We start from the raw sequence: 56792 nt of genomic DNA on the forward strand, positions 1-56792 counted from the left end.
CAGGCGTCGACACTGCCGTGCTCGAACGCCGCGCGGGCATCCGCCGGTGTCAGGTACACCGGCTGGATATCCTTGAAGCTCAAACCGGCCTTGTTCAGCGCCCGCAGCACCAGGTTGTGCGAGCTCGAGCCCTTCTGCAGCGCCACTTTGCGGCCTTTGAGGTCGGTCACTTGCTGCAGCGCGCTGTCGCTGCGCACCAGGATCACTTCCGCCGACGGCTTGGCCGGCTCGGCGCCGATGTACACCAGATCGGCGCCCGCCGCCTGGGCGAACAGCGGCGGAATATCACCGGTCGAACCCACGTCCAGGCTGCCGATGTTCAGTGCTTCAAGCATCTGCGGCCCGGCCGGGAATTCGATCCATTGCACCTTGGTTCCGGCGAAGCGTTTCTCCAGCAGGCCATGTTCCTTGGCCAGCACCAACGCGATGGAGCCCTTCTGGTAGCCGATGCGCAGTTCCTGCGGATCGGCGACCGCTGCCGTCGCCAGGCCCAACAGGGCCAGGCCGGCGCTCAGCATTGCAATCGCCTTCATTCGTCACTCCGCCAGCGAGGGTTTTTCCCAGAGGTTGATGCCACCTTCGACGGCATGACGGTCGATCAGCGCCAGCTCTTCGGCACTGAACGTCAGGTTGTTCAGCGCACCGACGTTCTCGATGATCTGCTCAGGCCGGCTGGCACCGATCAACGCCGAGGTCACCCGCGGGTCGCGCAGGGTCCAGGCCAGCGCCAGTTGCGCAAGGCTCTGGCCACGGGCGATAGCGATTTCGTTGAGGGCGCGGACATGGGCCAGGTTGGCCTCGGACAGGTGCGACGGCAGCAGCGAACCACCGCCCTGCTTGTTGACCCGCGCGTCCTGCGGCACACCGTTGAGGTACTTGCCGGTGAGCAGGCCCTGGGCCAGCGGGGTGAAGGCGATCACGCCGGCGCCCAGCTCTTCGGTGACGTCCAGCAGGTCCTTTTCCACCCAGCGGTTGAGCAGGTTGTAGGCCGGCTGGTGGATCAGCAGGGGGACTTTCCACTCTTGCAACAGGCGAGCGATTTCGCGGGTCTTGGCCCCGGAGTAAGACGAGATGCCGACGTACAGCGCCTTGCCCTGCTGCACTGCGGTGGCGAGGGCGCTGGCGGTTTCTTCCAGCGGGGTGTCCGGGTCAAAGCGGTGCGAATAGAAGATATCCACATAGTCCACGCCCAAACGCGACAGGCTCTGGTCGAGGCTGGCGAGGATGTGTTTGCGCGAGCCGCCGCCCTGGCCATACGGGCCGGGCCACATGTCCCAACCGGCCTTGCTGGAGATGATCAGCTCATCGCGGTAGCCCTTGAAGTCTTCACGCAACAGCCGACCGAAATTGATCTCGGCGCTGCCGTAGGGCGGGCCGTAGTTGTTGGCCAGGTCGAAATGGTTGATGCCCAGATCGAAGGCCGTGCGCAACAGCGCGCGCTGATCGCTCAGCGGCGTGCTGTCACCAAAGTTGTGCCACAGGCCCAGCGACAGCGCCGGCAGCACCAGGCCGCTGCGGCCCACGCGACGGTAAGGAATGGAGGTGTTGCGGTTTTCCGCAGCGACGTAGGTCATCGGTGTCTTCCTCAGGAGAAATAGGGGTTGTTCGGCCGGCTCAGGCCGAGGTGCTCGCGCAAGGTGCGCCCTTCGTAATGGGTGCGGAACAGGCCGCGCCGCTGCAGTTCGGGAACCAGGTGCTGGGCGACGTCTTCAAGGCCACCCGGCAGGTGCGGCACCAGCACGTTGAAGCCATCGGCGGCTTCGTTTTCGAACCATTCCTGCAATTGATCGGCGATCTGCGTCGGGGTGCCAATCAGGCTGTGGTGCCCGCGACCGCCGGCAATGCGCCGTCCCAGTTGGGCGAGGTTGAGGTTTTCCCGCACGGCCAGCTCGCTCAGCAGTTGCTGGCGGCTGCGCTGACCGCTGTCGGTGAGCGGCAGCTCGGGCAGCGGGCCGTCCTGTGGATAACCGGACAGGTCGAAGTTGCCGAGCATGCGCCCGAGCAACGCGATGCCGACCTGCGGCTCAACCAATTCCTGAAACGCGGCGAACTTATCCTCGGCTTCAGCCTGGGTCTCGCCGACCACGATAAACGCGCCCGGCATGATCTTCAGCGAATCGCGGCTGCGCCCGTAGGCGACCAGACGACCCTTGAGGTCGGCATAGAACGCCTGCGCTGCGGCCAGCGACGTCTGCGCGGTGAACACCACGTCGGCAGTGCGCGCGGCCAGGTCGAGACCGGCCGGCGACGAACCGGCCTGGACCACCACCGGGCGGCCTTGCGGAGTGCGAGCTACATTCAAAGGGCCCCTGACTTTGAAGTGTTCGCCCTGGTGATTAAGCAATCGTACTGAATCAGGCTTGTAGTACGTACCGGATTTCTTGTCGCGAACGAAGGCATCGTCGGCCCAACTGTCCCACAGCCCGACAACCACTTCATGGAACTCTTTGGCGCGAACGTACCGATCTGCGTGGCCAACGTGCTCGTCACGGCCAAAATTCAGCGCTTCGGCAGCTGCGTCGGATGTCACCAGATTCCAGCCTGCGCGCCCTCCAGACAGATGATCCAGCGAAGCAAATTTCCGTGCCACATGGTATGGCTCGTTGTACGTTGTAGTCGCTGTGGCCACCAATCCGATGCGTTCCGTGACCCCGCTCAAAGCGGATAGCAATGTCAAGGGTTCGAAGTGGTCGGAGCGTGCCATTCGGCTAGCAATTTCACCTTCGGCGGCGGCAACGCTGTCAGCGACGAAAATCGCATCGAAGCAGGCGCCTTCCGCAACCTTGGCCAGGTGCCGGTAGTGCTGGATATCCAGTCCGGCATCTGCCGGAACATCGGGGTGACGCCAGGCAGCTACGTGATGCCCTGTTGCCATCAAAAAGGCGCCCAGACTCATTTGCCGTGGGGTTGTGCTCATGTCAGAAGTCCTTGCGAAGCTGGATGCCGAAGTAACGTTCGTCATCGCGCGGGACTGCGCGGTAGACGTAGTTGCCCCCGGTGGCCAGGAGAGGTGAGTAGGATTTGTCCGCAAGGTTTTTGGCCAGCAGCGCCACACGCCAGCCTTCGTTGTAATCGGCCAGGGCGACGCTGGCATTCCAGATGCCGTAAGCGCCCTGAACCGTGTCGGCGTTTTGGGAAATGTCGTACTGCACTTTGCTCTGCCAACTGAAGTCGGTGCCCAGTTCGATATCCAGGCCGTTGTCCAGCGGGATGCTGTAGTCGGCGCGCACGTAGCTCTTCCAGTCCGGGCTGTAAGGCAGTGGCTTGCCGTTGACGTTGCACGACGCGGCGGCGCCCGCCGGGCAGGCGAATTCGTCGATCCGCGCCTTGGTGTAGGCCACGGCACCGGAGAATTTCAGTTGCGAGGTGGCCTGCAGGGCGAAGTCCAGTTCCACGCCTTCGCTGGTGACGCTGCCGGCGTTGATCAGGCGGGTCACCACTTGCCCGGCGACGCTGTCGAAGAAGTTCGCCTGGTAGTTTTCGTACTCGGTATGGAACACCGCGAGGTTGGTGGTCAGGCGGCTGTTCCACAAGCTGGCCTTGAGGCCGGCTTCCCAACTGTTGGAGGTCTCCGGCTTGAGCGCGTCGGTGTCACGCGGCTGCATGTTGAAGAACACGTTGTAGGCCGGGCCCTTGTAGCCGCGGGAGTAGGTCAGGTAGCTGGTGATGTCGTCGGTCAGGTCGTATTGCAGACCCAGGCGGCCGGACCAGCCGTCCTCGTCCACCGAACCGGAACTGCGGGTGCCGGGCTGGATGCCGTTGACCGCCACGGTCGAGGTGGAAACGCGGCGGTGGTCGTATTCGAGGTCGTCGTGGGTCCAGCGCAGGCCGGCAATACCGCGCAGTTTCGAGGTGAAGTTGAGGGTGCTTTCGCCAAACACCGCGTAGCTGTCGTTGGTGGTGCTGTAGTCGGCGATGCCCTGCTGGGTGACGGTGGTGGTCTTCAGGGTGCGGCGGTAGGTCTCTTCGTCCTTGCCGTGCATGTAGAACAGGCCGCCGACGTATTCGAGGAACTCACCTTTCGGCGAGGCCAGGCGCAGCTCCTGGGAGTATTGGTCGTAGGCCAGTTCGCCCTTGTCTTCGATACCGGGGAAGGCCGCGCTGATGGTCGAAAGGCGGTCGCCGTCCTGCCACTGGGTGTTGTCCCAGCCGCGCCAGGCGGTGATCGATGTCAGGGTGTAATCGCCGAGGTTCCAGTCGAGCTGGGCGGACAGGCCCTTGTTGATGTCTTCGACGTGGCTGCGGTAGTCGCTGACGATATCGCGGTTGTCGCTGTCGGCGCGCACCGGCGCCAGGGCATTGGAGAACGCCGGCAGCAGCGACTTGCTGACTACGCCGTTGGGCGCATCGTCATGGGATTGCAGGTAGTCGGCGGCGAGGGTCAGGCTGAGGTCGTCGCTGGGGGTGAACACCAGCTTGCCGCGCACGCCCTTGCGGTTGTAGCCGTTGACTTCCTGGCCGTTGGCCTTGTTGTCGACGTTGCCGTCGTAACTGCCGAACAGCGTGGTGATCGAGCCCTTGAGGGTGTCCGGGATCAGCGCGCCGCCGATGCCGAAACGAGTGCGGCTTTCGTTGCCGCTGAAGTACGACTGCTCGACGAAGCCATGGGTTTCTTCGGTCGGTGTGCGGGTGGTGATGTTCAGCACGCCGGCCGAGGCGTTCTTGCCGAACAGCGTGCCCTGCGGACCGCGCAGCACTTCCAGGCGCTCGATATCCAGCAGGTCGAGGGTGGACTGGCCGGGACGGCCGAAGACCACGCCGTCGATCACCGTCGCCACCGTCGGCTCGACGCCCGGCGAGGTGGAAATGGTGCCCACGCCGCGAATGAACAGCGAGGTGTCCTTGTTCGACGCGCCGGTGCGGAAATTCAGGCTCGGCACCTGCTGCACGATGCTCGCCACGCTGTTGCGGTTTTCCCGCTCCAGTTGCTCGCCATCCACCACCGAAACCGCCACCGGCACCTTCTGCAGCGAGGCTTCGCGGCGAGTAGCGGTGACCGTCACGGCCTTGAGGGTCGGACTGTCGTTCTGCACGGCAGGCGCCGTATCGGCGGCCATGGCAGGCGCGAACGGCAAGGCGCTCAGCGCGACCAGCCCGAGGCTCAGGCGTTGACGACGGATGGCCTGGGCCAACGGGGAAGTTGCGGGTACGAATGCGGCGAGGCTTTGCATGATTTGCTACTCGAAGAATGCCCTGTCCACCGCGATTACTGACCGCGGCGCCCTGATGAAACGTCAGCGCGGGGTCCTTGGGCATTCGCTCGTGCGAGTAGCAGACAAACCACTTTGTTAGCGCTAACATCGCCAGTATCATCGGGCGTCGAATAGATCGTCCAATAATGAAAAATTACTTTTATATGCCTTCTGGTTTTTAAGGACTGACGCAGTGAGTGATGAAAAAGCCCCCGTCCGCAAACGTCGCGGCGCCGGCCGCGTGACCCTGCAGGCGGTGGCCCGGGCCGCTGGCGTCTCGGCGATCACCGTGTCGCGCTACTTCAACCAGCCGGAATCGGTTTCCCCGGAACGCCGCGAGCGCATCGCCGAAGTGGTCGCGGAACTGGGTTACGTGCCCAACCTCGTGGCCGGCGGATTGGCCTCGGCGCGGGGTCGCATCGTCGGCATGGTCATCCCCAACATCTCCGGGCCGATCTTCGCCGACACCATCCAGGGCTTCAGCGACACCCTCAGCCGCCACGGCTACCAACTGCTGCTGGCCTCCAGCTACTTCTCCACCGAACAGGAAGAAAACGCCGTGCGCGCGTTCCTCGGCTGGTCGCCGGCGGCACTGGTGCTGACCAGCCACTTCCACAGCCCGGCCACGGAAAAGATGCTCGCCGAGGCCGATATCCCGCTGGTGGAAACCTGGGACTACCGCCCGGAGCGAACGCCGATCCAGATCGGTTTTTCCCACCATGAAGTCGGCGTCGTCGCCACCCGCTACCTGCACGACAAGGGCTACCGGCGCATCGCCTTTGTGCAGAACAGCGCGGCCGGCGACTTCAGCGCGCTGGAACGGCGTGACGGCTATATCGAAACGTTTAAAAGCCTGGGTGGCGAGCCACGAGTATTCGCACCGGACACGGGCCTGGCGCCGTTCGAGGCGGGCAAACAGGCGATGCTGTCACTGATGGACGCCGAGCAACGCCCCGACGCGATCATCTTTGCCAACGACAACCTCGCTGCCGGCGCGTTACTGGCGGGGCAGCGCGCGGGGCTGAAGATCCCGCAAGACTGCGCAGTGATGGGGTTTGGTGATTACCCGTTCGCCGCCATGCTGATGCCGGGGCTGACCACGGTGAAGCCGCCGGCGTTGCAGATGGGGGTGTTGGCGGCGGAGCGGGTGTTGCAGCAGTTGGGGGTGATCGAGGGGGAGGCGGAGCAGTTGAACTTGTTGGAGTGTTTGGTGATTGGGCGGGAGAGTGCTTGAGGGAGTGCCATTAGTCCCTGTTGTGTTTGGATAAGGTCGCATACCCCATTGCAATCGCATGAACACCTGAAGCGACAATGGCAGACCACTCTACAAACTTATATCCGTCGAGCCATCTGTCCATACACCCCCAAAACAACAAGCACCCGGACTCAGCAACTCTTGTATAGATACAAAAAAATACGATATTCACAAAAATAGCAATAACGTATTTTCACACGGCATAGCCAAAGCTCTCGCAATATCGTTTAAGCCAATGAGCCAGTGCCAGGCTGCTGAGAACAAGTAGCAAAAAGGGAATATAGATCATCGTCTAGAGTCCAGTGCGCCGATAGCAGCGCTGATATGAGTCATTGTCAGAAAAAAAGCAATCCACGTCTTCCCACCACTGACGTCACCTGGACAACGATCAATTTTCATGCAAGCCAATTCATAAACATCCATATAGTAATACCCAGCCGCCAGATTCATAACAGCAAAAAACACATATCTTCCATTGCTTTTCCAGGCACTGAAATAATAGTCCCTGAGAATTCTGACACTGACCAGACCCAAGAAGGCAAAGGTCACCATAGAAAAATAACTCAAATCTTTATTCCTGATTCGATGCAAGACAAATTACTTTGACTTTCCGAAACCTCACCGAGGTCTAAATTTAGGAATCCTTTGAATAGGATGAGCAAAGTCATGTAATCGGAAACAGGCAAAAGACCCCCATGCTATAACTGGATATTCACTTTCAAGATTCGCCGCTCCCAAAGTCAGAATTTCGGCCTTTTCCGAACAACCCACCTTGGCTCACGCTCCACCGGAAAAGCGAAGCAATGAAGAAAAACGCAGGCAAACGCAAACCAGCTTAGAACTGGATAATCAAAATGCAGATTTGGGAAACACCCGAGAAACCTAATGCATCTACTCGCTATTATTTCCAGGTGAAAAACCCCAAAAGGAAAATTGCAGACCACACAGAGTAAAAAATACCTCCCCGTAAAATTTTTTCCAGAAAACCTTCGCCGAAACCAGTAAGACACAAAGAGGACCAGAGACGAGGAAAAAATAAATGCCACCGTAATCACTTCTCAACCGCCTCCATAATCTGAATAGAGGTGAGCCAGGCTATATAAGCTTCAAATATAAGCGCCCCACTGCCCATCAATTTGTAGGCCGGAACATGGTCAGCTTTCATTCTGTAAAAAAGCGTCCACGAGCCTGGCTTAAGAACAGGACGTACAAGCCCATAACCAGCTAACCCCATATCTGCCAGCCAATAGGCAACGCTACCTTGGCTCTTAGTGCCTCCGACAGCGACTGCAGCGTTCTGATACATACCTCTAACAGGCCCGACCACATCAGACCTGCCGGTCCAGAGATTGGCACCGTTTTCGTACATGTTATTACTGCCATGAGCAATCATTGGCAAGCCGGCAACCCCACATGCAACCCCGACTGATGCGTAACAAATCCCTACACCGGTCGCAACTACAACGCCGCCAGAAATTAAACCGGCTACTTGCTTACCAATCTCCTGCGCGCTCTTCTGGATATGTTTATGTTCAGCCTGAATTCTGAGCAAGCCTTCATCTGCTATTAACCTCCCATTCCTCACATCCACCAAAATCTGCCGCACGTAATACGCCATCGTCCGATTGAACCGCCCCCGCAACACCCCATCCTTGATATGCCGGGAGCTGACAATGCAGGCGTACCGCGTCAGGTTCGCCGCACTTTGATGAAGCTCCGAGAGCTGGTTATCCAGCCGATAGGGCGAGGGGCGGGTACTCATTCGTTCATGCCCCAGTAGGCGTCACCACGGGTGCTGGCGGCGTGGTTAATCCAGGTGATGCTGTTGTAGCGCAGCACCACCTGCTCGGTGGGCTCGGCATCGTTGAACATGAGCACGTCAGGAATATCGAGGGTGAGGCCGACGATCCGCGCGCCTCTGAGTTCAATGGTGAAGTACTTTTGCTGGGTCGCGTCGGCGGTGCGATAGATATCGATCTCGCAGGACACTTCTTCCCGATCAGCCAATGCCTGCGCCAGCAGCGGGCTGGATTTGTCGAGGAGCTTGTGGAGGACGAGGGGATTGTGAACAGCGTCGGAGAGGTTGCTGACACTGGTCATCGCGTGATTCAGCGCCAGTATGAGGATCTGGTCGGTGTGCCCGGTCTGGCACTTGTTGCCGATGGAGGCCTGGGTGGAACACCCGGCAGAAATCAGCCCCATCTTCTTGCCGGTGATACGCAAGTAGCTGTGATTGGCCATGCTCGAACTCCTTGTAGGTTGGAGTTCGCAGCCTAGAGAGGTGACGCGGCAGCGTCTGTGAGACGTTTCTGAAAGATCTAGGGGAAATTAAGCAAGTTCGCGGAAGGGCCGAGCGGCCATCCCGCGAACTCGTGTCTTCAACGCACCAGATGCAAGTACTGCAAATGCCGTTCGTACTGGTCGAGGATGTCGTTGATGATCTGCTCCTTGCTGTAGCCCATCAGGTCGTAGTCCTGACTGCCTTCGCTCAGGTGCACTTCGGCGCGGTAGTAGCGGCGGTTCTTCTGCTCCTGGGTGCCCAGCCCGGCGAGGGCGAAGGACGGAGTGAAGTAGCCGCGCATCTGCACCTGGTAGATAAACGGCTGTTCTTCGCCGTGACCGATCTTCAGGCTGACGTTGTCATGGCTCGGGTCTTCCTGGGTGATGACGTTCAGGCCCTTCTCGGCATACACCTCGGTCACTTCGGCAATCGCCGGACGCACTACGTCGTCCATGAAGCGGTACACCTCATCGCGTGATGGGAAGTGCACGGCCTGGCTCAGGCGCTTGCGCCAGCCGCCGCGACCGCGCCGCGACTCGGCGAACGGTGCCAGCGAGTGCATCTGCGCGATCTGTCGCTGCGATTCCAGGTAGAACGCCTTGTGCAGCCCCCACATCATCGCCAGCAGGATCAGCGAGAACGGCAGCGAGGTCAGCACCACCGCGGACTTCAGCGAGTCGATGCTGCCGGCGAACAACAAGCCGCTGGTGACCAGCGCAGTCATCACGCCCCAGAACACCCGCAGCCAGTTCGGCCCGTCCTCGTCGGTGCTGCCGCCCTTGGCCGAGAGCGTCGAGAGCACCACGGTGCCGGAGTCGGCCGAGGTGACGAAGAAGACGAAGCTGATGAACACCGTGACGGCGATCACCACCTTGCTCCACGGGTAGGTTTCCAGCAGCAGGTAGAGGGTCATCGACGGGTTCTCGATGGCCGAGTCGGCCAGCGCGGTCATGCCGTGGTCGAGGACCTGACTCAGAGCGCTGTTGCCGAAGATCGACATCCACGCCAGGGTGAAACCCAGCGGGATCAGCAACACGCCGAAGACGAATTCGCGGATGGTGCGGCCGCGGGAAATCCGCGCGATAAACAGCCCCACGAACGGCGCCCAGGCGATCCACCAGGCCCAGTAGAACACCGTCCAGTTGCCCAGCCAGTCGTTGGCCTGGGTGTAGGCGTAGACGTCGAAACTCTTGCGCGGCAGCACGGCGAGGTAGTCGCCGAGGTTCTGGATCAGGGTGTTGAACAGGTGCTGGGTCGGCCCGGCGAACAGCACGAACAGCAGCAGCGCGCAGGCCAGGAACAGGTTGATATCGGACATGACCCGCACGCCCTTCTCCACCCCGGCCACCGCCACCATCACCGCCGCGCCCATCATCAGCGCGATCAGCGCCACCTGTACCCACTGGCTATGGGGGACGCCGAACAGGTAGTCGAGGCCGGAATTCAGGTGCAGCACGCCGAAGCCCATGTCGGCGCCAAGACCGAACACCGTGGCAATGATGCCGAAGCCGTCCACGGCGTAGCCGATGGGCCCGTTGATGCGCTTGCCGATCAGCGGGTATAACGCCGAACGCAGCGCCAGCGGCAGGTTGTGGCGGTAGGCAAAATACGCCAGGGCCATGCCGACGAAGGCGAACACGCCCCAGCCATGCAGGCCCCAGTGCAGGAACAGCAACTGCATCGCCTGGCGCCCCGCCTCCACCGTGCCGGCCTCGCCCTGGGGCGGTTGCATCAAGTGGGTGAGCGGTTCGGAAACGCAGAAGAAGAACAGCGTAATGCTGATGCCGGCGGCGAACAGCATGCCGGCCCAGGACAGGTAGCTGAACTCGGGCTGGTCGTGGTCGGCGCCGAGTTTGATCTTGCCGTAGCCGGACAGCGCGGTGACCACCACGAACACCAGGTACAGGGTCATCGCCAGCATGTAGTACCAGCCGACGGTGTGCGCCGCCCAGTTCTGCGCGGCCAGCAGCCACTCGCCCGCGGCTTGCGGGTTGGCGATCACGATCAGGGCGAAGAGCAGGATGAAACCGGCGGCGAAGTAGAACACCGGTGGGTTCATGCGGATTTTGTCGCGGGAATTGTTTGACGGCGCACTCATGGGCGGTGCACCTCGCAAGGCGGGAAAGTGGTCGGATTGAACGGGTTCAGCAAAGGCTAATCCTCCTGATGAACACCGGCAGTTCACCAGCGTTTAATTTGAACAAGCGTTCAAGTTAAACATGGATACGAATTTGAAGCGACCGATAGCCGACCGTTAACGTTGGTTTTTTGGGGCCTGATCGCGAGCAAGCTCGCTCCTACAGACGTTGTGGTAAACGCCCGATTTGTAGGAGCGAGCTTGCTCGCGATCAGGCCTCCAAGCGCCCTCTTACTTCTGCGCCCCATCCGCATGCTGCAGCAGATTCGCCTGGGTCAGGTTGCTCTCCGCCGGCACGCTGCGGGTCAGCCAGACGTTACCGCCGATGGTCGAGCCCTTGCCGATGGTGATCCGCCCGAGGATGGTCGCGCCGGCATAAATCACCACATCGTCCTCGACGATCGGGTGACGCGGGTGGCCCTTCTGCAGCTTGCCGCACTCGTCCTCGGGGAAGCGCTTGGCGCCGAGGGTCACGGCCTGGTAGATGCGTACTCGCTCGCCAATGATCGCGGTCTCGCCGATCACCACACCCGTGCCATGGTCGATGAAGAAACTCGGGCCGATCTGCGCGCCAGGGTGAATATCGATACCGGTCGCCGAATGCGCCAGCTCCGAGCTGATCCGCGCCAGCAACGGCAGGCCGGCGCGGTACAGGTGGTGGGCAAGGCGATGGTGGATGATCGCCAGCACGCCCGGGTAGCACAGCAGCACTTCATCGACGCTGCGCGCTGCCGGGTCACCGTGGAAAGCGGCCAGAACGTCGGTGTCGAGCAGGACGCGCATGGCCGGCAAGGCGGCGGCGAATTCCTGGATCAGGCGCAGCGCGGTGGCGTCGACATTGGCGTCCTCGGCCTGGCCGTGCCGCGCCGCGTAGCGCAGTTCCAGGCGGGCCTGGGCCAGCAGTGAGGTCAATGCCGCGTCGAGGGTGTGGCCGACGTAGAAGTCTTCGCTCTCTTCGCGAAGGTCCACCGGCCCCAGGCGCATCGGGAACAAGGCGCCACACAACTGTTCGAGGATCTGTCGTACGGCCTCACGCGACGGCAATTCGCGACCGCCCTGCTCGCCGCTGCTGCGGCCATTGCGGGTGCGCCACTGATCGCGGGCCGAACGAAGCTGGCCGACGATGGACTGAAGTTGCCAATACCCGGATTGCGCGTTGTCGCTCACGGTTGTTTCTCCTGCTTGGCGGCGTGGGACTGGAAGGGGAAGGCCGCTCTCTTGAACCGCACTCTACGACATGAAACGGGGGCGGAAAAAATAATGGTTTATGCCGGTTGGCTATATAGATGGCATAAGCCGATTGGGCCTGCCTCAGGCGGCCATCGCGAGCAAGCTTGCGCCTGCAGAATTCATTCGGTACTGCTGCCAGGCACGGTTGCCCATGCCCGAATGCCTGCCTATGCTCGAATTTTCCTACAACCGACTTCCGCCATGATCGAACGACAACTCGCCCGCTTCAATCGCCTGGAACTGCTCGCCACGCCCACCCCGCTGGAAAAACTCCAGCGGCTTTCCGACTGGGCCGGGCGCGAGATCTGGATCAAGCGCGATGACCTTACCCCGCTGGCTCTCGGCGGCAACAAACTGCGCAAGCTCGAGTACCTCGCCGTCGACGCCCTGGCCAAGGGCGCCGACACCCTGATCACCGCCGGCGCGATCCAGTCCAATCACGTGCGCCAGACCGCCGCCCTCGCCGCCCGCCTCGGCCTTGGCTGCGTGGCGCTGCTGGAAAACCCGATCGGCACCGACTCGGCCAGTTACCTGGAAAACGGCAACCGCCTGCTGCTGGACCTGTTCGACGCCAAGGTCGAACTGGTGGACAACCTCGACAACGCCGACGACCTGCTGCAAGCCCTCGCCGTGCGCCTGCACGCCAGCGGGCGCAAGCCGTATCTGGTGCCCATCGGCGGCTCCAACGCGCTCGGCGCGCTGGGTTATGTGCGCGCCGGCCTGGAGTTGGCCGAGCAGATCGAACAGAGCGGCCAGACGTTCGCCGGCGTGGTGCTCGCCTCGGGCAGCGCCGGCACCCACAGCGGCCTGGCCCTGGCGCTGGCCGAGCGCTTGCCGGATCTGCCGGTGATCGGCATCACCGTGTCGCGCAGCGAAGAGGCGCAACTGCCCAAGGTCCAGGGCCTCGCCGAGCGCACCGCCGAGTTGCTGGGCGTCCGTCTGCCTGACGCGTTCAAGGTACGTTTGTGGGACGAGTACTACGCTCCACGCTATGGCGAAGCCAACGCCGGCGGCCTCGCGGCCATCCGTTTGCTCGCCAGCCACGAAGGGTTGCTGCTTGACCCGGTCTACACCGGCAAGGCCATGGCCGGTCTGCTGGACGGCATCGCCCGGCAGCGATTCGATGACGGTCCGCTGATTTTTCTGCACACCGGCGGAGCCCCGGCATTATTCGCCTACCCTGATGTCTGTAAACGCTGAAACAGGCGTCGGTTTATAGGTCAAACCGCTATAGGAAGATGCTTTTTTATTATTTTTTGACTCTATGAATCGCGCCCTATAGTCACCACCACTTTCACAACAAGACTGGGGACAGGGCATGACGATTTCCGTTTTCACCAAACGCATTCTGGGTATCGGCGCCGGCATCGTTCTGGGCGCCAGCGTGCTCAGCCAGGCCATCGCCGGCGAGCAATTGCAGACCATCAAGGACAAGGGCGTCATCAACATCGGCCTGGAAGGCACCTACCCGCCGTTCAGCTTCGTCGATGCCGACGGCAAGCTCACCGGCTTCGAGGTGGAACTGTCCGAGGCCCTGGCCAAGCAACTGGGGGTCAAGGCCAAGGTGCAGCCGACCAAATGGGACGGCATTCTCGCCGCCCTGGAATCCAAGCGCCTGGATGTGGTGGTCAACCAGGTGACGATCTCCGAAGAGCGCAAGAAAAAATACGACTTCTCCAAGCCCTACACCGTGTCCGGCATCCAGGCGCTGATCCTGAAGAAAAAGGCCGCAGAGCTGAACATCAATGCCGCCGCCGACCTGGCCGGCAAGAAAGTCGGCGTCGGCCTGGGCACCAACTACGAACAGTGGGTCAAGCAGGACGTGCCGAAGGCCGACGTGCGCACCTACGAGGATGACCCGAGCAAGTTCGCCGACCTGCGCAACGGCCGCATCGACGCCATCCTGATCGACCGCCTCGCCGCCCTCGAATACGCCCAGAAAGCCAAGGACACCGAACTCGCCGGCGCCGCCTTCTCGCGCCTGGAATCGGGCGTCGCGTTGCGCAAGGGCGAGCCGGAACTGCTCGACGCCATCAACAAAGCGCTGGATACGCTGCGGGCTGACGGCACGCTGACCAAGCTGTCGGAGAAATACTTCGGTGCCGATGTCACCCAATGATCGCTGAAAGCCTGCAACTCGTTGCCGACTCCACGCCCTTCCTGCTGAAGGGCGCTGGCTACACGGTGCTACTCAGTGTCGGCGGCATGTTCTTCGGCCTGGTGCTCGGCTTTGCCCTGGCACTGATGCGCCTGTCGAAGACACCGCTGCTGGACTGGCCGGCGCGGATCTACGTGTCGTTCTTTCGCGGCACGCCGCTGCTGGTGCAGTTGTTCGTGATCTATTTCGGCATGCCGCAGATCGGTATCGAACTTGATCCGATCCCGGCGTCGCTGATCGGCCTGTCGCTGAACATGGCCGCGTACATCTGCGAAATTCTCCGCGCGGCAATCTCGTCGATCGACCGTGGCCAGTGGGAAGCGGCGGCCAGCATCGGCATGACCCGCACCCAGGCGATGCGCCGGGCGATCCTGCCGCAAGCCCTGCGCACGGCATTGCCGCCGCTGGGCAACAGCTTCATTTCACTGGTCAAGGACACCGCCCTGGCGGCCACCATCCAGGTGCCCGAACTGTTCCGCCAGGCGCAACTGATCACCGCGCGAACCTTCGAAGTCTTCACCATGTACCTCGCGGTGGCAGTCATCTACTGGATTCTCTGCAGCGTCCTCGCGCACGTTCAGCACCGCATGGAAACCCGGGTCAACCGGCATGACGAGGAGCCGCGACGATGATCCAGGTACAACGGCTGAACAAACAGTTCAACGGCCAGACCGTGCTCAAGGACATTGACCTGACCGTCGAGCCCGGCGAGGTCATCGCCATCATCGGCCCCAGCGGCTCGGGCAAGACCACCTTCCTGCGCTGCCTGAACCTGCTGGAAACCCCCGACAGCGGCGTGATCCGCGTCGGCGATATCGAGATCGATGGCGGGCGTCCGCTCAGCCAGCAGACCGGGCTGATCCGACGGTTGCGTCAACAGGTCGGTTTCGTGTTCCAGAACTTCAATCTGTTCCCCCATCGCACCGCTCTGGAAAATGTTATCGAAGGCCCGGTGGTGGTGAAGAAGACCCCGCGTGACAAGGCCGAAGCCCTGGGCCGCGCCTTGCTGGCCAAGGTCGGTCTGGCGGGCAAGGAAGATGCCTATCCGCGCCGGCTCTCCGGCGGCCAGCAGCAACGGGTCGCCATTGCTCGCGCCCTGGCGATGGAGCCGCAAGTGATCCTCTTCGACGAACCCACCTCGGCGCTCGACCCGGAACTGGTGGGCGAAGTGTTGGCGACCATCCGCGGCCTGGCCGAGGAAAAGCGCACCATGATCATCGTCACCCACGAAATGAACTTCGCCCGCGATGTCGCCAATCGGGTGATCTTTTTCGATAAGGGTGTGATCGTCGAGCAAGGCGAGGCGAAGGCGCTGTTTGCCAATCCGCAGCATGAGCGGACACGGCAGTTTCTCGGCAAGATTCTCGGGTCGGCCTGAGCATTCTCGGGACTCATCGCCTATGCAGCGATGAGCCCCGCAGCCCCGTCAGATGTTCTCGACTTTCTGCCAGACCTTCGGCTTGAAGAACAACGTCTCGCCCCGCGCCAGACCGGTCAGGCTGTCGTGGTCCTTGACCACTTCGGCTTCGATCAGCTCGCTCTGCCCTTCCACTTTCAGCGTCACCCGGGTGGTGGCGCCCAGTGGGCGGATGTCGCGGACTTCGGCGACGTGGTGGCCTTCCACTTCATGCCGCGACAGCGACACTTCATGCGGACGGAACAGGACGTGGTGGTTCTCGCTCAGGTGCAGACGGTTCGAATCACCCAGGAAGTGGTAGACGAAATCGCTGGCCGGATTCTCGTAAACCTCGCCCGGCGAGCCGATCTGTTCGATCACGCCCTTGTTCATCACCACGATGCGGTCCGCCACTTCCATGGCTTCTTCCTGGTCGTGGGTCACGAACACGGAGGTCAGGTTGATGTCTTCGTGCAGCCGCGCCAGCCAGCGGCGCAGTTCTTTACGGACCTTGGCGTCAAGCGCGCCGAACGGCTCGTCCAGCAGCAGCACCTTGGGCTCGACCGCGAGGGCACGGGCCAGGGCGATACGCTGGCGCTGGCCACCGGAAAGCTGCTCCGGGTAACGATCAGCCAGCCAGTCGAGCTGGACCATGTTCAGCAGTTCATGAACCTTCTCGGCGATGCGGCTTTCGTTCGGGCGCTCGCCCTTGGGCTTCATGCGCAGGCCGAAGGCGACGTTGTCGAACACGCTCATGTGGCGGAACAGGGCGTAGTGCTGGAACACGAAGCCGACGTTGCGATCACGCACGTCGTGGCCGGAAACGTCCTCGCCGTGGAACACGATATTGCCGTCGTCCGGGGTTTCCAGGCCGGCGATGATGCGCAGCAGGGTGGTCTTGCCGCAGCCGGACGGGCCGAGCAGGGCCACCAGCTCGCCGCTGTGGATATCCAGGTTGATGTTGTTCAGGGCCTGGAAGGCATTGAAGCGCTTGCTGACATTACGAACTTCGATCGACATGAATTATTCCTCCGCTGCGCTTTGGCGCAGACGGTTAATGCGGTTCTCGCTCCACTGCTTGAGCAGCAGGATGAAGAGCGCCAGGATCAGCAACAGGCTGGCCACGCTGAAGGCCGCGACATGGTTGTATTCGTTGTAGAGGATCTCGACGTGCAGCGGCAAGGTGTTGGTCACGCCGCGGATGTGGCCGGACACCACCGACACCGCGCCGAACTCACCCATCGCCCGCGCGGTACACAGCACCACGCCGTAGATCAGGCCCCATTTGATGTTCGGCACGGTCACGTGCCAGAACATCTGCCAGCCGTTGGCGCCCAGCAGGCGCGCGGCCTCTTCTTCCTGGGTGCCCTGCTCCTGCATCAGCGGGATCAGTTCACGGGCAACGAAGGGCACGGTGACGAAGATGGTCGCCAGGACAATGCCCGGCAGGGCGAAGACGATCTGGATGTCGTGGTCCTGCAGCCATGGGCCCAGGAAGCCCTGGGCGCCGAACATCAGCACGTAGACCAGACCGGCGATCACCGGCGAGACCGAGAACGGCAGGTCGATCAGGGTGACCAGCACGCTCTTGCCGCGGAAGTTGTACTTGCTCACACACCAGGCCGCGCTGACGCCGAACACCAGGTTCAGCGGCACCGAGATGGCCACGGCGATAAGGGTCAGTTTCAGTGCAGACAGGGCGTCGGCTTCGAAGATCGCCTCGAAGAACGTGCCCAGGCCCATTTTCAGGCCCTGGGACACCACGATGACCAGCGGCAACAGCAGGAACAGGGCGAAGACCAGCCAACCCAGGCCGATCAGGATACGCCGCGCCGTCTCGCTGCCACGGCGGGCGGCATTGGCCGAAGCGGCTACGCCAACAGAAGATGCAGACATGCTCAGGCCTCCTTCAAGGGGTTTCGATACGCCGCTGCAGCAAGTTGATCAGCAGCAGCAGGATGAAGGAAACCACCAGCATCAGCACGCCGATGGCAGTGGCGCCGGTGTAGTCGTACTGGTCGAGCTTGACCATGATCAGCAGCGGCAGGATCTCGGTCTTCATCGGCATGTTGCCGGCAATGAAGATCACCGAACCGTACTCGCCGACGCCACGGGCAAAGGCCAGGGCGAACCCGGTCAGCCACGCCGGCAGCAAGGCCGGCGCCAGTACATAGCGGAACACTTGCAGCGGCTTGGCGCCGAGGCAGGCGGCGGCTTCTTCGACTTCACGCGGGATGTCGGCCAGCACCGGCTGCACCGTGCGCACCACGAATGGCAGGGTGACGAAGGTCAGTGCCAGGGTGATGCCGAGCGGGGTGTAGGCGATCTTGAAACCGAGGTCGGTGGCGAACTGGCCAACCCAGCCGGACGGCGCGTACAGCGCGGTGAGGGCGATACCGGCCACGGCGGTGGGCAGAGCGAACGGCAAATCGATCATCGCGTCGATGATCTTGCGGCCGGGGAAGGTGTAGCGCACCAGCACCCAGGCCAGCAACGTACCGATCAGGCCGTTGATGATGGCGGCGAAGAGGGCGGTGCCGAAGCTCAGCTTCAGTGCCGCGAGCACCCGCGGTGCACTGACGATGGCCCAGAACTGCTCCCAGGTGAGCTGGGAGGCATGCACGAACATGGCCCCCAGCGGTATGAGCACAATCAAGCTGAGGTACACCAAGGTGTAACCCAGCGTCAGCCCGAAGCCGGGTATGACGGGGGATATACGACGAGACATAAAGGTCCTTGGTTGAACGCATTGAGCCCGGGACTATGCCCGGGCCCATGCTGGCTACGAAACGGCTCCTGCTCTATCGGGCAACAATCACTGCGCCGTGTAGATCTGGTCGAAAACGCCACCGTCATTGAAGAACTTGGGTTGGGCAGTTTTCCAGCCGCCGAAGTCTTTGTCGATAGTCACCAGGTCCAGTTTCGGGAACTGCTTGGCGTATTCAGCGGCCACCTTGGCGTCACGCGGACGGTAGAAGTTGTCGGCGGCGATCTTCTGGCCAGCCGGGCTGTACAGGTGCTTGAGGTATTCCTCGGCGATCTGCTCGTTGCCTTTCTTCTCGGCGTTCTTGTCGACCACGGCCACTGGCGGCTCGGCGAGGATCGACAGGGACGGTACGACGATTTCGAACTTGTCGGCACCGCCGTCTTCTTTCAGCGCCAGGAACGCTTCGTTTTCCCAGGCCAGCAGCACGTCACCCTGACCGTTGTTGACGAAGGTGATGGTCGAGCCACGGGCGCCGGTATCCAGCACCGGTACGTGCTTGAACAGCTCTTTCACGTATTCCTGCGCCTTGGCTTCGCTGCCGCCGGCTTTCACGCCGTAGGCCCAGGCGGCGAGGAAGTTCCAGCGGGCGCCGCCGGAGGTTTTCGGGTTCGGGGTGATGACGGAAACGTCTTTCTTGATCAGATCGCCCCAGTCCTTGATGCCTTTAGGGTTGCCCTTGCGCACCAGGAACACGATGGTCGAGGTGTACGGGGTGCTGGCGTCCGGCAGGCGGGTCTGCCAGTTCTCCGGCAGGGTCTTGCCGAGCTTGGCGACTTCGTCGATGTCGCCGGCCAGGGCCAGGGTCACCACGTCGGCGCGCAGGCCGTCGATCACGGCACGGGCCTGTTTGCCCGAACCACCGTGGGACTGCTGGATCTTCACTTTGTCGTCCGGGTGAGCCTGCTGCCAGTGCTTGATGAACTCGGCGTTGTACTGCTGATACAGCTCGCGGGTCGGGTCATAGGACACGTTCAACAGCTCGTAGTCCTTGGCGATGGCGGAACCGGCAAAAACGGCGCTGGCGAGTGCAGCCAGGGCATAACGGCGGATAGACATGGTGAAGCTCCCGATTGGCATTTTTTTCTAATGTGTTGGTGCGGCTGGCAGCGCTTCAGCTTGGTTTGTTGCTGGAGTTCTGCAGGCGGAATTTTTCCTTGCGTTCGATCTGTACAACTTGGGCGTTGTGCACAGTGATTTCCACCGCGCCGAATCGCAGGTCACGCAATGCGCTCTGGATTTCACGCAGGATGGTGGCTTCGTCCTGACCGTCAACGCTACGCAGAGATGCGCTCATGCTCGTGCTCCTGTGAATAAGGGGGCCCGGGAGCAGCGTTTAGGAAGGTGACTGCGCCTGGTGTAGGAGCAATCTTAGAGAGGGCTGAATATTCTTAAAAATACTATTTAAGAATGTTTATATAACTGAAAAATCAACTGCAAGCTTGAAGCGGCAAGCTGCAAGAAAAAGCGGTAGCAACGGCGCGGATCTGCTGTGACTTGCAGCTTGTAACTTGCCGCTTGCGGCTTAGAAGCGCAGGTCTTGTGGCGGCACCGGCCGCCCGTACCAGTAGCCCTGGCCCATGTCGCACTGGTGCTCCAGCAGGAAGCGCGCCTGCTCGGACTGCTCGATGCCCTCGGCATGGATCTGCATCCCCATGCTGCGCGCCAGGGCGATGATGACCCGGACAATCGCCACGTCATCGTCATCATTGGGCAACCCGGCGACGAAGCCCTGGTCGATCTTCAGTTTCTGCACCGGCAAGCGCTTGAGCCGCAGCAGCGACGAGTAGCCGGTGCCGAAGTCGTCGATGGCCAGGCGCAAGCCCAGTTCACGCAGGCGATGCAGTTGTTCGAGGGCGACTTCCGGGTCTTCCATCACCGCACTTTCGGTCACTTCGACCTCCAGCCGCGATGGCTCCAGCCCGGTTTCATCCAGCACCCGGGCGACCTGCTGGTACATGTCGCGGTTGGCGAACAACCGGCTGGAAACGTTCACCGCAACGAACTCCAGCGCCCGCCCCTGCGCCAGCCACTCGACCATCTGCGAACAGGCCTGGCGCATGACCCAGGTGTCGATATCGGCGATCAGCCCGGTGCGCTCGGCAATCGGGATGAACTCCCCCGGCGGCACCAGCCCGCGTTCGGGATGCTGCCAGCGCACCAGCGATTCCAGGCCGATCATCCGACCGCTGAACAGGTCATGCACCGGCTGGTAGTAGACCCTTAGTTCGCCCTGCTCCAGCGCGCGACGCAGTTCGATGGCGGTTTCGACCCGCTGCTGGGCGTGGGCGGTGAGTTCTTCGGTGTACAGGGCATAGCCGGAACGGCCGTTGCTCTTGGCCTTGAACAACGCGGCATCGGCGTTGCGCAGCAATTGCTCGGCGCTTTGCGCATCGCTGGGGAACAGGCTGATGCCAATGCTCGCGCTGCTGAACAGGCGGTGATTTTCCAGTTCGTAGGGTTCTTTGAGCACGTCGACGATCAGTTGCGCGAGGTCCGCAGCCTGCCCGACCTGAGAGCAGTTTTCGCTGAGGATGGCGAATTCATCACCGCCCAGGCGCGCCAAGGTGACGCCGGGATCGATCACCAGTTTGAGACGGTCGGCCACGGCCTTGAGCAACTGGTCGCCGATGTTGTGGCCAAGGCTGTCGTTGATGCTCTGGAAGTGGTCCAGGTCGAGCAGCAGCAAGGCGCAGCCGCGCTTGTTGGCCTGCGCCGTAGCCAGCGCCTGCTGAGCGCGGTCGTTGAACAGCAAACGGTTGGGCAGGTCGGTCAGGGGGTCGTGGTGGACCAGATAGGCCAGCTCGCGTTCGGTGTGCTTGATCACGCTGATGTCACTGAACACCGCAACATAGTGGGTCAACATCCCACCATCGTCGCGAATCGCGCAAATGGTCTGCCACTGCGGGTACACCTCGCCGCTTTTGCGCCGGTTCCAGACTTCACCGCTCCACTCGCCCTTGTCGTGCAGGGTCTGGTACATCTGCTGGTAGAACTTCTGGTCGTGGCGGCCGGACTTGAACTTGTTCGGTCGCTGACCGATGACTTCGTCCTTCTGGTAGCCGGTGATACGCATGAAGGCGCGGTTCACATGGACGATGATGCCGTCGGCGTTACTGACCAGCACGCCTTCGAGGGTGCTGTCGAACACCGCGGCGGCCATGCGCAGGCGTTCGCGGTCTTCGCGGCGCAAGCGCGCACCAAGGCCGATGAAATTGAGCAAACGCACGCGGGAAACGAAGATCAGCAAGGCGCTGCAGGCGGCCCATGTGTAGGCATTGATAAGCTGCCAGCGCGCCATCTGGGCCGGATCATCGAAAACACTGCTTAATATTTGATCAGAAACCACCAGCCAGAGAATTGACAGCACCAGGTAAAACGCGGCCATTCTCAGGGCGTCTCGTGCAGAAACAGACATAGGGTCACAGATGCCCACATCAAAAGATGGGGCATTATAGGGCAGAATTCCTCGTTGACCTCCTATCAAAAAGGCCGACTGGTTTTATTTAACATGCCAGTGATAATACTCATCGCTGTTTTTCCGCTCTAAGAGGGCATATCCACCTATGTGGTACTACGGTTTACTCGACCTGTCGGCCTGGCAATTGCTGGCGGTCACCCTGCTGATGACCCACGTGACCATCGTTGCGGTCACGGTCTACCTGCACCGCTATTCGGCGCACCGTTCCCTGGAACTGAACGCCGGCCTCAAGCATTTCTTCCGTTTCTGGCTGTGGCTGACCACGGCGCAGAACACCCGTGAGTGGACCGCCATCCACCGCAAGCACCACGCCAAATGCGAAACCGTGGACGATCCTCACAGCCCGGTGATCAAGGGCCTTTCCACGGTGCTGCGCAAGGGCGCCGAGCTGTACCGCGCCGAAGCACAGAACCCGGAAACCCTGCGCATCTACGGCAAGAACTGCCCCGAAGACTGGATCGAGCGCAACCTCTACTCGCGCTACAAGCTCGTCGGCATCGCGCTGATGGCGGTGATCGACCTGCTGCTGTTCGGCACCATCGGCATCACCATCTGGGCGATCCAGATGATGTGGATTCCGTTCTGGGCCGCCGGCGTGGTCAACGGCCTTGGGCACGCGGTGGGCTACCGCAACTTCGAATGCCGCGACGCCGCGACCAACCTGGTGCCGTGGGGCATCGTGATTGGCGGCGAAGAGCTGCACAACAACCATCACACCTACCCCAACTCGGCCAAGCTGTCGGTCAAGCGCTGGGAGTTCGACATGGGCTGGGCCTGGATCAAGCTGTTCACCTGGCTGCGCCTGGCCAAGGTGCAACGCGTCGCGCCGATCGCCCACCGGGTCGAAGGCAAGGGCCAGTTGGACATGGACACCGCCATGGCGATCCTCAACAACCGCTTCCAGATCATGGCCCAGTATCGCAAGTTGGTGATCGGTCCGCTGGTCAAGCAGGAACTGGCCCGGGTCGATGACTCGGTGCGCCATCAGTTCCGCCGCGCCAAGCGCCTGCTGTCGCGCGAGACCAGCCTGCTGGAAGATCGTCATCACCAGCGCATCCAGACCATGCTGGAGCACAGCCAGGCGCTCAAGACCATCTACGAGAAGCGCCTGGCGCTGCAGCAGATCTGGGCCCGCACCAGCGCCAACGGCCACGACATGCTCGCCGCGATCAAGGACTGGGTCCACGAGGCCGAGGCCAGCGGTATCCACTCGCTGCGCGAGTTCGCCGCGCAGTTGAAAACCTACTCGCTGCGCCCTGCCCTGGCCTGATGGCCACTGATCGGAGCGCCCCGCCAGCGGGCGCTCCGCCTGGAACTTCCCCCCTTCATTTCGCTCTTAACAACATGTCGCCCGCCAGCCTGGCGGGTCGGGTCGTGGCCGCACGTCCCCGCCTTACAAGAAGTACTGCGAACATGGTCAATAGCACCCCACCGTTCAATCCGCCTCCCGAGGCGGCTCAGGTTTTGCTGGCACTCATGCATGCTCAGGGCGAAGTCGCCCGCCTGAGCGAGCGCGAACAACTGATCAGCTCCCTGCTCGATAGCGTCAACGCTGTGCTCTGGGCTTTCGATTGGGAGTCGCGGCAGATGCTTTACGTCAGCCCGGCTTACGAGCGCATTTTTGGCCGTCCGGCGAACCTGCTGCTGGCCGACTACAACCAGTGGCGCGACAGCATCTACCCCGACGACCTGGACTACGCCGAGCGCAGCCTTGCCGAAGTGCTGGTCAAGGGTGCGGTGGAAGATCGCGAGTACCGCATCATCGCCGCCGACGGCCAGGTGCGCTGGCTCAGCGACAAATGCTTCATCAACCAGCAGGCCGACGGCCAGCGGCTGATCGTGGTGGGCATGGCCGAGGACATCACGGAAAAGAAACTGCTCGAAGGCGAGCTGCAACGCCTGGCCACCACCGATGTGCTGACCCAGAGCAGCAACCGCCGGCACTTCTTCGACTGCGCCGGCCAGGCCTTCGACAAGGCCCGCCAGGACGGCGCGCCGCTGTCGTTCCTGCTGCTGGACATCGATGACTTCAAGCAGGTCAACGACACCTATGGCCATCCCGAAGGCGATCAGGTTTTGCAGCGCATCGCCGACAGCGGCAAGGCGGCGCTACGCCGGGGCGACCTGTTCGGGCGGATTGGTGGCGAGGAGTTCGCGGCGGTGTTCCCGGGTTGCTCGCCAGAGCTGGCGATGCAGGTGGCGCAGCGGCTGCAGCGGGAGATTCAGCGGCTGAGTTTCAGCCATGAAGGGCACACGTACGGCGTGACGGTCAGTCAGGGACTGACTGGCATGATCGAGGATGATGAAGTGCTCGATAACCTGTTCGCCCGGGCGGATGCGGCGATGTATGAGGCCAAGCGCAAGGGCAAGAATCAGATTGTTTTGGGGTGATTTCAATGGCCTCATCGCTGCATCGCTATCTACACATCTCGCAGGCAATCGCAAACCGTCTGCCCCTTGCGATCCTGTGGGAGCGGATTCATCCGCGAAGGGCCGCAGAGCGGCCCTAAATCCATCCAGCACACTGTTTCTGCCTGGACTGGATCTGACATTCAGGCATCCTGAAGGTCGACAGATATTCCGGATATAGACAGCCACCTCGTGCTGGATGGATTTGGGGCCGCTCTGCGGCCCTTCGCGGATGAATCCGCTCCCACAGTTTGCGATGGCCTGGCGCTCTGGGAGCTGGGAGCTGGCTTGTCGGGGCGCCGAACCCCAGCTATGAGGCCCTAAAAACCTCAAACCTTCCGCAACCGCTCCAACTCCGCCCGCCCCACTTTCAGCAACCGCGCCGTCTTCCCCGCCGCCAGCTCGTCCAGCCCCTCTTCCGGCGCCAACCGCGCCAGCTGCCCGGCGAGGTTCATCACCAGGTCTTCGCGGGAATACACCCCGCCGCCCAACTGGTACACCGCTGCGATCAACTCACGCAGTTCCAGCGGCAAGCGCCAGCGCGTGCGCAGCGCCGAGCCGTAGCCCGCACCGGATTGGCTCAGCGACAGTTCGATTTCGTTTTCGTCCAGCTCGCCACCCGCCAGGCTCCACTCCTGCAAGCAACGCAGCAGCGCCAGGTCGCCCAGGCAATGCAGCAACCCGGCGCAATAGCAGCGCTCCAGGTCGAGTTCGAGCATTTGTGCCAGGGTCCGGCCGTACTCCGCCGTGCGCAGCGACAGGTTCCAGTACTGCTCGGCATAACGCGCCAGCACCGGGTCGCTGAGACGGGCGCTGCGCTTGAGCGCGAGGCCGAGGATGAGGTTCATGCTCTGGGTGGTGCCCAGCTTGTTCAGCGCCTGCAGCAAGGTCTGCACGGCGCCCTCGCGGTGCAGCGCGGCGCTGTTGGCGGCGGCGATCAGCACGGCGGTGATTTGCGGATCGGAACGCACTTCTTCTTCCAGCACCCGCAGGTCCAGCCCCTGCGGGTTCAGCGCGCGCTTGATTGCCTGCTGCACATCAGCGAACAACGGGCCGCCATCGGCGGTAGCGCGGTGTTCTTCGATAAAGCGCGCCAGCGTCAGCCCCGCGCGCAGCGGCGGCACTTCGCAGGAGACCGCCTCGCCGAGCTTGAGCAATTGCTCTTCAAGGCGCTGGCGCAGCGAGTCGAGGTTCAGTGGTTTGCTCAGGTAGGCCGTGGGTGCCAGTGGCAAGGCTTCGCGCACGCTGGCCACGTCGGCACGGCTACTGATGAGGATGAACGGCAGCAGCGGCGTCCGCGGTCGCGATCGGACCTTGCGCAGCAGGTCGAGGCCATCGAGGCCCGGCAGTTCACGCGCGGCGATGATCAGGTCCGGTTGCCCAGTCAGTCCTTCCAGCGCTTCGTTGCCATTGGCGCAGACCTTCACCTTGGCGTCACAGCGCACGCTCAGCAGCATTTGCGTGAGCATGTCGCGCACCCACGGATCACCTTCGGCAATCAATACCTTGGGTGCAGCAGCGGGTGGATCTACAGCAGTCATCAGGTTCTCCTTACAGCCATCACACGCAGTCCGGTGCACCTTCCAAGGTGTCTCCTATGGAAACCTTAGCGCTCAACCTGTTCCCAGGGACGAAAAAAAACCCGCCGAAGCGGGTTTTTTCTAGCGGATCACAGTTTACGCGAGTTCAGCGAAGCACTCTTCGATGATCGCCAGACCTTTGTCCAGCAGCGCGTCTTCAGCGGTCAGCGGAACCAGGATACGCAGGACGTTACCGTAGGTGCCGCAGGACAGCAGGATCAGACCCTTGTCACGCGCCTTGGCCACAACCTGGGAAACGGCAGCGGCGTTCGGGGTGTGGGTGCCTTTCTCGAAGACTTCAACAGCGATCATCGAGCCCAGGGCACGGACGTCACCGATGATCGGCTGCTTGGCCTGGATCTGCTTCAGACCGGCAACCAGACGCTCGCCAACAGCCTGGCTGCGCTCCAGCAGTTTCTCTTCTTCGAACACTTCCAGAACGGCCAGGGCCGCGGCGCACGCAACCGGCGAACCGGCGTAGGTGCCGCCCAGGCCGCCCGGGGCGATGGCGTCCATGTATTCGGCCTTGCCGCATACACCGGCCAGCGGGAAGCCGCCAGCGATGGATTTGGCGAAGGTGGTCAGGTCAGGCGCAACGCCCATCTGTTCCATGGCGAAGAAGGTGCCGGTACGGCCAGCGCCAGTTTGTACTTCGTCGGCGATCAGCAGGATGCCGTGCTGGTCGCACAGGGCGCGCAGACGCTTCATCAGCTCTTTCGGAGCAGGCAGGAAACCGCCTTCGCCCTGAACTGGCTCGATGATGATTGCGGCGATGTCACGTGGCTCGGCGTCGTTCTTGAAGATGCGCTCGATGGAAGCGATCGACTCGTCGATGCTCACGCCGTGCAGCTCGTTCGGGAACTGGGCGCGGAAGATGCCGCCTGGCATCAGGCCCATGCCTGCGGAGTAAGGCACGACTTTACCGGTCAGGCCCAGGGTCATCATGGTGCGACCGTGGTAGCCGCCGGTGAAGGCGATGATGCCAGCGCGGCCAGTGGCGGCACGGGCGATCTTCACGGCGTTTTCAACGGCTTCGGAGCCGGTGGTGACCAGCAGGGTCTTCTTGTCGAAGTCGCCTGGAACGCGGGCGTTGATTTTCTCGCACAGCTCGACGTACGGCTCGTAGGCCAGTACCTGGAAGCAGGTGTGAGTCAGCTTTTTCAGCTGAGCTTCAACGGCAGCGATGACTTTCGGGTGCAGGTGACCGGTGTTCAGTACCGCGATGCCGCCGGCGAAGTCGATGAACTCGCGGCCTTCAACGTCGGTAACGGTGGCGTTCTTCGCGCTTTCGGCGAAGATCGGGTGGATCTGGCCAACACCGCGTGGAACAGCGGCGACACGACGTTGCATCAGGGATTCGTTGGTCTTGCTCATAAAGTCCTCAATTCGCCAGCGTGGTGGCGAGATTCAAGATGGCGCCGGTATTCAACTGCAGTCAGCATTCGTTGATCGACTGGTGCAGGGGCCCGGTAGCCGGATGTATCTATGTAAAAAAGGCCAGCGAGACGTCGCTCTCGCGCCCCGCTGGCAGAGGTAAAGCCTTAACCGTGGATCAGACGCTGATGCACAGGTATTTGATTTCGAGGTAGTCCTCGATGCCGTACTTGGAACCTTCACGGCCCAGGCCCGACGCCTTGATCCCGCCGAATGGCGCGACTTCGTTGGAGATCAGGCCAGTGTTGATGCCGACCATGCCGTATTCCAGCGCTTCAGCAACACGGAACACACGGCTCATGTCGCGGGCGTAGAAGTACGAAGCCAGACCGAATTCGGTGTCGTTGGACATAGCGATGACTTCGGCCTCGTCCTTGAAGCGGAACAGCGGCGCCAGTGGGCCGAAGGTCTCTTCTTTAGCGACAGCAGCGGTCTTCGGTACGTCGATCAGGATGGTCGGCTCGAAGAAGTTGCCTTCGATCAGCTTGCCGCCGGACAGCACCTTGGCACCTTTGGAAACGGCGTCTTCGATGTGTTCCTGAACCTTGGCAACAGCTTTGCCATCGATCAGCGGGCCGGTGGTGGTGCCTTCTTCCAGGCCGTTACCGATCTTCAGCTTGGCGACCGCGGCTTTCAGCTTCTCGGCGAAGGCCTCGTAGACACCGTCCTGCACATAGATGCGGTTGGCGCAGACGCAGGTCTGACCGTTGTTGCGGTACTTGGAAATGATCGCGCCTTCGACGGCCTTATCCAGGTCCGCGTCGTCGAACACGATGAACGGCGCATTGCCGCCCAGTTCCAGGGAAACCTTTTTGATGTCCTTGGCGCATTCCTGCATCAGTTGACGACCGATTTCGGTCGAGCCGGTGAAGGACAGCTTGCGTACCAGCGAGTTGCCGGTCAGTTCGGAACCGACTTCGCCAGCGCTGCCGGTGATCACGCTCAGCACGCCAGCCGGGATACCGGCACGGGTAGCCAGCTCGACCAGAGCCAGAGCGGAATATGGAGTCTGCGAAGCAGGCTTGAGCACCATGGTGCAGCCAGCGGCCAGGGCCGGGCCGGCTTTACGGGTGATCATCGCTGCCGGGAAGTTCCACGGAGTGATGGCCGCAGTAACACCGATTGGCTGCTTGATCACGATCAGGCGCTTGTCTGGCTGGTGGCCAGGAATGACGTCACCGTAGACGCGCTTGGCTTCTTCGGCGAACCACTCGATGAAGGAAGCGGCGTAGGCGATTTCGCCTTTGGCTTCGGCCAGCGGCTTGCCTTGTTCGGTGGTCATCAGGCGAGCCAGGTCGTCCTGGTTCTCGATCATCAGTTCGAACCAGCGGCGCAGCTTGCCAGCGCGCTCTTTGGCGGTCAGTGCACGCCAGGCTGGCAGAGCCTTGTCGGCCGCTTCGATGGCGCGACGGGTTTCGGCGGCGCCCATTTTCGGCACGGTACCGATGACTTCACCGGTGGCCGGGTTGGTCACCTTGATGGTCTGGCCGTTGTCCGCATCCAGCCACTCACCGTTGATATAGGCTTGCTGGCGGAACAATTGGGCGTCTTTAAGCTGCATGTCGGCTTCCTTAACAGCACCGTGCTGGCACGGAGCGAATTATTGGATTTGAAAAAGGAGCCCGGAGAGGGCTGCCGTCAGGAATTCACACACCGGGCCGAAGCACGACACAAGCCACAGAGAAAAGCTCGTGTGTATCAGCACCAGACAAGAGCGTTTGAAATCTCGAACGAATCCTAGGAGTAACGAGGAAAAAGGACAATAGGGCGTTCGAAAAAAAGAACAAAATGCGACGAGTCGTGTCGTCCTTATTAAACAGACCGCCAGAGAGAACCTTCATTCCGTGGGAAATACAGCACAGCGGTTCTGGCGATGGACGGCGCCCCGGCAGATGGGTATCATGGCGCCCGCGTTGCACTCGTAGCTCAGCTGGATAGAGTACTGCCCTCCGAAGGCAGGGGTCGTGGGTTCGAATCCCGCCGAGTGCGCCATATATGAAAAGGCCCCGTGAGCAATCACGGGGCCTTTTTCGTTGTCCGGGTTCGTCAGCGCTCCAGCGTCAACTCCACCCGCCGATTCCTCGCCCGCCCCTGCGCGGTGCCGTTGTCCGCCAATGGCTGCGTTGCCGCCATGCCCACCGCCGTCAGTCGATCACTGGCAATACCTTGTTGCTGGAGATAACGCACCACGCTCCCCGCCCTTGCACCGGACAGTTCCCAATTGGACGGATATCGATCATTGCGGATGGTCTGGGTGTCGGTGTGGCCGGCGACGACGATGCGGTGGGGAATGCCGCTCAGTACCCGCGCCAGACGTTGCAGTACCTGCAAACCTGCAGGGTCGAGTTCGGTTTGGCCGGAGGGGAACAGGATGCTGCTGTCGATGCGAAAGCTCACGCTGCGTTCGTTGCGGATGACTTCGATGTCGCTGCCCAACTGGTCCAGCGGCAGTTCTGCCAGCGGGTTGCTGGTCTCTTCCGGCACGGGGCTGGCCGCGACTTGTTCTACAGGCGGCGCAGGCGGCTCAAGCGGTTGAGGTTCGGGCGTAATCTGTGGGACGAGCAGCAGGGAGCCGGGCGGTTCGATGCGGGTCAGTTGGGCAACATCCACGATTGGTTCGCGCGGCGTTTCCATGGGGTGATGCCGGCCATCCAGTGTCTGCGCAAGCATGGCCAGGACCATCACCAGCAACAGGGTCATCAGGTCGAGGTAAGTCAGGGTCCAGCCGTCGTCGGAGTTATCCACAGGCGGGCCATCCAGCGGGCCCGGGCCGGTAGCGGAGCGCTTCTGGTTGTTCTGGCGCTCGCGGGCTTTGATCAGTTCCAGCTCAAGGCTGCGCTGATGGTGCAGCCAGTGCCGGTTGTCGGCCTGGGCGGCGGCCGAAACGTGGGATGGCCTCATGTGCGTTTGCGCCAAAGGGTCAGCAGTGGCGCGCGGGGCCGGGGCGGGCCGTCGCTCAGCAGCTCATCCCGGTAGTGCGCGACGAAGGACTTGAGGGTTTCGCGCATCAGGCCAGGGCTACGCTTTCTGGCCATCATCGAGATGCCTTGCAGGATCGCGTTCATGACCACCACGCGCCGCTCCGTGCGGCGCTCCAGTTTGACCGCGACCGGCTTGAACAGCAGGTTGGCCAGCAGCACGCCATACAGGGTGGTGGTCAGGCTCATCGCCATTTGCCGTCCGACGCTGCCCAGGTCGCCGTCACCCAGGACGAAGATCAGGTTCACCAGGCCAATCAGGGTGCCGAGCATGCCAAACGCCGGGGCGTAGCCCGCCATGACCCGGAATATCTGCGCCTCCGCGTGCTCCTTGGCACGCAGCCGGGCGATCCGCCATTGCAGCAGTTCAAGAATGTCTTCCTCGGCCACCTGGTCGACCAGCAATTGCACGCCAGCGCACAGGAACGGGTTGCGCACCTGCTCCAGCGCTTGCTCCACCGCGCGGGTGTCGCCGTCGTTCCAGCGCCGGGCCAGGCTGACCAGTTCGTCGATATCGGCCTGCGCGTGCTCGCGCTCGGCGCGCAGCACGAGGCCCATCAGGCCGGGAATCCGCCGCACCTCGGCCATCGGGTAGCTGATGCACGTGGCGGCAAAGGTGCCCACCACCACAATGGCCAGTCCCGGCAGGTCGAGGAGCAGCGAGGGTTGCTGCGCGGCGAACATCAGCAGCACGGTCATCAGGATCAAGCTGGCGAGCAGGCCGATCAGGGTCGATGGGTTCATGGGCACTCCGTTGGCAAGGATGCGTCGCTTTATAGCGGCAAGGCATGCCCGGCAAAGGCGCTAATACAGACACTTTTCGGGTCGAGATTGGGCGACGGGGCTGCGCAGGGGCACGGCCGGAAAATTTTTTTCGTGCAGATCTAAAGGTGGCTTTTCGGGGGGCCGATGTTCGCGCTGTCAGCCAGACGAAGGCGCTGAGCGCCTGATCCGTGTTTGTAACAAGTGCCCAACCACGAAAGGAACCGCAAAATGTCCGTCATCAATACCAACATCACTTCGCTGATCGCCCAGCAGAACCTGAGCGCTTCGGAAAACAGCCTGAGCACCTCGATCGAGCGCCTGTCCTCCGGCCTGAAGATCAACAGCGCCTCCGACGACGCCGCCGGCCAGGCCATCGCCAACCGCATGAGCTCGCAGATCACTGGTCTTGAGCAGGCGAGCAGCAACGCCAGCGACGGTATTTCCCTGGCGCAGACCACCGAAGGCGCGCTGGACCAGGTCAACGACAACCTGCAGCGCATCCGTGAGCTGGCCGTCCAGGCCGCCAACGGCACCAACTCGCAGTCCGACCTGCAATCGATCCAGGACGAGATCACCCAGCGTCTCGACGAGATCAACCGTATCTCCAGCCAGACCTCGTTCAACGGCGTGGACGTGCTGTCGTCCAACCAGAAGATCAGCATCCAGGTCGGCGCCAACGATGGCGAGACCATCGAGATCGACCTGAAGGAAATCAACGCCAAGACCCTCGGCCTGGGCGATTTCAACGTCAACGGCTACGACACCACGCTGACCGCCACCACCCTGACCGACAGCTCGGGCACTACCATCACCGGCACCAACACCAGCTACGTCGACAGCTCGGGCACCACCGTCAGCGGCGGCACCCTGTCGCAGGACGCCGATGGCGACTACTTCCTGACCGTGGGTGGCAAGACCTATGCAGCCGAGGTGACCAAGACCACCAGCGGCACGACCACCACAGCCACCATCACCATCGACACCGATAACGAAGTCACCAAGAAATCCACCAACACCCTGACCGCCCTGGATGCCGCGCTGAATACCGTGGACTCCATGCGTTCGGACCTCGGTGCGATCCAGAACCGCTTCGACTCGGCGATCACCAACATTTCCACCACCGTGACCAACCTGACCTCCGCCCGCTCCGGCATCCAGGATGTGGACTACGCCACTGAAGTGTCGGCCATGACCAGTGCGCAGATCCTTCAGCAGGCCGGCACGTCGGTGCTGTCGCAAGCCAACTCCATGCCGCAGCAAATGCTCTCGCTGCTGCAATAAGTCAGGCGCTCGTCACCTGGAGCGCGGCGCAAGCCGCGCTTTTCATTTGGCGCAAAGGCCGTAATGCCGAGGTTGGCAGGCGGGTTATCCGGGCTTTGACCTGCCCGGCGCGGGGATAGCATTCGGGCCTGATTCCCTTCGCCACAAGGCCGTTCTTCATGTCCAAGTCCCAACGCGCCCGTGCGCCCAAATCCCGTCATTCCCCGCCCGCAGATCTGGCCCACGCGCGACGCGCCTGTCAGCAGCGCCCCAGCGATGCCGCGGCCTGGCAAACCCTCGGCAACCTGCAACTGGCTGCCGAACCAGAACACGCCCTCGCCAGTTACGAGCGCGTCCTGCACCTGCTGCCGGATGATCCCCAGGCCCTTGAGCTGGTGGCCAAGGCAGCGCAAAAGCTGGGCGACAGCGAACGCGCCGAAACCCTCGCCTCGCGGGCCATCCATCTGGTGCCAGGCTTCTTCCCCGCACACCATCGGCTGTCCACCCTGTTCTTCGAGAAAGGCCAGTTCGGCCCGGCGCTGCAGCACATCGACCGCGCACTGGAAGGCCAGCCGGGTGACTGCCGGATGCTCGCCAGGAAGGGCCTGATCCTCAACCGCCTCGACCGCCACGGCGAAGCCATCGCGGTCTTCGAAAATCTGATCAAGCGCGAACCGAAGGACTATAGCCACTGGAACAACCTGGCCAACCTGTACAAGGATATCGGCAAGCTGGCGTTGGCAGACGAGCACTACGCGCGGGCCATCCAACTGGCCGGGCGCAAGGATGTGCTGCCCTACTCCAACCGCCTCACCACCCTGCACTACGACCCACGCCGCAGCCGCGACTACATCTTCGAGGTGTGCAAGGAATGGCAGACGCGTTTCGGCCCCGCGTCCGTGCCCGCCGCCCGCAGATGGACGACCTCGCGCCGGACAAGCTGTTGCGCGTCGGCCTGGTCTCCGATGGCCTGCGCCAGCACCCGGTGGGCAACATGATCGTCGGCGTGCTGGAGCACTTGCCGCGCCACCAGATCCAGTTGTTCGCCTACAGCAGCAGCCAGGTCAGTGACCACCTGACCCGACGGATTCGCGCGCGCACCCAAGGCTGGCAGTCGATCAAGCACATGGACGAGCAGCGTCTGGCGCGGCAGATCCGCGAAGACCGCATCGACATCCTCATCGACCTCAGCGGCCACAACGCCGGCAACCGCATGGGCACCATGGCGCTGCAACCGGCGCCGCTGCTGGTGAAGTGGGTCGGCGGCCTGATCAACACCACCGGGCTGGACGCCATCGACTACCTGCTCAGTGACGCCATCGAGTCGCCAGCGGGCGAGGATGCGTTCTACACCGAAAAGCTGATCCGCCTGCCCGACGACTACATCTGCTACGACCCGCCGCCCTACACGCCGGACGTCAAGCCATTGCCGGCCCTGACCAACGGCTTCGTCACCTTCGGCTGCTTCAACAACCCGACCAAGATCAACGACTGCCTGTTGGGCCACTGGGCGGACCTGCTGCACGCCGTTGCCGATTCGCGCCTGCTGCTCAAGGGCAGCGCGTTCGCCAATCCCGAACTGCGCCAGCACGTGGAGGACGTTCTGCAAGCCCGGGGCATCGCCCCCGAGCGCGTGCAGGTGGAGGGGCCGGTCGGGCACAAGAGCCTGCTGGAAAGCTACAACCGCATCGACATCGCCCTGGACCCGTGGCCCTATTCCGGTGGCCTGACCACTTGCGAAGCGCTGTTGATGGGTGTGCCGGTGGTGACCTTGCCTGGCCCCACTTTTGCCGGGCGCCATTCCGCCACGCACCTGGTCAATGCCGGCCTGCCGGAACTGGTGGTGAGCAGCTGGGAGGAATACCTGCAACGGGCCGCCGGCCTGACCGCGAACCTGAATGTCCTCGCCACTATCCGCAGCCATTTGCGCCAGATCCTGATGAAGTCGCCGGTCTGCGACAGCCAGCGTTTCGCCCGCAACCTGAGCACTGCACTGCGCGCCATCTGGCAACGCCATTGCGCCGGGCAGCCCGCCGCCGCCCTGACCCTGGATAAAGAAGGGCGGGCGTTTTTCGACGGCGACAGCGACGCCGTCGCGATCAGCCACCCCGCCGCGCCCATCGCCGACGGTTTCAGCTTCACCTTTCAAGGGCGAATCATCACCCTCGACCACGGCGCCTCGCTGCTGGCCTCGCCGCAGTTTGTCGCCTTGCAGCAGTTGGGCGCGCTGTCGACCATCGCCTTCGACCCCGCCAGCCGCATCGGCAACGCGGAACAACTGGCGCAACTGGGCGAGCTGCATTACTACCCGAACACCGCACTGGGCAACGGACGAGCCGTAACCCTACGCGCCTGCCTCGACCCGGCGCTGAGCGCTACGCTGGAACCCTTGTCCACCTCCGGCGGGTTGCAGGCTTCGCAGGTATTGGCGCGGCTGACGCTACCGACGATCCGCCTGGACGATATCGAAGGCCTGGACGCCGTCGACTGGCTGGTGCTGGACAACCCCAACGACAGCCTGACCCCCCTCGAACACGGCTCACGCCTGCTGGCCGAGACCTTGCTGGTGCAAGCACGCTTCAACTTTGCCCCGAGCCACGAAGGCCAGCCGGACATCGCCGGCCTGTGCCAACGCCTCGCGCCGCTGGGCTTTCGCTTCCACCGCCTGCATAACCTTCAGTACAAAGACCTCACTGCGAACGGGCAGATAACCGGCGGCTTCGCGGCCTCCCATCTGGTGTGCGCCGACGCACTGTTCCTGCCCAATGCCGCACGCAAGGCGCACCTCACGGAAAACCAGCGGCGCAAACTGGCCTTCCTGCTGCACACCGTCTACGACGCGCGGGACGTGACACTGGACATGCTCCGCTCGCTGGACGGCGATCTGGCCGAGCGCTACCTGCGCCATTGCCAGCTCAGCCCGGCCGCGAACGAGGCTGTGTTGCCGGCACCCGACTTGCCGCTTCAGGAGGCCCCGCTGCAGGAGCCACAACTGACTTTCCCGGTGCCAGTGGCTCGCTACGTCGAGGCGATTTATGCCGAGGCGTCGGTCATTCTCGAATACGGCAGCGGCGGCTCGACCGCCCTCGCCGGACGCATGCCGGGCAAGACCGTGTTCTCGGTGGAAAACGATTTGAACTGGGCCAGAAGGATGCAGCGCTGGATCGAAGAAGCGGGCTTGCCGTCGCCACCGCGGGTCTATCCCGTCGATGTCGGCGCGACCGGCGCCTGGGCGCGGCCGAAGACCGCCAAGGCCTGGAAGCGCTTTCACACCTACCCATTGCAGGTCTGGGATGAGCCGTTCTTCCAGCAGCCCGACGTGATCCTGATTGACGGGCGCTTTCGCATCGCCTGCTTCGTCACTGCCTGCCTGCGGGTGCGCAAGCCCACCATCGTGCTGTTCGACGACTACCTGGATCGCCCGCACTATCACGTGGTCGAACGCCTGCTGACGCCCAGCAGCTACATCGGCCGCATGGCGCGGTTCGATGTGCAACCGATGGACGACATCCCGCGGGATGAGCTGACCTGGCTGGTGGCGAGTTACAACGAAGTGGCGTATGCCGGCTGAGCTGCGGCAATGGGTGCTGAAGGGCCGTCATTGTTGACGGCCCTATCGCTTTCGCGGTGCACAAAAATCCTCTGTGGGAGCTGGCTTGCCTGCGAAGGAGCGCAGAGCGGTCCCAGAACCATCCGGCGCAAGATACGGCCATGTGAAGCGTCGGATTCAACAGTTGGTTGACCGCATTCATTCAGGTGACCGGCGGGGTAGGTTTTGGGCCCGCTTCGCGGTCCTTCGCCGGCAAGCCAGCTCCCACACCGACCGCGCAGCCAGTCCGACATTGGCGGCACGGTCCAGGCTTTTGTGGGCGCTGGCTTGCCGGCGATGGGCCGCACAGGGGTCGAGGGGCTTCAGCCCCGGCCGACGGAGAGATAGGTCAGACCCGCACTGGCAGCAGCCTGTGGCGGGTAGAGATTACGCCCGTCAATGACCACCCCGGCGCGTAGTTGCTGGCGCAGCCAGTGGAAGTCGACGCTGCGAAACGCCTTCCACTCGGTGCAGATCACCAGCGCGTCAGCGCCCTCCACCGCCTGGATCCGGTCGCCCGCCAGCAACAAGTCGTCACGCTGACCATAAAGGCGGCGACACTCCGCCATCGCTTCCGGGTCGTAAGCCTGCACCCGGGCGCCAGACGCCCATAGGGCCTCCATCAGTTCCCGGCTGGGCGCCGCCCGCATGTCATCGGTGTTGGGCTTGAACGCCAAACCCCAGACGGCAATGGTCTTGCCGGCGATTTCGCCATTCAGGGCGCGCTCCAGTTTCTTGAACAGCGACGCCTTCTGCCGCTGGTTGATCGCCTCGACGGCATCCAGCAGTTGCGGGTCGTAGCCGACTTCCCGCGCAGTGCGGCTCAGCGCCTGGATATCCTTGGGAAAGCAGGAGCCGCCATAGCCGCAGCCCGGATAGATAAAGTCGTAGCCGATGCGCGGATCACTGCCGATGCCATGCCGGACTTCCTCGATATCCACCCGCAGATGCTCGGCCAGGGTGGCCATTTCGTTCATGAAGCTGATCTTGGTGGCCAGCATCGCGTTGGCGGCGTACTTGGTCAGCTCCGCCGCCCGCAGGCTCATGAACATCAGTTTGTCGTGGTTGCGGTTGTAAGGCGCATAGCACTCGCGCATCACCTGCCGGACCCGGTCGGAGTCGGTACCGACAACCACCCGCGCGCCGCGGGTAAAGTCTTCGATGGCAGCGCCTTCCTTGAGGAATTCGGGGTTGGAACAGACGTCGAACGGCAACTCCAGCCCGCGCGTTTCAAGCTCGACGGTGATGCCGGCCCGGACCTTTTCGCCCGTGCCGACAGGCACGGTGGACTTGCCCACCACCACCTTGTAGCCGTCCATGTGGCGGCCAATATCGCGGGCCACGGCGAGGACGTACTGAAGGTCCGCCGAGCCGTCTTCATCCGGCGGCGTACCCACGGCGATGAACAGCAGGTCGGCGAAGGCGACGGTGGCCGCAGCGTCAGTACTGAAGTGCAGGCGGCCGGCGCGCAGGTTGGCGTCGATCAGGCGATCCAGGCCCGGCTCATGGATCGGCACGTCGCCGCCTTCCAGCAAGGCGATGCGCTGCGGGTCGATGTCCATGCACATAACGTCATGCCCCACGTCGGCCAGGCAGGCGCTTGCCACCAACCCCACGTACCCCGAACCAAACACGCTGATTTTCATGGCTGTCCTTCAGTTGGCCAGTTTGCTCCGCAGCCGGGCGATGGCCTGGCTGTGCAACTGGCACACCCGCGATTCGCTGATCTCCAGCACCAGGCCGATCTCGCGCATGTTGAGTTTTTCCTGGTGATACAGGGCCATGAGCAACCGCTCACGCTCCGGCAGGCTGTCGATCGCGCGGATCAGGCAGGTGCGGTTGCGCTCTTCGAGCAGGTCGTTGAGGGGATTGCGGCCCTGCAGCCCGGAGGCTTCCAGGTGGTCTTCGCTGATCAGGTCGATGGGCAGCATCTGGCTGCCGTTGGTATCGCACAGCAACTGTTGGTATTCGGCGAGCGACATGCCCATCGCCGAGGCAACTTCGCGCTCGGTCGCCGAGCGGCCAAGGCGCTGCTCCAGGCGTTGCAGGCTGTCTTCCAGCAGCCGGGCGTTACGCCGCAGGCTGCGCGGCGCCCAGTCCCGGGAGCGGAGTTCGTCGATCATCGCGCCACGGATGCGGTGCACGACGTAGGTTCCGAAGGTGGTGCCGAGCGTCTGGTCGTAGCGATTCAGGGCATCGAGCAGGCCCATGCTGCCGGCCTGGATCAGGTCGTCGAGGTCGATGCTCGGGGGCAGTTTGGTCTTGAGGTTCAGTGCATGCCGTTTGACCAAGGGCAGGTACTGCTCGAGCAGCTCCTGCTGGTGCATCCTGCCTTGTGCCGTATACATCGTGCGTGCCTGTGAAGAACAAGAGTGGCGCCGCGCGAACCGGGCGCTGCCTGAGGGGACAACGCCGGGATTATCGGCGCTGCCCCGCGCCACCTAAGCCGAGAACAACCCTGTGCTTGTGGGGATATTCGCCGCTTAGGAGGACGACGGCGCACCAATGATGCTGGTGATCCGCAAGGTGCGGTCGTCGGGGATTTCGCTCAGGGCGATCACCACAAGCTGGCGCAAACGCCGACGCAGGAAGCGCGACAGCACCAGCCGCAAGCGGTTGGGCACCACCAGCACGGCGGGGTCATTGCCCAGTTCCTGGCGCTTGAGTGCGAGGGTGGTTTCCTTCATCAGCGTGTCCGCCAGGCTCGGTTCCAGCGAGCCGCCGTTACCCACCGCCTGCATCACCACCTGTTCCAGGTTGAAGTCGAGCCCGATGACCCGCAGCTCCGGTTTGTTGGCGAAGTACTGGTTGACGATGGACCGGCCGAGGGCGACGCGCACGATGGCCGTCAGTTCCTTGATATCAGGCGGTTGCTGCGCGCCGCCGTGTTCGGCCAGCGCGTCGAGGATTGTGCGCAGGTCACGGATCGGCACGTTCTCTTCCAGCAGGTTCTGCAGGATGCGTTGCAGATGCGTCAGGGTCAGCAGCTTGGGCACCACCTCTTCCACCAGGCTCTTGCCGTCGCCCCCGAGCTTGTCCAGCAGCTTCTGCACTTCGCTGCGCCCGAGCATGTCCTTGGCGTGCTGATGCAACAGGTGATTGAGGTGGGTGGCAGCCACGGTGCTGGCGTCCACCACGGTGTAGCCATAGATCTGCCCATGCTCGCGCAGGCTCGGGTCGATCCAGATCGCCGGCAGGCCGAACGCCGGGTCCACCGCCTCCTTGCCTTCCAGTTGACCGGTGACCTTGCCGGGATTGATTGCCAGCCATTTGCCGGGGTAAATCTCGCCGCGCCCGACTTCCACGCCCTTGAGGCTGATGATGTAGGTGTTGGGCGACAGTTCGAGGTTGTCGCGCACATGCACCACCGGCGGCAGGAAGCCCATGTCCTGGGCGAATTTCTTGCGCAGGCTCTTGATCCGCGTGCTCAGCTCACCGGCCTGGCGCACATCCACCAGCGGAATCAGGCGATGGCCGACGCGCAGGCTCAAGGTCTCCACCAGCTTCACGTCATCCCAGCTCGCCTCGTTGCTCTGCGCGGCGGCCTTGGGTTGCGCGGGCAAGGCCAGGACCGTCCCGTCCTGCTCTTGCTGACGGGACGTCCACCAGCCCAACCCGCCCAACAATGCGGTCAGCAGCAGGAACACCAGATTGGGCATGCCCGGCACCAGGCCCAGCAACCCCATGACCCCGGCGGTCATCATCAGCATCTTCGGGCGGCTGAACAGTTGGCCGATCATCTGTCGGCTGACGTCCTCCTCGGTGTTCACCCGCGAGACCATGACGCCCGCCGCGATGGAAATCACCAGCCCGGGAATCTGCGCCACCAGGCCATCGCCGATGGTGAGCATGGTGTAGGTGTGGGCGGCATCGGCGAAGGTCATGTCGTGTTGCAGCAGACCGATGGCCAGGCCGCCAATGACGCACACGCCCATGATCACCAGGCCCGCGACGGCGTCGCCGCGGACGAACTTGCTGGCGCCGTCCATGGAGCCGAAGAAGTCGGCTTCCTGGGCGACTTCCTTGCGCCGCTTGCGGGCTTCCGGCTCACCGATCAGGCCGGCGTTGAGATCGGCATCGATGGCCATCTGTTTGCCGGGCATGGAATCCAGGGTGAAGCGCGCGCCGACTTCGGCGATACGCCCCGCGCCCTTGGTGATCACCATGAAGTTGATGGTGACCAGAATCAGGAACAGCGCCAGGCCCACGGCAAAGTTGCCGCCGACCAGGAATTCGCCGAAGGCTTCGATGACCTTGCCGGCCGCATCGGTGCCGGTATGGCCGTGCATCAGGATGACCCGGGTCGACGCCACGTTCAGCGACAGCCGCAACAAGGTGGTGAACAGCAGCACCGAGGGAAACGCGGAGAAATCCAGCGGCTTCTCGGTGAGCATGCTGACGATCAGCACCATGATCGCCAGGGCGATGTTGAAGGTGAACAACAGGTCGAGAATGAAGCTCGGCAGCGGCAGGATCATCATCGACAGGATGAGCACGATCAGCACCGGGCCGGTCATGACTTTCAGGTCGGCGCCGGCGGGCCAGTTGTCGCGGCGTAACAGGGCGGTCAGGCCTTTCATGGGGTCTGTTGATCCTCGGGGTTGTGGGCGCGTCGTCCTGGCTGGTCCATGCCATCAGGAACATCCAGATTGACCGGCATGGGCGGCACGGGCCCGCCGTGTTCGCTGACGCGCTTGAGGCGAATGGCCCAGGCCACCACCTCGGCGACAACGGTGTAGAGCTCGGTGGGGATGTGCCGATCGAGATCGACATGGAAATACAGCGCCCGCGCCAGCGGCGGGGCTTCGAGAATCGGCAGCGCGTGCTCTTCGGCGATTTCGCGAATGCGTAGGGCCACGGCATCGGCGCCCTTGGCGATCACCCGTGGGGCGCCGTCCTTTTCCTTGCGGTAGCTCAGGGCCACGGCGAAGTGGCTGGGGTTGGTGACCACCACATCCGCCTTGGGCACCTTGCTCATCATCCGGCGGCGGGCGCGGGACTGTTGCAGGCGGCGTATCCGCGCCTTTACGTGAGGGTCGCCGTCGGAGTTCTTGTGTTCCTGGCGCACCTCTTCCTTGGACATCCGCAGGTTCTTGGCGTAGGTCCACAACTGGTAGGGCGCATCCATGCCGACCACGACGATCAGCGCGGCGACGCAGGTGGCGCAGGACTTGGCGGTCAACACCATCACCGTGACCAACGCCTGCTGCGGCGGCAGTTTGGGAAGTCCGAGCAACTGGCCGAGGTGAGCACTGAGAAACAGATACAGCACGGTGCCGATCAGCCCGGCCTTGGCGACCGCCTTGGCCAGTTCCACCAGCACCTGCACGGAAAACAGCCGGGCCAGGCCGCTCATGGGATTGACCCGGGAGAACTGCGGCCGCACCGCCGCGAAGGTGATGACCAGCCCGCCGAGCAGCGTGTGCGCGGCAAAGGCGGCGCCGATCATCAGGGCGAAAAACGGAACCAGCGCGAGCACGGCGGCCCCGGCGAGGCTGCGCAGCGTGGCCAGCATGCGCGCCGTGTCGAACAACTGGCTGCGATCGAACAGCAACGCCTGCTCGACGACACCACCGAGGCGGTCATAGAGATGGCCGCCCATCGTCCACAGGCCGCCGATACCGGCCAGCAGCATGATGAACGTGCTCAATTCTCGCGAGCGGGCGATCTGCCCGTCTTCCCGGGCCTTTTCGATGCGGCGCGGCGTGGCCGCTTCCGTGCGGTCTTCTCTGCTGGTTTCGGCCATGGTTCTCCAGGCCGCTGCGGCCACCCGGGCGGGTCAGGGGCCGCTATTGTGTGGCCGCGCCGGGTGCCGCGAATCCGCGAAAAAACGCTGATATGCCGCGCTATTGCGGGGTTTGCTCCGGCTCGGGGGCCGGCAGCGCCGGGGTGCTGTATTCCTCCTGCGAGAGGATGCGTTCGGCGACCTGGCTGTCGAGCACGATGATTTCGATCCGACGATTGGCCGCGTCATACGGCCCGGCGCCCGGAAAGCGGATGCGGTCGGACATGCCGGACACCCGCAGCAGCTTTTCCGGGTCGAGCCCGCCCGCCACCAGTTCCTGGCGCGATGCCTTGGCGCGGTCGGCGGACAAATCCCAATTGCTGTAGCTCGCCTCGCCGCCCTGATAGGGATGGCTGTCGGTGTGGCCGCTGATCTGGATGCGGTTGCGCAGTTCATTGAGCACCGGCGCGAAGGTGCGCAGCACCTGGCTCATATAGGGCGCGACCCGGGCGCTGCCCAGCTCGAACATCGGGCGCTTGTCGGTATCCAGCAGTTGCACGCGCAAGCCTTCGGGGCTCAGTTCGATGGCGATCTGTTGCTTGAGCTCGCGCAGCTTCGGGTCACGCTCCACGGCACTTTCCAGGCGTTGCTTGAGCGCCTGCAAATGGCGCCGTTCCTCGCTGGACAAACGGGTCGGGCGCCGCGCCTTGCGCGCCGTTTCACCCTCGGAAAAGCTCGGGTTCGTCCCGCCGCCAGGGATCACGCTGGTGCTGGCGGCGCTTTTGTCACCGTTGCTCAGGGCTACCAGCAAGGGCGTGCTGAAGTATTCGGCGATGGCTTCCTTGTCGCCCTTGCCGGCATTGGACAGCACCCACAGCACCAGAAACAGCGCCATGAGCGCGGTCATGAAGTCGGCGAAGGCGATTTTCCAGGCGCCGCCGTGGTGTCCCTTGGCGGCCTTCTTCTTGCGCCGGATGATCAGCGGCTGCTCACTCATGCCGTTGCCAGGCCCGGCTCTGCGCCGCCACCGCGGACGAAACGTTCCAGTTCTTCGGCGCTCGGCCGTTCGCTGCTGTGCAGCGCCTTGCGTCCGAACTCCACCGCCAGTTGCGGCGGAATGCCCTGCAGATGCGAGAGCAAGGTCACCCGCAGGCAATGCAACATCTTGGTGGATTCGGCCGTCTGGCGTTCGACCCGGCTGGCCAATGGCGCGACCACGCCGTACGCCAGATAGATGCCAAGAAAAGTCCCGACCAGTGCATGGGCGATCATCTGGCCCATGAGGTCAGGGCCGACATCCACCGCGCTCAGCGCCTTGACCACCCCCAGCACCGCCGCAACGATGCCGAAGGCCGGCAGGCCGTCGCTGATCTTGTACAAGGCATCGGCGGGCAGGTGCGCCTCGTTTTCGAACTCCTCGATCTCGTGCTGCATCAGCTCGTCGAGCTCATGCGCCTGGATCGACACACTGATGAGCAAGCGGAAATAGTCGGTGACGAAGGTCAGCACCAGGGGGTCGTCCAGCAGGCGCGGGTATTGGGAGAAAACCGGGCTCTGGCGCGGATCATCGATGTCACGTTCCACGGCGAGCAGGCTTTCTCGTCGCGCCTTGCTCAGCAGGTTGTACATCATGCCCAGCAGGTCCATGTAGAACGCCTTGTCGTAGCCGGCGCTGCGCTTGAATGTCGAGACCGCTCCGAGAGTGGCCCGGATCGCCTTGCCGTTGTTCGCGGCGATGAAAGCGCCCGTGGCCGCGCCGCCGATCATCAACAGCTCGGTGGGCTGATACAGCGGGCCCAGGCTGCCACCGGACAGCACGAAGCCACCAAACACCGAGGCCAGCGCTACAAAAAGTCCTAACAGAATGAGCATGTCGCCGCTCCTCAGGTTCCAGTGAAAGACCGACGAAGATCGGCAACGGCGAGGGGCGACTTGAAAAAACTTTCCGCGTCAGCGCTGCAGGATCGGGCGCAGGCTATCCAGGGCTTCGGGCTCGATGTCGCGGCGCTTCAGGGTCTTGCCGGCGCGCGAAGGCGGCTGGCAGATCCCGCAGACGTAGTTGTGCTTCGGTGAATGCGAGTGTGCGATGAAATCGCCGGAGCAGCAGGAGCAGCGAATCTGCTCGAGCATGCCGTTTTCGACGAAGCGCACCAGCGTCCAGGCCCGGGTAAGCCCCAGCACCCGTTCGTTGTCCGGCCCGCCCGCGTGCTCCATGTACAGCCGATACGCCTTGATGAACGCGTCGATCCGGTGACCACCGATCTCCAGCATGCTGCGGTAGATGCTGTAGAACAGCGAGGAATGGATGTTCGGCAGCCAGGTCACGAACCAGTCCGTCGAGAAAGGCAGCATGCCTTTGGGCGGCGGCGCCCCGCGCACCTCCTTGTACAAGCGGATGAGCCGCCCGCGGCTGAGGGAGGTTTCGGTCTCAACGACCTGCAGCCGAGCGCCCAACTGGATCAACTCGATAGCCAGATGCACTTGTTGCATCTCGGTGACCAGACTTTTCTCCGACATGGTTCAGCCGCCGCTGCTGAGCATGCCATCCGAACGGTCAGCAGCCGCCATCAGCAGAGAAGTGTGGATTTCAACCATACCCAGTTCGCGTGAGTTATCCAGGGCCCGGCAAATGCGCTCCGCCTCTTCGAAGATCGGGCGACAGATAAGTTGATTGGTCCGGGACAATTGAGTCATTTGCTTGCTGCTCAACTTCGAGAGCAAATCCGCCATGTTTTCACTGAGTTTCAAACGAAAGATCGCTACTTCGCGATCCTTTCGCAACAAGTTCTGCGCCAGCAGCAAATAGGAAAGATTGAGTTCCTGAATGTCTGCAAGGTCGGTATTGATATTTGGCAACTTCCTTCCCCCCTTCGATAGTTACTACCGCCCCGATACGCCGTAAAAAATAACGCTACACAGATGCACCTGCGCTCGAAATTACCGAAGCCTCTGGCGTGGGCGTTTCCGGTCAGCTTTTTTTGCGGCTTATCGCTGATTTTTCGAGCCTTTTGCTGCCCCAAATCAGGGCAGCGAAAAATTTTGTTTTGCCCCTAAAGTATCAAGTGAATCGTTCGATAACAGATAGGGGCAGATCTTTATTGGTATTTTCAACCGAGTTTACAAAAGCCTTACATTCGCACCCGATTGTTGCATTAGTTAGCTTGCTCATGATGGCGGATTGTCCCTACTGGCACAAGCGATGACTGAGCGAGATCACCTGGCCGCCAGCGACCCGATAAGCGTTATCCAGATCACCTTTTTGCCGGGTGACTTGCATGAGTTGGCCAAGATGATGTTGTCGGGCCTGGAGAAAATTGCTTGTCCTACCGTCCAGCTCAAGTATGTCGGCGATAAGTTCATGCTTGCGCAATTGTCCGGCCTCATCGAGTTGCGCGTGACTTTCCGCACGGCGCAGGCTGGCAGCATCGATCAGGCCCTGTGACTTGAGTTCGAAGATCCCGTCCCAGTCGGCGTTTTCCGCGCATACGAGCATGCGACGGGACTGTTCGAGCAGTCGTTCATAGGCAGCGATCACTTGTGCTTGCAGCATATCTACCGTTATTCCTCGGTGAGCGGGCCGATCGCGATCCAGGCCGAGGCAATAGTGCCCAGCAGTTGCGCGGCGGTATTGAGGGACTCTTCATTATTCTCAAGGTTGGCCCGCAGCAGCAGGCGCACGACGAAGTCATACAGATCGTCGAGCTGCCGGGCGATGTCGCCGCCCTGCTCCAGGTCCAGTGAGGCACGCAGCCCCTGGCTGACGATATTGATCGCCCGGGTGATCGCCTTGCCCTTGCCGGGAATGTTGCCCGCTTGCATGTGCAGGCGGGCAAGACGCAGCGACGCCTGGTAATGCTCGAACAGCATGGTGATGCGCTGGTGCGGCGAGGCGGCAAGAATGCCGCTCTCCAGGCCGACCCTGGCGTAGGCGCTCGCGTCCTGGGCAGAGATCATTTGGCCGGTCCCTTAGTCACTGTTCAGTGCCTCGAATTGCGTGGTGAGGTAATCGGCGGTCGAGTTCAGCGTCGAGATCAGGGTGTCGAGCTGGGTGAACTGCTCACGCCAGCGCTCCATTTCGGAATCGATCAGGGCCTGCTTCTGTTCGTAGCGCTCTTCGAGCCGGTCCAGCTTGGACTCCAGGCTGTCGGTCTTGGCGGTGATCAGGCCGGTGTCTTCATCGAGGTAGCTGTCCAGGTCTTCGGTGATACGACTGATAAAGCCGGACTTGCCGTCGCTGCCGATGAAGAACTGGGTCACCGCATCGATGTTGTCGTCCAGCGCGCTTTGCAAGGTGTCTTCATCTATGGACAGGGTGCCGTCCGACTGCAGAGTGATGCCGAGCTGGGACAGGTAACTGAACGTGCCGCTGCCGACCGAACTGTAGATGTCGCTGGCCAGTTCCGTGCTGATGCGCCGGGTGGTGGAGTCGCCCAGCAGCTCGCCGCCGGTGGCCGAGTCGGCGTCGTAGGCGGTGAGGTCGTCAACGGTGGAGGCGAAGTCGTTGTAGGCATCGACGAAGGCGGTGATCGCCTTGAGGATCTTGTCGGTATCGCGCTCGACCTTGAGGGTTTGCGAGGCGCCGGTGGCCGTGAGGTTCAGGGTGACGCCCTGCAAGGCGTCCTTGACCGTATTGCTCTGGCTGGTGACCGAGATGCCATTGATGGTCAGCTCGGCATTTTTCGCCGCGACCGTTTCGGTCATGCTCCCCGTGCCATCGGCGTAGCCAAACAGCGAGGACGCCAAATCGCTGCTGTCGCTGCTGCTGTAGCTGACCGTCATTTCAGCGTCGGTGCCGGTGCTGCTGGACGTCAGGACCAGACGATACGGGCTGGCACTGCCATCGCTGACGATGGTCGCGGTGATCCCGCCGCCCGCCGCATTGATGGCGTCGCGCAGCCCGGCCAGGGTGTTGTTGCTGCTGCCGAGGGTGATGGAGATCGCTGTACCGCTGCCGCTCTGAAGGGTGAGCGTGCCGGTCCCCAAGGTGGTGCTGGTGTCGGCGATACCATCGGTGGCGAGGCTCTGCGCCTGGGCCAGTTGGCTCACTTCGATGCTGTAGCTGCCGGCCACGGCGCTGCTGGTGGTCGAGACCGACACGCCGCTGCCCGACAGGCTGGTGGACAGGCTTTGGTACAAGCTGGCATCGGCCAGCGCTTCGGCGGCCGTCTGCAGGGCATTGAGCGAGCTGGTCAGCGTGCCGTAGGCCGAGATTTCCGCTTCGACCGACGCTTCCTGGGTGGTGATCGGCGTCAGCAGGGTCGCGGTCTTCGATTCCTCGAGGCTTTCCAGAATACTTTCCAGATCAAGCCCGGAGCCTACGCCCAGGGAAGTGATGGTTGCGGTAGAGCTGGTGGTCGTCGTCATGTGCGTGTCCGTCCTGATGTGCGCAAAGCCGCTTCGTGGCGCAACATCGGCAATCGACTAAGCGATCTTTAAGGCGCCTGAAAAGTTTTTTCAGACCTGCATGCCCATCACGTCCTTATAAGCCGTCAGCAGCCGGTTGCGGACCTGCACCCCCATCTGGAAGGCCACGCTGGCTTTCTGCGAGTCCGCCATCACATCGCTCAGCGAAACCTCGTCGCTGCCCGCCTGAAAGGCATTGGCCCGGCTGCTGGCGGTTTGTTGCAGTTGGTTGATGCGCTCCAGCGACGCCTCCAGCTCGCCGGAAAACCCCGCGGCCACCGGGCTCACCCGCGAAGCGGCAACGCCCTGCGCCTGTTCGGCGAGGCTGCTCAACTGTTGCAAGGCATCGACAAAGGCTTGGCTGGTCATGACGGCGGGCTCGTGGCTGACGAATGCGCGGCAGCTTAACAAGGCGGCTTACCGGCAGATCCGCCTAATTGAGCGCAAAACAGCAGGCTTTTCTGCCCTTTGCTCACTGACGGCATCGCCAGAATGATTCTGAGCCAATCCCGCCTGGACCACCGCGCCAACCGGCCGACGGACCGCGGGTCGATTACCACTGCCAGCGGACTCTGCAATGCCCCTCTTCCCGGCCAGACCCTCAGCTTCGAGGTGCTCGTGACTACTGCTGCCCAGGCCAAGGGCGCGAACAAGAATCTGCCCATCGCCACGCCGATCCGTCCACTGGATACGTTGACGGCGCTGCTGCGTGGCCGACCGATGCTGCCGCTGCTGCTGGTCGGCGCTGCCGCCGTGGCGGTGCTGGTGGCGCTGTTGTTGTGGGCCCGGGAGCCGGAATACCGGGTGCTGTTCTCCAACCTCGGCGAAGCCGACGGCGGCCAGGTCATCAGCGAGCTGGACAAGCGCGGCGTGCCGTATCAACTGGGAGAAGGCGGACACACCATTCGGGTGCCCGCCGAGCGGATGAACGCGCTGCGCCTGCAACTGGCCGAGCAGGGCTTGCCCAAGGGCGGCAATGTCGGCTTCGAGCTGCTGGACAAACAGGCCTTCGGCATCAGCCAGTTTGCCGAACACCTCAATTATCAGCGCGGCCTGGAAGGCGAACTGGCCCGCACCATCGAATCCCTCGGACCGGTGTCCCGGGCGCGGGTGCACCTGGTGATGGCCAAGGACTCGGTGTTCGCCCGCGACCGTGAAGCCGCCCGCGCGTCGGTCACCCTGACCCTGCAACCCGGCCGTGAGCTGGCGCAGGGTCAGGTTAGCGCGATCATTCATCTGGTGACGTCCAGCGTGCCCGAGCTTGCGGTGGATGGCGTCGCCGTGGTCGACCAGAACGGCCGCTTGCTGTCCCGCAGCCACGGCGGCGACGGGCTGGACGACTCCCGCCTGGAATACGTGAGCGAAATCGAGCGCAGCTATCAGCGGCGCATAGAAGAAATCCTCACGCCCCTGTTGGGCAGCCGCAACGTCCATGCCCGGGTCGTGGCGCAACTGGACTTCTCGACCCGCGAAAGCACCGCCGAGCGCTACGCCCCCAACCAGGACGCGAAGGCCGCCTCGGTGCGCAGCCAGCAGACCTCCGAGCGCACGGCCTCAGGCAGCGATGCCTCGCGCGGCGTGCCCGGCGCGCTGACCAATGCGCCGCCCAACATCCCGCCACCGACCAAGGCCACCGCGCCGACACCGGCGGGCGGCAGCACCGACAGCAGTGCCGCCAAGGGCGAGTCGGGCAAGCCGCCGCAAACCGAGCGCATGGTCAACTACGAAGTGGACCGGGATATCGAGCACGTCAAATCGAGCCTGGGCAATGTCCAGCGCCTGACCGCCGCAGTGGTGGTCAACTACCGCACCGTAATCAAGGACGGCGCCCCTACCAGCGAAGCGCTGAGCAAGGAAGAACTGGCCGGCATCAACGACCTGGTGCGCCAGGCCATGGGCTTCAGCGAAAGCCGCGGCGACACCCTGCAAGTGATCAACAGCCCCTTCGTCGAAGAAGACACCCAGCTTGCCGAACTGCCGTGGTGGCGTACCCCGGAGGCCTACAACCTCGGGACCGGCGCCCTGCGCTACCTGCTGGTGGGCATCGCGGCCCTGCTGTTGTGGCGTCGGGTGATCAAGCCGATGCAACAGCGTGCCAGCGAATCGGGGCGCCGGGACCTGATGGAACTGTCTGGCGAAGACATGGAGCTGACGCCAATGAACAGCGCCGCCGAAGACCTGCTGCCGGGCCAGCCGCGCCCCGCGCTGCCGCGCAAATCGGCGCTCTACGAACAAAACATGGAGAGCCTCAAGCGGCTCGCCACCGAAGACCCGCGCCTGGTGGCCATGATCGTGCGTGGCTGGATGAAAAAGCATGAGTAACAAGATCAGTGGGGCCCGCCGCAGCGCCATCTTGCTGTTGTCGCTGGACGCCGATAACGCCGCCGAGGTGTTCAAGTTTCTGCCGGGCGCGGATGTCGAAACCATCAGCCTGGAAATGGCACGCCTGAGCCAGGTGTCGCACGAAGAAATGCGCCAGGTGTTGGCGGATTTCATGGACGAAACCGAGCAGTACGCCGCCATCAGCATCCAGAGCAGCGACCATATTCGCGCCGTGCTGACCAAGGCCCTGGGCAGTGAACGGGCGGCGAGCCTGATCGATGACATCCTGGAAACCACCAATACCGGGTCCGGCATCGACAAGCTCAACCTGATGGAAGCGCCGATGGTGGCGGAGATGATCCGCGACGAGCACCCGCAGATCGTCGCCACCATCCTCGTGCACCTGGAGCGCAATCAGGCCTCGGCGATCCTGCAGTTGCTGCCCGAGCGCCTGCGCAACGACATCATCCTGCGCATCGCCACCTTCAGTGGCGTGCAGCCGGTTGCACTGCATGAACTGACCGAAGTGCTGGGCGTCATGCTCGACGGCCAAAGCCTCAAGCGCAGCAAGATGGGCGGCGTGCGGGCGGCGGCGGAGATTCTCAACCTCATGGCGACCAGCCAGGAAACCTCGGCCATCGACACCCTGCGCAACCACAGCGCGGACCTGGCGCAGAAGGTTCTCGACGAAATGTTCCTGTTCGAGAACCTGGCCGACGTCGACGACCGCAGCATCCAGACGCTGCTGCAGAACGTCGACAGCAACTCGCTGGCCATCGCCCTCAAAGGTGCGTCCGCGCCCTTGCTCGAGCGTTTCCTGCGCAACATGTCGCAGCGGGCGTCGCTGCTGTTCCGCGAAGACATGGAGGCCCGCGGTCCCACGCGCATGTCGCAGATCGAGGCCGAGCAGAAGACCATCCTGCAGGTGGTCCGGCGCTTGTCGGAGACCGGCGAGATGGTGACGGCGCGGGGCGACGATGCCTATGTCTGAGGCGCAGGAGCACTGGCAGACCTGGCACATGGAGCCCTTGGGCACTGACGCGCCATCCACCGACGACCCGGACGCACCGCGCCGCGAGCGCTTGCGCAAGCAGGCGTTCGAAAAGCGCCTGGAGTTGCAGCGCCTGCGCGACCAGACCCTGGCCGAGGCCCGTGAGCAAGGGCTCGCCGAAGGTCGCGAACAAGGCCATGCCCAGGGCCTCGCCGAAGGCCGTGAAGCCGCCGCCGAAGAACTGCGCCAACAGGTGCTGAAAACCCTCGAACCGTTGCGCGCCTTGTGCCTGAGCTTTGATGAAGCGTTGCGTGAAGTGGACGGCCTGGTGGCGAAACAGCTCGGCCGGGTCGCCCTTGATCTGGCGGGTCGTCTTGCCGGCAAGGCACTGCCGGTGCAGGCCGATCAGGTCGAAGTGCTGGTGCGCCAGATGCTCGCTTGCGAGCCCGTGCTCGCGGGCAAGCCCAGCCTGAGCCTGAGCCCCGACGACCTGCCCTGGGTGCAGAGCAGCCTCGGCGATGCGCTGGACACGGCGGGCTGGAGCCTGCACGCCGATCCGTCCGTGCTGCCGGGCGGCTGCCGCGTGTCGAGCACGGCGGGCGAACTGGATGCCACGCGCCAGACCCGCCAGGACCTGTTCGAGCGCAGCGGCCAATGGCTGCTCGAAGAAACGATCCTGCCGCCATGACCGCCGACAACCCGCACCTGCAACGCTGGGGCCGCGGCCTCGACACCCTGGCCGGCGACTCGCTGCGGGCCGTCGCCTTCCGGCGCAGCGGCCGCATCACCCGCGCCACCGGCATCGTGCTGGAGGCGGTCGGGCTGCGCCTGCCGCTGGGGGCGGGTTGCCGCATCGAGCTGATGGCCGGTGGCGACGGCACGCCGGCGGTCTTCGCCGAAGCCGAGGTGATCGGCTTTGCTGGCGAGGTGCTGTACCTGATGCCCCTGGAAGAAATCCACGGGCTGCAGTCCGGCGCCCGGGTCTTTGCGCTCGCCGACGAGCCCGGCGCCAGCGACGGCATTCGCCCCGTTCCGCTGGGCATGTCGCTGCTCGGGCGGGTGCTGGACAGCAGCGGCAATCCCTTCGACGGCAAGGGCCCGCTGCTGCCCACCCACCGCGCCAGCCTGCACAGCCAGCCGATCAACCCGCTGCAACGCGCGCCGATCGACCGGCAGATCGATGTGGGCATCCGTGCCATCAATGCCCTGCTCAGCGTCGGCAAGGGGCAGCGCCTGGGCCTGTTCGCCGGGTCCGGCGTGGGCAAGTCGGTGCTGTTGGGAATGATGGCCCGCTACACCCAGGCCGATGTCGTGGTGGTCGGGCTGATCGGTGAACGGGGCCGCGAAGTTCAGGACTTCATCGACAACATTCTCGGCGCCGAGGGGCTACGGCGCTCGGTAGTGGTTGCCGCGCCCGCGGACGCCTCGCCGCTGCAGCGCTTGCAGGGCGCCCTGTACGCCACCCGGCTGGCGGAAGACTTTCGCGACCAGGGCAAGGACGTGCTGCTGATCATGGATTCGCTCACCCGCTATGCCATGGCGCAGCGGGAAATCGCCCTCGCCCTGGGCGAACCTCCGGCGACCAAGGGCTACCCGCCGTCGGTGTTCGCCAAGCTGCCGAAGCTGGTCGAACGTGCCGGCAACGGGCCTCGCGGCGGCGGCTCGATCACCGGGTTCTACACCGTGCTCAGCGAGGGCGATGACCAGCAAGACCCCATCGCCGACTCGGCGCGGGCGATTCTCGACGGCCACTTCGTGCTGTCCCGCCAACTGGCCGAAAGCGGCCATTACCCTGCGATCGATATCGAAGCCTCGATCAGCCGAGCGATGAGCGCGATCGTCAGCGAACCGCAACAGCGCAAGGCACAACGGCTCAAGCAGGCGTTGTCGCGCTACCAGCGCAACCGCGACCTGATCAGCGTCGGCGCCTATGCGCCGGGGCACGATGCCCAGCTCGACCGCGCCGTGAGCCTGTACCCGCATATCGAACGGTTCCTCCAGCAGCAGACCCACGAGCGCAGCTCGATGGAAGACACCCTCGCCGGGCTCAACCTGCTGTTCCCCGGCAAATGATCAGGCAGAGACAGGTAGACCCGCATGGCCAATGAGTCGCTGCAAGTGCTTATCGAACTGACCGCCCGCGCGCGGGAAACGGCGGCCACCGCACTCGCCCAGAGCCGCCGCGCCGAACAGCAGATGGCCGACCAGTTGCGCACCCTCGACCAGTACCAGCGCGAATACCGCCAGGGCCTGCAGAAGGAACTGGCCGGCGCCGGCATGAGCCCCGCCACGCTGGCCAATTTCCGGGGTTTTCTCAAGTCGCTGGAAGGCGCTATCGAACGGGCCGAGAACAACCTCGCCCGCCACCGCACGCTGGTAGCCCAGCACCAGGAAGCCTGGCGCCAGGCATGGCGCAAGGTCAACGCCATCGAGACCCTGTTGGCGCGGCGCCTGGAACAGGCACGGCTGCTGGCCGGGCGCGCCGAACAGCGGCGCACCGATGAATTGGCCGGCCGTTCGCGGACCGGCGGGCATCAGGCTTCATCCCTCAACAGCGGATTCTGAGTACCTTCATGGACATCATTACGGCCATCGCGCCAGTGGCCCAGGCTTCACCGCAGACCGTGGTCGGCGACAGTGTCGCGACCAGCGAGACGCCCTCGTTCGCCACGGCGCTGGAGCAGGCTGAAACCGCGAATACCGCCCCTGCCCTTGCGACGAAAATCGCCGCGCCCCCGCCCGTAGCGCTGGAGACCAACGTAGCGGCTGCGCCCGCCGCCGTGGACTTGCCCGTTGAGCCCGAGCCCGAAGAAGTGCCGGCGCCGGCCATCCAGGCCGTGGTTGAGGTGGCGCTGCCTGAAGTCGAGCCCGAAGCCGCGCCAGCAGCGGTCACCGAAGATCTCGCGACGGCGCTGGATGCACCTGCGGATGATGCCGTGAGCAACGACGAGGACACCCGGCAATCCCGCGACTCGCTCGATGCGATCCGCCAGCGACTGGAGCTGATCGACACGGCCGGCCAGATAAACGCGGGCATCCTCGCCATCACCCCGCCAGTGGCGTGGACGCCGCCTCCGCCGACCACTGCTGAGCCCACGCTCGACCCCGTCGAGCCCGACGAGGGCTACCCAGCCGTGGCGCTGGAATGGTCAGCCCCGGAAGAGGACAGCCTTGCCGTCGAGACACGCCCGACCCTCGAGCGCCGGCTACTACCCGCATCGACGGCGGAATCACAGGCCGAAAGCACCCCCACGACCCAGTCGACCGCCGTCACGACCGACAGCGAGCCGAGCCTGCCAACGACCATTGCCACCCTGACGCCGACCATTACCGCTGTCGGCGCCAGCCCGCTCAGCGCCGAAACCGCGACAGCCTCCACGCCGGCCCTGGGCTGCGACGCCTGGCAGGCCGATCTCGGGCAACAGGTGTTCGCCATGGTCCGGCGCGGCGAACAGCAGGTGGACATGCAGTTGAACCCGGCCGATCTCGGCCCGTTGTCCATCAGCCTGAATGTCGGTGAAGGCGGCATCCAGGCGCAGTTCCAGTCGGCCCACGCCTCGGTGCGCGCCGCCGTGGAACAGGCCCTGCCGCAGTTGCAGGTCGCGCTCGCGACCCAGGGCCTGACTCTTGGCGAAGCCTCGGTCAACGACGGCGCATCCCGTCAGGCCATGGGCGATCAGCCGCGCCGGGAGTCGCCGGGCGGCAGCGGTGAAACCCGTTCCGGTCGCACACAGGAAACGGCCGAAGTGCTGGTGCCGCAGCAAGTCGCCCACAGCGGCGCGGGCGTCGACCTGTACCTCTGAGCCGCGCCGCAAAGCCGCAAGTTAACGCCCTAAACCCGCGTTAATCGCCACTTCGGGCGATTTCCCCGCTGGGCATACTTGCGCCCCGTCGAACCGCTTTCCTCATTCCCAAGGCCCGCTGTCCATGTCCACTACCACCAAGAAGATCTGGCTCTGGTTCATCCCCTTTGCCCTGGTCGCGGCGGCGGCCAGCTCCGCTGGTGTGTACGTTTACGTGATCCGTGAGCGAGCCCACTCATATGCGCCCCAGGCCGCAGCCGTCATGCCCCAGGCCCCGCTGCTGGTGAGCATCGCGCCGATGACCGTCAATCTGCATAACGAGCGCGACGAACAAAGCATGCTCTACGTCGGCTTCAACCTGGAGGTCGGCAACGAGACGACGCGCAAACTGCTGGAGCTCTATATGCCGCGGGTTCGCAGCCAACTGCTGACGGTCTTGAGCGGACAGAACAGCAGCGAGCTGACCAGCCCCAAAGGCAAGGAAGCACTGGCGGCGCAGATTCTCGAACTGCTGCGCAAGCTGCTGACCACCGAGCAGCCTGATGTCGCGCTGCTGGGCGTGCTCTACACCGATTTCATCGTGCAATAAGCCCATGTCCACCAACGACATGCTCTCGCAAGACGAAATCGACATGCTGCTGCGCGGCGGCGATGACCTCGACACCACCGATTTCAGCGACGAAGACGGCCTGGAGTTCCCCCAGGGCGAAGACCCGGACGACGCCGGGCGGATCCGCCCCTACAACCCGGCGACCCAGCACCGGGTGATCCAGGAGCGCCTCCATGCCCTGGACATCATCAACGGCCGCTTCGCCCGCTACTTCCGCATGAGCCTGTTCAACCTGATCCGGCGCAACGTGGACATCACCGTCAAAGGCATCGGCTACCAGAGCTTCAGCGAGTTCGCCCTGCACATGCCGATGCCCACCAACATCAACCTGCTGGCCATGAAGCCGCTGCGCGGCACCGCACTGGTGGTGTTCCCGCCGAGCGTGGTGTTCATGGTGGTGGACAACCTGTTCGGCGGCGATGGCCGCTTCGTCACCAAGGCCGAAGGGCGCGAGTTCACCCACACCGAGATGCGCATCATCCGGCGCATGGTGGGGCTGACCGTGGACGCCTACCGCGATGCCTGGAAATCGGTGTATCCGCTGGAGATCGAATACCTGCGTTCAGAGATGCAGGCCAAGTTCGCCAACATCACCGGCTCGCCCAATGAAATCGTGGTCAACACCACCTTCCACCTGGAGGTCGGCAACCTCTCCAGCGATTTCAACATCGTCATCCCCTACCTGATGATCGAGCCGATGCGCCAACTGCTGAACGGCCCGCTGACCGACGTCAACCCGGAGGAGGAGCGGCAGTGGAACCGGCGCATGGCGGATGAAATCACCCATTCCCACGTTGACCTGATTGCCGATTTCGTCGAGGTCGAGGCCCGCCTGGGCCAAGTCATGGCGCTGAAAAAAGGCGACGTCCTGCCCATCGAACTGCCGGACAGCGTGAAGGTGCGGGTCGACGGCGTGCCGGTCATGAACTGCGAGTTCGGCAGCTACAACGGTGCCCGCGCCTTGCTGGTGAAGGAGTTGATCGATCACTCCATCGGCAAGCCCTCTTCTTCCAGCCGATTCGTCAAGGGCCACCTGCCCACAGTCAAGGAACCCGATCATGAGTGACCCGAACACGCCCGAACCGCGCGAAGACGACAACTGGGCCGACGCCTTGGCCGAACAGAGCGCGGGCAGCGACGCAGACGATCCCTGGGCCAGCGCCCTGGCCGAGCAGAACGACGCGGCGCCCGAACCGGTCGGCGTGCCGGCGGACAGCCAGGTGTTCAAGCCGCTGGGCGTCGTCCAGCCCGTGGCGTCGCCGCGGGAGCTGGAAATGATCATGGACATCCCGGTGAAGCTGAGCGTCGAGCTGGGCCGCACCCGCATCACCATCAAGCAATTGCTGGAACTGGCCCAGGGCTCGGTGCTCGCACTCGACGGCCTGGCGGGCGAGCCCATGGACATCCTGATCAACAGCTACCTGATCGCCCAGGGCGAAGTGGTAGTGGTGGATGACAAGTACGGTATTCGCATCACCGAAATCATCACGCCCTCGGAGCGTGTACAGAAGCTCAACCGATGAGCACCGCCAGCGCACTCGCCGCGCCGGCCAGCCTCGGGGTGCCGACCGACGATCTGCTCGGGCTGACCGTGCTGGGCAAGACGGCGCTGGCCCTGGGGCTGGTGATGGCGTGCGTCCTGCTGTGCGGCTGGCTGGTGTCGCGGTTCGCCGCCCGCCCCTCGTCCGCCGGGCAAGTGGTACGGGTGATTGGCAGCACTCGTGTCGGCCAGCGCGAGAAGGTGGTGGTGGTCGAGGTGTGCGGGCGCTGGCTGGTGCTGGGCGTGACGGCGCAGCACGTCGCCTGCCTGTCGGAGCTGGACGCGCCACCGGCGCAGACCGAGGCGGCGGAACACCCTCCGCGCGGCTTTGCCCTGCGTCTGGCGGAGGCGCTCAAGCGCGGCGGGCAGCGCCCATGAAAGCCCGTCTGACGCTGATTGCGCTGCTGACACTGGCGCTGCTGCCCGTCGCCGAAGCAGCCCCCGCGATGCAGGGGCTGGCCGGATTTACCGGCCAGGCGGGGGGCGAGA

At 63.2% G+C, this 56792-nt stretch carries 53 protein-coding genes and 1 tRNA gene (2 of these 54 only partly in view); 22 read left to right on the top strand and 32 right to left on the bottom strand.

Going from position 1 to position 56792, the window contains the following annotated elements:
* The 4 genes in view from HWV67_RS23165 to HWV67_RS23180 are tightly spaced (at most 11 nt apart) and all read right to left on the bottom strand, a layout consistent with a single transcriptional unit that may run on beyond the window.
* A protein-coding gene (locus tag HWV67_RS23165) for a sulfonate ABC transporter substrate-binding protein (RefSeq protein ID WP_175652942.1) crosses the window boundary here: on the bottom strand, positions 1–533 show its 5' portion. 391 nt of this gene lie to the left of the window's left edge; the window shows 533 of its 924 coding nt (coding positions 1–533); the start codon lies at positions 531–533; its stop codon lies off the left edge, out of view.
* A 3-nt stretch (positions 534–536) separates the two neighbouring features.
* Positions 537–1574: an L-glyceraldehyde 3-phosphate reductase gene (mgrA, locus tag HWV67_RS23170; protein WP_175652943.1), complete on the bottom strand. Its 1038-nt coding sequence runs from the start codon at positions 1572–1574 to the stop codon at positions 537–539.
* Between the two features lie 11 nt (positions 1575–1585).
* Positions 1586–2917, bottom strand: coding sequence for an LLM class flavin-dependent oxidoreductase (locus tag HWV67_RS23175; protein ID WP_175652944.1), 1332 nt, complete (start codon positions 2915–2917; stop codon positions 1586–1588).
* A 1-nt stretch (position 2918) separates the two neighbouring features.
* Positions 2919–5171: a TonB-dependent receptor gene (locus HWV67_RS23180; RefSeq protein ID WP_175652945.1), complete on the bottom strand. Its 2253-nt coding sequence runs from the start codon at positions 5169–5171 to the stop codon at positions 2919–2921.
* 214 nt (positions 5172–5385) lie between these two features.
* Between HWV67_RS23180 and HWV67_RS23185 the strand changes: the two genes are divergently transcribed.
* The gene (locus HWV67_RS23185; RefSeq protein WP_175652946.1) at positions 5386–6426 is read left to right on the top strand and encodes a LacI family DNA-binding transcriptional regulator; all 1041 of its coding nucleotides are present in this window, start codon (positions 5386–5388) and stop codon (positions 6424–6426) included.
* Positions 6427–6732: 306 nt separating this feature from the next.
* On the opposite strand, the gene HWV67_RS23190 is transcribed toward HWV67_RS23185, so the two are convergent.
* The 5 genes from HWV67_RS23190 to epsC form a co-directional block, all read right to left on the bottom strand.
* On the bottom strand, positions 6733–7014 hold the full coding sequence (locus tag HWV67_RS23190; protein ID WP_175652947.1) for a hypothetical protein: 282 nt from the start codon (positions 7012–7014) through the stop codon (positions 6733–6735).
* Positions 7015–7498: 484 nt separating this feature from the next.
* The gene (locus HWV67_RS23195; RefSeq protein WP_175652948.1) at positions 7499–8209 is read right to left on the bottom strand and encodes a DUF4225 domain-containing protein; all 711 of its coding nucleotides are present in this window, start codon (positions 8207–8209) and stop codon (positions 7499–7501) included.
* Positions 8206–8688: an Hcp family type VI secretion system effector gene (locus HWV67_RS23200; RefSeq protein WP_175652949.1), complete on the bottom strand. Its 483-nt coding sequence runs from the start codon at positions 8686–8688 to the stop codon at positions 8206–8208. The genes HWV67_RS23195 and HWV67_RS23200 overlap by 4 nt, the downstream gene beginning before the upstream one ends.
* Positions 8689–8825: 137 nt before the next feature.
* Positions 8826–10826 (bottom strand): choline transporter BetT, encoded by a 2001-nt coding sequence (gene betT, locus HWV67_RS23205; protein WP_095159452.1) that lies wholly within the window; start codon positions 10824–10826, stop codon positions 8826–8828.
* Between the two features lie 270 nt (positions 10827–11096).
* Positions 11097–12032, bottom strand: a complete 936-nt coding sequence (gene epsC / locus HWV67_RS23210) for a serine O-acetyltransferase EpsC (RefSeq protein ID WP_175652950.1) — start codon at positions 12030–12032, stop codon at positions 11097–11099.
* 264 nt (positions 12033–12296) lie between these two features.
* Between epsC and HWV67_RS23215 the strand changes: the two genes are divergently transcribed.
* From HWV67_RS23215 to tcyN, 4 genes are all read left to right on the top strand, one after another.
* Positions 12297–13295 carry a D-cysteine desulfhydrase gene (locus tag HWV67_RS23215; protein ID WP_175652951.1) on the top strand — a complete coding sequence of 333 codons (999 nt, stop codon included), beginning with the start codon at positions 12297–12299 and terminating at the stop codon, positions 13293–13295.
* 124 nt (positions 13296–13419) lie between these two features.
* Positions 13420–14214, top strand: a complete 795-nt coding sequence (tcyJ, locus tag HWV67_RS23220; RefSeq protein ID WP_371929331.1) for a cystine ABC transporter substrate-binding protein — start codon at positions 13420–13422, stop codon at positions 14212–14214.
* Positions 14211–14885, top strand: a complete 675-nt coding sequence (gene tcyL / locus HWV67_RS23225) for a cystine ABC transporter permease (RefSeq protein ID WP_110971663.1) — start codon at positions 14211–14213, stop codon at positions 14883–14885. The genes tcyJ and tcyL overlap by 4 nt, the downstream gene beginning before the upstream one ends.
* A complete protein-coding gene (tcyN, locus tag HWV67_RS23230) occupies positions 14882–15631 on the top strand; it encodes an L-cystine ABC transporter ATP-binding protein TcyN (protein ID WP_175652952.1) in 750 nt (249 codons plus the stop codon). Before tcyL ends, tcyN begins: the two co-directional genes overlap by 4 nt.
* Before the next feature lie 48 nt (positions 15632–15679).
* Here the strand turns inward: tcyN and HWV67_RS23235 are convergent, their stop codons facing one another.
* The 6 genes from HWV67_RS23235 to dibA all read right to left on the bottom strand — a co-directional run bounded on the left by HWV67_RS23235 (position 15680) and on the right by dibA (position 21831).
* Positions 15680–16669 (bottom strand): sulfate/molybdate ABC transporter ATP-binding protein, encoded by a 990-nt coding sequence (locus HWV67_RS23235; RefSeq protein WP_095159446.1) that lies wholly within the window; start codon positions 16667–16669, stop codon positions 15680–15682.
* A gap of 3 nt (positions 16670–16672) precedes the next feature.
* Entirely contained in the window at positions 16673–17545 is an 873-nt protein-coding gene (cysW, locus tag HWV67_RS23240) for a sulfate ABC transporter permease subunit CysW (RefSeq protein ID WP_175652953.1), read from the bottom strand.
* A gap of 13 nt (positions 17546–17558) precedes the next feature.
* Positions 17559–18377 carry a sulfate ABC transporter permease subunit CysT gene (gene cysT, locus HWV67_RS23245; protein WP_175652954.1) on the bottom strand — a complete coding sequence of 273 codons (819 nt, stop codon included), beginning with the start codon at positions 18375–18377 and terminating at the stop codon, positions 17559–17561.
* A gap of 87 nt (positions 18378–18464) precedes the next feature.
* Positions 18465–19472 carry a sulfate ABC transporter substrate-binding protein gene (locus HWV67_RS23250; protein ID WP_175652955.1) on the bottom strand — a complete coding sequence of 336 codons (1008 nt, stop codon included), beginning with the start codon at positions 19470–19472 and terminating at the stop codon, positions 18465–18467.
* 55 nt (positions 19473–19527) lie between these two features.
* Positions 19528–19710, bottom strand: a complete 183-nt coding sequence (gene oscA, locus HWV67_RS23255; RefSeq protein ID WP_095159442.1) for a sulfur starvation response protein OscA — start codon at positions 19708–19710, stop codon at positions 19528–19530.
* A 228-nt stretch (positions 19711–19938) separates the two neighbouring features.
* Complete coding sequence (gene dibA, locus HWV67_RS23260; RefSeq protein ID WP_095159441.1) at positions 19939–21831, bottom strand: phosphodiesterase DibA; 1893 nt, start codon at positions 21829–21831, stop codon at positions 19939–19941.
* A 148-nt stretch (positions 21832–21979) separates the two neighbouring features.
* Here dibA and desA point away from each other — a divergent pair, with 148 nt between their 5' ends.
* Both desA and HWV67_RS23270 read left to right on the top strand, forming a co-directional pair.
* Positions 21980–23164 carry a delta-9 fatty acid desaturase DesA gene (desA, locus tag HWV67_RS23265; protein ID WP_175652956.1) on the top strand — a complete coding sequence of 395 codons (1185 nt, stop codon included), beginning with the start codon at positions 21980–21982 and terminating at the stop codon, positions 23162–23164.
* Between the two features lie 143 nt (positions 23165–23307).
* Positions 23308–24285, top strand: coding sequence for a GGDEF domain-containing protein (locus HWV67_RS23270; protein WP_175652957.1), 978 nt, complete (start codon positions 23308–23310; stop codon positions 24283–24285).
* A gap of 347 nt (positions 24286–24632) precedes the next feature.
* Here HWV67_RS23270 and HWV67_RS23275 read toward each other — a convergent pair whose 3' ends face one another.
* From HWV67_RS23275 to gabD, 3 genes are all read right to left on the bottom strand, one after another.
* Positions 24633–25844 (bottom strand): response regulator, encoded by a 1212-nt coding sequence (locus HWV67_RS23275; RefSeq protein ID WP_175652958.1) that lies wholly within the window; start codon positions 25842–25844, stop codon positions 24633–24635.
* 135 nt (positions 25845–25979) lie between these two features.
* Entirely contained in the window at positions 25980–27257 is a 1278-nt protein-coding gene (gene gabT, locus HWV67_RS23280; protein ID WP_110971693.1) for a 4-aminobutyrate--2-oxoglutarate transaminase, read from the bottom strand.
* Positions 27258–27435: 178 nt separating this feature from the next.
* The gene (gene gabD, locus HWV67_RS23285) at positions 27436–28878 is read right to left on the bottom strand and encodes an NADP-dependent succinate-semialdehyde dehydrogenase (protein ID WP_095159436.1); all 1443 of its coding nucleotides are present in this window, start codon (positions 28876–28878) and stop codon (positions 27436–27438) included.
* 354 nt (positions 28879–29232) lie between these two features.
* Between gabD and HWV67_RS23290 the strand changes: the two genes are divergently transcribed.
* Positions 29233–29309 (top strand) — tRNA-Arg (locus tag HWV67_RS23290).
* Positions 29310–29363: 54 nt separating this feature from the next.
* On the opposite strand, the gene HWV67_RS23295 is transcribed toward HWV67_RS23290, so the two are convergent.
* Together HWV67_RS23295 and HWV67_RS23300 are read right to left on the bottom strand one after the other, a co-directional pair.
* Positions 29364–30218, bottom strand: coding sequence for an OmpA/MotB family protein (locus HWV67_RS23295; RefSeq protein ID WP_175652959.1), 855 nt, complete (start codon positions 30216–30218; stop codon positions 29364–29366).
* Positions 30215–31039 (bottom strand): motility protein A, encoded by an 825-nt coding sequence (locus HWV67_RS23300; protein WP_175652960.1) that lies wholly within the window; start codon positions 31037–31039, stop codon positions 30215–30217. Before HWV67_RS23300 ends, HWV67_RS23295 begins: the two co-directional genes overlap by 4 nt.
* A 249-nt stretch (positions 31040–31288) precedes the next feature.
* On the opposite strand from HWV67_RS23300, the gene HWV67_RS23305 reads away from it, so the two are divergent.
* The 3 genes from HWV67_RS23305 (at position 31289) to HWV67_RS23310 (ending at position 35891) form a co-directional block, all read left to right on the top strand.
* Positions 31289–32341, top strand: a complete 1053-nt coding sequence (locus HWV67_RS23305; protein ID WP_175652961.1) for a FliC/FljB family flagellin — start codon at positions 31289–31291, stop codon at positions 32339–32341.
* Between the two features lie 158 nt (positions 32342–32499).
* Positions 32500–33318: a tetratricopeptide repeat protein gene (locus tag HWV67_RS31820; RefSeq protein ID WP_256680181.1), complete on the top strand. Its 819-nt coding sequence runs from the start codon at positions 32500–32502 to the stop codon at positions 33316–33318.
* Positions 33237–35891 carry an O-linked N-acetylglucosamine transferase, SPINDLY family protein gene (locus tag HWV67_RS23310; RefSeq protein ID WP_256680193.1) on the top strand — a complete coding sequence of 885 codons (2655 nt, stop codon included), beginning with the start codon at positions 33237–33239 and terminating at the stop codon, positions 35889–35891. Before HWV67_RS31820 ends, HWV67_RS23310 begins: the two co-directional genes overlap by 82 nt.
* 341 nt (positions 35892–36232) lie before the next feature.
* Here the strand turns inward: HWV67_RS23310 and HWV67_RS23315 are convergent, their stop codons facing one another.
* The 12 genes from HWV67_RS23315 to fliE form a co-directional block, all read right to left on the bottom strand.
* Positions 36233–37555 (bottom strand): UDP-glucose dehydrogenase family protein, encoded by a 1323-nt coding sequence (locus HWV67_RS23315; protein ID WP_175652962.1) that lies wholly within the window; start codon positions 37553–37555, stop codon positions 36233–36235.
* A gap of 9 nt (positions 37556–37564) precedes the next feature.
* Positions 37565–38257 (bottom strand): RNA polymerase sigma factor FliA, encoded by a 693-nt coding sequence (locus HWV67_RS23320; protein ID WP_175652963.1) that lies wholly within the window; start codon positions 38255–38257, stop codon positions 37565–37567.
* A 135-nt stretch (positions 38258–38392) separates the two neighbouring features.
* On the bottom strand, positions 38393–40489 hold the full coding sequence (gene flhA, locus HWV67_RS23325) for a flagellar biosynthesis protein FlhA (protein WP_175652964.1): 2097 nt from the start codon (positions 40487–40489) through the stop codon (positions 38393–38395).
* Complete coding sequence (gene flhB / locus HWV67_RS23330; protein WP_175652965.1) at positions 40486–41655, bottom strand: flagellar biosynthesis protein FlhB; 1170 nt, start codon at positions 41653–41655, stop codon at positions 40486–40488. Before flhB ends, flhA begins: the two co-directional genes overlap by 4 nt.
* 100 nt (positions 41656–41755) lie before the next feature.
* Complete coding sequence (gene motB / locus HWV67_RS23335; protein ID WP_175652966.1) at positions 41756–42631, bottom strand: flagellar motor protein MotB; 876 nt, start codon at positions 42629–42631, stop codon at positions 41756–41758.
* Positions 42628–43506, bottom strand: coding sequence for a flagellar motor stator protein MotA (gene motA / locus HWV67_RS23340; RefSeq protein ID WP_175652967.1), 879 nt, complete (start codon positions 43504–43506; stop codon positions 42628–42630). The genes motB and motA overlap by 4 nt, the downstream gene beginning before the upstream one ends.
* A gap of 78 nt (positions 43507–43584) precedes the next feature.
* Entirely contained in the window at positions 43585–44151 is a 567-nt protein-coding gene (gene flhC / locus HWV67_RS23345; protein ID WP_175652968.1) for a flagellar transcriptional regulator FlhC, read from the bottom strand.
* 3 nt (positions 44152–44154) lie between these two features.
* Positions 44155–44490, bottom strand: coding sequence for a flagellar transcriptional regulator FlhD (gene flhD / locus HWV67_RS23350; RefSeq protein ID WP_175652969.1), 336 nt, complete (start codon positions 44488–44490; stop codon positions 44155–44157).
* 328 nt (positions 44491–44818) lie between these two features.
* The gene (locus HWV67_RS23355; protein ID WP_175652970.1) at positions 44819–45184 is read right to left on the bottom strand and encodes a flagellar protein FliT; all 366 of its coding nucleotides are present in this window, start codon (positions 45182–45184) and stop codon (positions 44819–44821) included.
* Positions 45185–45192: 8 nt separating this feature from the next.
* Positions 45193–45588 carry a flagellar export chaperone FliS gene (gene fliS, locus HWV67_RS23360; RefSeq protein WP_175652971.1) on the bottom strand — a complete coding sequence of 132 codons (396 nt, stop codon included), beginning with the start codon at positions 45586–45588 and terminating at the stop codon, positions 45193–45195.
* A gap of 12 nt (positions 45589–45600) precedes the next feature.
* Positions 45601–46998, bottom strand: a complete 1398-nt coding sequence (gene fliD, locus HWV67_RS23365) for a flagellar filament capping protein FliD (protein WP_175652972.1) — start codon at positions 46996–46998, stop codon at positions 45601–45603.
* A 90-nt stretch (positions 46999–47088) separates the two neighbouring features.
* Positions 47089–47406 (bottom strand): flagellar hook-basal body complex protein FliE, encoded by a 318-nt coding sequence (gene fliE / locus HWV67_RS23370; protein ID WP_175652973.1) that lies wholly within the window; start codon positions 47404–47406, stop codon positions 47089–47091.
* A 249-nt stretch (positions 47407–47655) separates the two neighbouring features.
* On the opposite strand from fliE, the gene fliF reads away from it, so the two are divergent.
* The 11 genes from fliF to fliP form a co-directional block, all read left to right on the top strand.
* The gene (fliF, locus tag HWV67_RS23375; protein ID WP_175653122.1) at positions 47656–49359 is read left to right on the top strand and encodes a flagellar basal-body MS-ring/collar protein FliF; all 1704 of its coding nucleotides are present in this window, start codon (positions 47656–47658) and stop codon (positions 49357–49359) included.
* Positions 49352–50350 carry a flagellar motor switch protein FliG gene (fliG, locus tag HWV67_RS23380; protein ID WP_175652974.1) on the top strand — a complete coding sequence of 333 codons (999 nt, stop codon included), beginning with the start codon at positions 49352–49354 and terminating at the stop codon, positions 50348–50350. Before fliF ends, fliG begins: the two co-directional genes overlap by 8 nt.
* The gene (locus HWV67_RS23385; protein WP_256680184.1) at positions 50337–51038 is read left to right on the top strand and encodes a flagellar assembly protein FliH; all 702 of its coding nucleotides are present in this window, start codon (positions 50337–50339) and stop codon (positions 51036–51038) included. The genes fliG and HWV67_RS23385 overlap by 14 nt, the downstream gene beginning before the upstream one ends.
* Positions 51035–52423, top strand: a complete 1389-nt coding sequence (gene fliI / locus HWV67_RS23390) for a flagellar protein export ATPase FliI (protein ID WP_175652975.1) — start codon at positions 51035–51037, stop codon at positions 52421–52423. Before HWV67_RS23385 ends, fliI begins: the two co-directional genes overlap by 4 nt.
* Positions 52424–52447: 24 nt before the next feature.
* Positions 52448–52915, top strand: a complete 468-nt coding sequence (gene fliJ, locus HWV67_RS23395; protein WP_175652976.1) for a flagellar export protein FliJ — start codon at positions 52448–52450, stop codon at positions 52913–52915.
* A gap of 8 nt (positions 52916–52923) precedes the next feature.
* Complete coding sequence (locus tag HWV67_RS23400) at positions 52924–54153, top strand: flagellar hook-length control protein FliK (RefSeq protein ID WP_175652977.1); 1230 nt, start codon at positions 52924–52926, stop codon at positions 54151–54153.
* Positions 54154–54277: 124 nt separating this feature from the next.
* On the top strand, positions 54278–54742 hold the full coding sequence (locus HWV67_RS23405; RefSeq protein ID WP_175652978.1) for a flagellar basal body-associated FliL family protein: 465 nt from the start codon (positions 54278–54280) through the stop codon (positions 54740–54742).
* 4 nt (positions 54743–54746) lie between these two features.
* Entirely contained in the window at positions 54747–55829 is a 1083-nt protein-coding gene (gene fliM / locus HWV67_RS23410) for a flagellar motor switch protein FliM (RefSeq protein WP_175652979.1), read from the top strand.
* The gene (gene fliN, locus HWV67_RS23415; protein WP_175652980.1) at positions 55822–56286 is read left to right on the top strand and encodes a flagellar motor switch protein FliN; all 465 of its coding nucleotides are present in this window, start codon (positions 55822–55824) and stop codon (positions 56284–56286) included. Before fliM ends, fliN begins: the two co-directional genes overlap by 8 nt.
* 38 nt (positions 56287–56324) lie before the next feature.
* Positions 56325–56681, top strand: coding sequence for a flagellar biosynthetic protein FliO (fliO, locus tag HWV67_RS23420; protein ID WP_256680186.1), 357 nt, complete (start codon positions 56325–56327; stop codon positions 56679–56681).
* Positions 56678–56792, top strand: partial view of a flagellar type III secretion system pore protein FliP gene (fliP, locus tag HWV67_RS23425; protein WP_175652982.1) — the 5' portion only. The gene runs 632 nt beyond the window's last position; only the first 115 of its 747 coding nucleotides appear in the window; its start codon is at positions 56678–56680; the stop codon falls past the right edge of the window. Before fliO ends, fliP begins: the two co-directional genes overlap by 4 nt.

The organism is Pseudomonas sp. Marseille-P9899, assembly GCF_903166565.1.
Classification (GTDB): domain Bacteria; phylum Pseudomonadota; class Gammaproteobacteria; order Pseudomonadales; family Pseudomonadaceae; genus Aquipseudomonas; species Aquipseudomonas huaxiensis.

Coding starts and splice junctions, on each gene's coding strand:
- HWV67_RS23320 (WP_175652963.1), bottom strand. CDS start 38,257: ATGTATACGGCACAAGGCAGGATGCACCAGCAGGAGCTGCTCGAGCAG.
- fliD (WP_175652972.1), bottom strand. CDS start 46,998: ATGACGACGACCACCAGCTCTACCGCAACCATCACTTCCCTGGGCGTA.
- HWV67_RS23200 (WP_175652949.1), bottom strand. CDS start 8,688: ATGGCCAATCACAGCTACTTGCGTATCACCGGCAAGAAGATGGGGCTG.
- HWV67_RS23250 (WP_175652955.1), bottom strand. CDS start 19,472: ATGTCTATCCGCCGTTATGCCCTGGCTGCACTCGCCAGCGCCGTTTTT.
- flhA (WP_175652964.1), bottom strand. CDS start 40,489: ATGAAAGGCCTGACCGCCCTGTTACGCCGCGACAACTGGCCCGCCGGC.
- gabT (WP_110971693.1), bottom strand. CDS start 27,257: ATGAGCAAGACCAACGAATCCCTGATGCAACGTCGTGTCGCCGCTGTT.
- HWV67_RS23400 (WP_175652977.1), top strand. CDS start 52,924: ATGGACATCATTACGGCCATCGCGCCAGTGGCCCAGGCTTCACCGCAG.
- HWV67_RS23295 (WP_175652959.1), bottom strand. CDS start 30,218: ATGAGGCCATCCCACGTTTCGGCCGCCGCCCAGGCCGACAACCGGCAC.
- fliM (WP_175652979.1), top strand. CDS start 54,747: ATGTCCACCAACGACATGCTCTCGCAAGACGAAATCGACATGCTGCTG.
- fliJ (WP_175652976.1), top strand. CDS start 52,448: ATGGCCAATGAGTCGCTGCAAGTGCTTATCGAACTGACCGCCCGCGCG.
- oscA (WP_095159442.1), bottom strand. CDS start 19,710: ATGAGCGCATCTCTGCGTAGCGTTGACGGTCAGGACGAAGCCACCATC.
- cysT (WP_175652954.1), bottom strand. CDS start 18,377: ATGTCTCGTCGTATATCCCCCGTCATACCCGGCTTCGGGCTGACGCTG.
- HWV67_RS23385 (WP_256680184.1), top strand. CDS start 50,337: ATGCCTATGTCTGAGGCGCAGGAGCACTGGCAGACCTGGCACATGGAG.
- tcyN (WP_175652952.1), top strand. CDS start 14,882: ATGATCCAGGTACAACGGCTGAACAAACAGTTCAACGGCCAGACCGTG.
- betT (WP_095159452.1), bottom strand. CDS start 10,826: ATGAGTGCGCCGTCAAACAATTCCCGCGACAAAATCCGCATGAACCCA.
- motB (WP_175652966.1), bottom strand. CDS start 42,631: ATGAGTGAGCAGCCGCTGATCATCCGGCGCAAGAAGAAGGCCGCCAAG.
- fliE (WP_175652973.1), bottom strand. CDS start 47,406: ATGACCAGCCAAGCCTTTGTCGATGCCTTGCAACAGTTGAGCAGCCTC.
- desA (WP_175652956.1), top strand. CDS start 21,980: ATGTGGTACTACGGTTTACTCGACCTGTCGGCCTGGCAATTGCTGGCG.
- cysW (WP_175652953.1), bottom strand. CDS start 17,545: ATGTCTGCATCTTCTGTTGGCGTAGCCGCTTCGGCCAATGCCGCCCGC.
- fliG (WP_175652974.1), top strand. CDS start 49,352: ATGAGTAACAAGATCAGTGGGGCCCGCCGCAGCGCCATCTTGCTGTTG.
- fliS (WP_175652971.1), bottom strand. CDS start 45,588: ATGATCTCTGCCCAGGACGCGAGCGCCTACGCCAGGGTCGGCCTGGAG.
- fliI (WP_175652975.1), top strand. CDS start 51,035: ATGACCGCCGACAACCCGCACCTGCAACGCTGGGGCCGCGGCCTCGAC.
- HWV67_RS23270 (WP_175652957.1), top strand. CDS start 23,308: ATGGTCAATAGCACCCCACCGTTCAATCCGCCTCCCGAGGCGGCTCAG.
- gabD (WP_095159436.1), bottom strand. CDS start 28,878: ATGCAGCTTAAAGACGCCCAATTGTTCCGCCAGCAAGCCTATATCAAC.
- mgrA (WP_175652943.1), bottom strand. CDS start 1,574: ATGACCTACGTCGCTGCGGAAAACCGCAACACCTCCATTCCTTACCGT.
- flhC (WP_175652968.1), bottom strand. CDS start 44,151: ATGTCGGAGAAAAGTCTGGTCACCGAGATGCAACAAGTGCATCTGGCT.
- HWV67_RS23355 (WP_175652970.1), bottom strand. CDS start 45,184: ATGCTGCAAGCACAAGTGATCGCTGCCTATGAACGACTGCTCGAACAG.
- motA (WP_175652967.1), bottom strand. CDS start 43,506: ATGCTCATTCTGTTAGGACTTTTTGTAGCGCTGGCCTCGGTGTTTGGT.
- HWV67_RS31820 (WP_256680181.1), top strand. CDS start 32,500: ATGTCCAAGTCCCAACGCGCCCGTGCGCCCAAATCCCGTCATTCCCCG.
- HWV67_RS23405 (WP_175652978.1), top strand. CDS start 54,278: ATGTCCACTACCACCAAGAAGATCTGGCTCTGGTTCATCCCCTTTGCC.
- HWV67_RS23180 (WP_175652945.1), bottom strand. CDS start 5,171: ATGCAAAGCCTCGCCGCATTCGTACCCGCAACTTCCCCGTTGGCCCAG.
- fliN (WP_175652980.1), top strand. CDS start 55,822: ATGAGTGACCCGAACACGCCCGAACCGCGCGAAGACGACAACTGGGCC.
- HWV67_RS23310 (WP_256680193.1), top strand. CDS start 33,237: ATGGACGACCTCGCGCCGGACAAGCTGTTGCGCGTCGGCCTGGTCTCC.
- HWV67_RS23175 (WP_175652944.1), bottom strand. CDS start 2,917: ATGAGCACAACCCCACGGCAAATGAGTCTGGGCGCCTTTTTGATGGCA.
- tcyL (WP_110971663.1), top strand. CDS start 14,211: ATGATCGCTGAAAGCCTGCAACTCGTTGCCGACTCCACGCCCTTCCTG.
- HWV67_RS23300 (WP_175652960.1), bottom strand. CDS start 31,039: ATGAACCCATCGACCCTGATCGGCCTGCTCGCCAGCTTGATCCTGATG.
- flhB (WP_175652965.1), bottom strand. CDS start 41,655: ATGGCCGAAACCAGCAGAGAAGACCGCACGGAAGCGGCCACGCCGCGC.
- HWV67_RS23195 (WP_175652948.1), bottom strand. CDS start 8,209: ATGAGTACCCGCCCCTCGCCCTATCGGCTGGATAACCAGCTCTCGGAG.
- HWV67_RS23305 (WP_175652961.1), top strand. CDS start 31,289: ATGTCCGTCATCAATACCAACATCACTTCGCTGATCGCCCAGCAGAAC.
- HWV67_RS23275 (WP_175652958.1), bottom strand. CDS start 25,844: ATGACTGCTGTAGATCCACCCGCTGCTGCACCCAAGGTATTGATTGCC.
- dibA (WP_095159441.1), bottom strand. CDS start 21,831: ATGTCTGTTTCTGCACGAGACGCCCTGAGAATGGCCGCGTTTTACCTG.
- HWV67_RS23315 (WP_175652962.1), bottom strand. CDS start 37,555: ATGAAAATCAGCGTGTTTGGTTCGGGGTACGTGGGGTTGGTGGCAAGC.
- HWV67_RS23215 (WP_175652951.1), top strand. CDS start 12,297: ATGATCGAACGACAACTCGCCCGCTTCAATCGCCTGGAACTGCTCGCC.
- HWV67_RS23235 (WP_095159446.1), bottom strand. CDS start 16,669: ATGTCGATCGAAGTTCGTAATGTCAGCAAGCGCTTCAATGCCTTCCAG.